Genomic DNA, 55,199 nt, shown 5'->3' on the forward strand with positions numbered 1-55,199 from the left:
GATGGAGCGGCGGAGAGCGCGGTAGGGCACGCCGTCGTTCGCCTGCTCAGGTTTCCAACGTTGTTATCCGTCTCCCCGCCACTCGGCGCGACGAGCAGCCCTGGATGACCGCGGGGACAGGGGAGATAATGGTCGGGCGACACCTCCGTACTACCGCGTATCGGTCGTCCGGCCAGTACCTGGCCCGCCGGTGGTCGCGGCACTCCGGAGTGCCGGGAGGTTCGATATGCGCAAGATCGCCGATTGCCGCGACTATCCGAGCGTGAGCGGATGCACCCTGACCATCTCGGGTGAGGAGGACGAGGTCGTCCGCGCCGCCACCGAGCACGCCATCTCGGTGCACGAGCACACGGACTCCCCTGAGCTGCGCGAGCAGATCCGCGCCATGCTCAAGAACGAGGAGGTTCCGCAGCACGCCTGAAGCCGCAACCCCTGCGCCCCGCGCCGTACCGAGCAGTCCGTACGGCCCGGGGCGTCCTGCGCAGGTGGCCACGCGTGGTGGCGAGGACGCGGAACTACGCGCCGCACGGGATGACACGGCAGGCCGGTGCTGCGAACAGTGGTCCCCCGGGCGACCCTTCGCGAACAGGAGAGCAGATCATGACTTCATCAGCACCCTCCTTCACCGTGGTCCTGGTCCACGGTGCCTTCGCCGACGCCTCCAGCTGGGCCGAGGTCATCGCGCGGCTTCGCCGGGCGGGCGTGGCCGCGGCGGCGCCGAGCAACCCGCTGAGGGGACTCACCGCTGACGGGGAGTACCTCGCCGGCGTGGTGTCCCAGATCGACGGTCCCGTCCTCCTGGTGGGGCACTCCTACGGAGGCCCCGTCATCACCTATGCCTCCTCCAAGGCCGACAACGTGAAGGGCCTGGTGTTCGTGGCCTCGTTCGGCGTCGACAAGGGCATGTCGACGCTCGGGTCGAACGCGGAGTTCGCCCCCGCCGAGCTGGATTCCTCCCTGCTGCCGAAGACCTTCCCGCTGGGCGACGCGACGGGGACGGAGTTCTACATCCAGCCCGACCACTTCCACTCGGTCTTCTGTGCGGACCTGCCCGCGGACCGGGCCGCCACCATGGGCGCGAGCCAGCGGCCGGCCACCGACACCGCCTTCGGGGAGCCGCTCGCGGTGGAGCCCGGCTGGAGGAGCCTCCCCAGCTGGTTCGTGATCGCCGGGGCCGACCACGCCATCAACCCGGACGCCGAGCGGGCCGCGGCTCAGCGGATCGGGGCGACCGCGACGGTGGTTGAAGGCGGTTCCCACGCCATCGCCCTCTCGCGGCCGGACGAGGTGACGCAGGTGATCCTCACGGCCCTGCAGACGCTGGCAGCCTAATCACACGGCGTGGTCAGCGGCGCGGAAGCAGCCGTGGAGATGGTCGTTGACCACGCCCACGTTCTGCATGAACGCGTACACGCTCGTCGGACCGACGAAACGGTATCCCTGCGCCTTGAGCTGCCTGGCGAACTCCTCCGCCTCCGGCGTGGACACAGGCAGCTCGGCGTAGCTCCGGGGAGCCCGCTTGCGGTTCGACTCGTAGGACTTCGCGAGCACCAGCAGGCTCGGCGACGCGGACAGCGTGGTGCGGGCGTTGCTGATGGTGGCCTCGATCTTGCCGCGGTTGCGGATGATCGAGGCGTCGTCCACCAGCCGGTCGACATCGTCGTCCGTCATCGCCGCGACCGCGGCGGCGTCGAAACCGCGGAACGCGGTCCGGAAGGCGTCCCGCTTGTTGAACACGACCTTCCAGCTGAGCCCGGCCTGGAAGACGCCGAGGGTGAGCGCCTCGAACATCGCCGACTCGGCATGGGTGCGGGTGCCCCACACCTCGTCGTGGTACCGGCTCAGCGCGGTGTCCTCGGCGCCGGCCCACGCGCAGCGCGGCTCCCCGTCGTATCCGATGATCACGTCGCTGCTCATCCGGCCCTCCAGCCGTCTGCACTGACTGCGTCAGGCCTTGCCCAGCAACTCCCGTACGTGCTGGACGATCTCCTCGTTGGTGTAGGCGTGGCCGCCGATGCCCCAGCCGCCCGGAACCGCCTCGTTCAGGGCGACCCAGGTCCGCTCGGCCAGGGAGGGGTCGCCGGCGGCCGATGCGACCAGTTCCGAGATCTCCTTGACCAGGCCGAGCTGCTGCTCCCGGTCGAGCGCGCCGGCATTGGTGGTGACGCTGACCCGTACGTGGTCGGTGCTGCCGCCGGCGGTGGAGAAGCCGTCCGCGTCGAGTTCGTGGACGAAGGCGGCCGTGTTGTCCGAGAAGAACGGGATGGCCGGAACCTTCTCCCAGCGCATGATCGCCTGGGCGAGCTCCTGGGCCAGGGACTTGCGGTCCTTGATCAGACCCTTGGCGGCGTACACATCGATCATGGGCATGGATTCGACCCTCGCTCTGAGATGGTTCGGCAGAATTTGCACTGCTTGTCCAGTATTCCTTCGACGGGCGACCCGGCAATCCCGTGGCGCGCGTAGTCCGCGCGGGCGGCGAGGCGGTGCGCCGAGCATGGACTACGGGCTTCACGGGATGCCGCCCACAAGCACGCGAAGCACAGTCGGAGGGAACGGAAGGAGCCCACCATGGCCAGTGACACCGGACTGGACGTGCACGTCCATGTCGCCCCGATGCGGCCGGTCCCCAACCCGCTTGTCGAAGCAACCGGGATCAAGCCCATGTGGTCGCCGTGCAGCAGCACCCTCGTCACCGGCGAGACCGAAGCCCTCCTGGTCGACACGCTCATCACCTACGACCAGGTCGACGCCCTCGCCGACTGGATCAGGGGGTTCGACAAGCGCCTCGTCGGCGTGCTGCTCACCCACGGCCACTCCGACCACACGATCGGCCTCAGCCGGCTGCGCGAGCACTTCCCCGGCCTCTGCGGACTCGCCACCAAGCACGTCCTGGAGCGGGTGCAGTTCGAGGCGGCCAACCTCGGCTCCTACTGGCAGGGCGTCTTCGGCGACCAGGTCCCCGGCGACCCGGCACTGCCGGAGCTGCTCGACGCGGACTCGATCAGCCTCGACGGCCACCAGCTGCGCGTCGTCGACATCGGCCAGGGCGACATCGAGCACTCCACGATCCTGCACGTGCCGCAGATCGACGCCGTCGTGGCCGGCGACGTGTGCTACAACCAGGTCCACATGATGACCGCCTACACGGACGACGCGGCGCGGGAGGCCTGGATCGCGAACCTGGACGCGATCGCCGCCCTGAACCCGAGCATCGTCGTGTCGGGGCACAAGCGCGTCGACGCGCCGGACTCACCCGACACGATCGAGCAGAGCAAGCAGTACCTGCGGGACTTCTCCCGGGTGGTCTCCGAGCAGGACACGGTGGAGGGAATCGTCGCCGAGATGCTGAGGCTGCACGGGGACCGGGACAACCCGTACACCCTGCTGCTCTCCGCCACCCGGATCGTGGCACAGCGCAAGGGCCGCTAGATGCGACACTGAGGCACTGGCGGGCTCCGACCCGCAGGGCAGGGCGTTCTTCGGCACGAGGATGACGCGCGTGGATGAGCTGTTCGGGCGTAGCGACGAATGCACCGAGCTGCGTGCGGTGCTCGACCGCGCTCGACGCGGCATGGCGGCGGCGGTGGTGCTGCGCGGCGGTCCGGGTTCCGGCAAGACCGCGCTGCTGGACTACGTCCACCACGCCGCCGACCCGGAGTTCGAGGTGATGCGGTTCGACGCCGTCGAATCGGAGGCGGAGCTCAGCTACGCCGCTCTGCACCAACTGCTGCTGCCTCACCTCGAACGCCTTTCCAAGATCCCCGAACTGCAGCGCAAGGTCCTCAGTCAGGTCTTCGGCATGGAACCGTCGAACGCGCCCCCGGACCGCTTCCTGGTCGCCCTGGCCACGCTCGCCCTGGTCGGCACGCGCAGTGACCCGCGGCCGCTGCTGGTCATGGTCGACGACGCCCACTGGATCGACCGGGAATCCGCCGAGGTCCTGGTATTCGCGGCGCGCCGGCTGTACGCGGACTCCGCCGCGATGGTGTTCGCCGCCCGCGAGACGGGCGACCGGGCCGACCAGCTCGCCGACCTGCCCACGCTCGACGTGGACAGCCTCGCCGCCGAATCGGCCACCGGGTTACTGGAATCCGCCGTGGGAACGGCGGTCCACCGGGACGTCAGCGCGCGCATCGTCGCGGGCACCGGCGGCAACCCGCTGGCCCTCATCGAGGTGGCCCGGGAACTGCGACCCGAGCAGCTCACCGGCGAGGTCCCGCTCCCCGACCCGATCCCGGTCGGCCGCGCGCTGGAGCGCGGCTACCTGCGCGAGGCGATGGCGCTGCCTACCCGGACCCGCACGCTGCTGCTGACCGCCGCGGCCGATCCCACCAACAGTCCCATCCTGTTGTGGCGGACCGGATCCGAGCTCGGCTTCGACGCCGGCGACGTCGCCGCCGCCGAGGACCGCCGTCTCCTGGTCGTCGGCGACAGGATCAAGTTCCGCCACCCGCTGATCCGATCGGCCCTCTACTACGGCGCCACGCTCACCGCCCGGGTCGACGTCCATGCCGCACTGGCCGCCGCCACCGGAGAGCTCGGCGACATGGACCAGCGCGCCTGGCACCTGGCCGCAGCCGCGACCGGGCCCGACGAGACGGTGGCCGCGGAACTCGAACGCGCCGCGGCGCGGACCCGGGACCGCGGCGGATGGACCAGCGCGTCCAGCCTGCTCGCCCGGGCGGCGACACTGACCCCCGAACCTCCGAACCGCGCCCGACGCCTGCTGCAGGCGGCAGCGGCCAGCGTCGTGGCCGGATCCTCCGGTCCCGCCCAGACACTGCTGGACGAGGCCACCGAGCTGAGCGACGACCCCGGTCACCGTGGGATGGCCCTGCGGGTCCAGGCCCGGGTGCACCGACTGGCCGGGGCACCGGGGGAGGCGACCGCCGACCTGCTGGCGGCCGCACGGACGCTGGGGCCCGTCGACATGCGCCTGGCCCGCGACGTCCTGGTCGAAGCACTCGTCCAGGCGACGATCAGCGCATGCCTCGCCCCCCGGGGCGCGACCGGCCTCGATGTGGCCGAGGCGGTCCGGTCGCTCCCGCTGCCCCCGGAACTTCCGGTTCGTGCGGGCGACTTGATGCTCGAAGCGGACACCGCGCTGCACCTCGAAGGCCTGGCCCGGGCCACCCCGCTGTTCCAGGAGGCGATCGCGGCCGCAGCCGCCGAGCAGGCGACGGCTCCGGAGTTCTTCCAGACCCTGGCCGCCGCCTGTTTCCACTCGGTCATGATCGGCGACGACGTCACCCTCCATGAACTCGCGCGCCGCATGGAACAGGAGGCCGCCCGGCAGGGCTCGGTGATCCCGATGGCCCTCGCGCTCAGCTACAGCGCGCTGTCCGAGCTCATCGCGGGGAATCTGGCGGAGTCCGAGCGCTACTTCGACCAGCGTGCCGCCCTGGAGGAGGCCCGCGGCGGCGAACTCCACCTCGGGAGCATGCTCATCGCCGCCTGGCGCGGGCAGGCCGAGGCGACCGCCCCGCTGCTGGAATCGGTCGCGGAGCAGGCGGCCCGAACAGGCCAGGGATACCAACTGGTCTATCGCGACTACGCGCGCTGCGTGCTCGCCCTGAGCCAGGGACGCTACCGGGACGCCCTGGTGAGCCTTGCTCCCCGGATGGGAGAGAGCTGCCAGATCAAGTTCGCGATCGTGGATCTGGTCGAAGCGGCCGTTCGCTGCGGGGAGGACCAGCGGGCGGCGGAACTGTGCGAGCTGCTGGCCGGCCTCGCGGAACGGAACCCACTGCCGAGCCTGCGCGGGGACCTCGCCCGCGCGCAGGCGCTGACCTGCGACCGGGCGGAGCAGGCGGAGCGGCTCTTCCTGACGGCCATCGAGCATCACGAGAACACCCGCGGTCCGGGCCACCGCGCCCGTAGCCACCAGCTCTACGGGGAGTGGCTGCGACGGGAGAAGCGCACCAAGGAGGCCCGCCTGCACCTGCGGACCGCCTACGACCTCTTCGACGTCATGGGTGCCGACGGTTACGCCGCCCGCACCGCGGAGGAGTTGTCGGCCGCCGGAGCCCCTGTTCGGCCGAGGGAGACCCGGCGGCGGGGCGACGAACTGACGGCCCAGGAGGCCCGCGTCGCCCGTCTGGCAGCCGGGGGCGCCACCAATGCCGAGATCGCAGGGCAGCTGTACCTCAGCACTCACACCGTCGACTACCACCTGCGCAAGGTCTTCCGGAAGCTCGACGTCCACTCCCGGCGCGCCCTGCGCGAGCGCTACGGCAGCTGAGCCGCTCCCTCTTCATGCCCCGGCGGGCAGTTCGACGGCGGGCAGTTCGACGGCGGGCAGTTCGACGGCGGGCAGTTCGACAATGATGCGGATCCCGCCGGCGGGGCGCGGGGTGAGGGTGAGGGTTCCGTCGTGCGCCTGGGTGATGGTCTTGACGATGGCCAGGCCGAGGCCGACGCCCGCGTGGTCGGCGCGGAGGCGCTCGCTGCCGCGCTGGAACGGTTCGGTGAGTGTCGAGACCAGCTGTGGGGTGAGCTGCTCGCCGGTGTTCTCCACGGTGAGCACCGCAGTCCCGGGCCGGACGCCGGTGTTCACCCACACGATGCCCTGGTCCGGCAGATTGTGGACGATCGCGTTGTGCACGAGGTTCGTGGTCAACTGCAGCAGCAGCGCCTGCGATCCGACCGCGGGGGTGATGTCGCCGCTGGTCTCGACGGTGACGCCACGCTTTTCCGCGAGGGGGAGGAGCGTCTCCGTGGCTTCTTCCGCCAGGAGGGACAGGTCGACGTGTTCCGGGGTGAAGGACCGCTGCTCGGCGCGGCTGAGCAGGAGCAGCGCCTCGGTGAGGTCGATCGCCCGGGTGTTGACGGTGCGGAGGCGGTCGATGATTTCGCCGGTGTCCTGGGTCGGATCGGTGCGGGCCACGTCGAGCAGTGCCTGCGAGATCGCCAGCGGGGTGCGCAGCTCGTGCGAGGCGTTGGCCGCAAATCTCTGCTGTTCGGCGACGTGCGCTTCGAGCCGCGCCAGCATGGCGTCGAAGGCGTCGGCGAGTTCGCGGAACTCGTCCCTGCGGCCCGGCAGCCGGATCCGGTGGGAGAGCGATCGGGTCGTGGCCAGGCGGGTGGCGTCGGTGATGCGGGTCAGCGGGGCGAGCATCCTGCCTGCCAGGATCCACCCTCCCACCAGGCCGAAGACCAGCAGGAACGCGAACACTGCGGCCGCCCTCGGAGCGAAGACGTGCAGGAGCTTGGACCGGACCGGAAAAACCCCGGTGGTGAGGCTGTCGGTGACCTTGGGGTCGATGAGAATCGCGCGGTCGGGGACGTAACGCAGCAGGAACAGCCACACCGCTGCGAGCAGCAGGACGCCGGCGACCATGAGGAATCCCGTGTAGCTGAGGGTGAGTCTGAGGCGAACGCTCAATCCGGGTGCTCTATCCACGGTCCCCTCCCTCGTGTCCCTCGTGTCCGGTCTCCGGTTGCGTGTCGATGCGGTAGCCGACGCCCGGCACGGTGGCGATGATCCAGGGTTCGCCGAGGCGTTTGCGCAGTGCCGAGACGGTGATGCGGACGGCGTTGGTGAAGGGGTCGGCGTTCTCGTCCCACGCGCGCTCCAGGAGTTCCTCGGCGCTGACGACATCGCCTTCGGCGGCGACCAGGACTTCGAGCACGGCGAACTGCTTCCGGGTGAGCGCGACGTAGCGGCCGTGCCGGTAGACCTCTCTGCGGAACGGATCCAGACGCAGGCCGGCGATCTCCCGCACCGGCGGCCTGTTGTACGCACGCCTGCGGTCGAGCGCTCTGAGCCTGAGCACGAGCTCCCGGAGCTCGAACGGCTTGGTGAGGTAGTCGTCGGCGCCGAGCCCGAACCCGGATGCCTTGTCGTCCAGCCGGTCGGCTGCGGTGAGCATCAGGATCGGCATGCCGCTGCCCGAGCTGACGATGCGTCCAGCGATCTCGTCACCGGACGGTCCGGGGACGTCACGGTCGAGCACGGCGATGTCGTAGGCGTTGATGTCCAGCAGTTCCAGAGCGGTGTGGCCGTCACCTGCGATGTCGGCCGCGATCGCCTCCAGGTGCAGGCCGTCGCGGATGGCTTCCGCCAGAAAGGGTTCGTCCTCGACGATCAGCACACGCATGCACCCGATGCTACGAGCCGGCGCATATCGTCGGCGTATCGAAAATCCGATATGCGCCGACAACACCGCGCCGCGTTGGCTGACGCCATGCACGACAACGCCACGCCATCAGCGCCGACGACGAGCCGCATCCGCCGGGCGATACGTGCCGGCTCCCGGCCGGGGCCCTGGAAGCGCGGTCCGGTGCTCGCGGCGCTGGCGCTGCTGCTCGGGCTGGTCCTGCTGCTGCACGCGAGGATTCCGAACGGGGGGACCGGGAACCTCGGCAGCCTGGTGGAGACCTTCCTGCCGTGGTTCGGCCTGTTCGTCCCGGTGCTGCTGGCCGGGGCGCTGTGGCGCCGCTCCGCCTCCGCGACGGTCGCGCTGCTGCTGCCGGTCGCGGTGTGGCTGAACCTCTTCGGCGGGCTGCTCGGCGACAGGTCCCACCCGGGCGGCGACCTCACCGTGGTCGAGCAGAACGTCAACGCCGGCAACCCCGACCCGGCCCGCACCGCCCGCGACCTGGCCGGCTCCGGGGCGGACCTGCTGGCCCTGGTGGAGCTGACCCCGCAGGCCACGGGCACGTACGAGCAGGGCCTGGCGAAGGCGTACCCGTACCACACGGTGCAGGGCACGGTCGGGCTCTGGAGCAGGCTGCCGCTGTCGGACACCCGGCCGATCGACATCGTGGACTACGGGTCGCTGGCGGCCACCAAGCCGGTCGCCACGGAGCCGGCCTCGAACCGGGCGCTGCGCACCACGGTGGCCACGGACCACGGGCCGCTGACGGTCTATGTGGCCCACCTGGGGTCCGTACGGGTGATGCCCAGGGGAGGCTTCTGGACGGCCTCGCGGGACATCGGCGCGCAGGCGCTCGGCAGGGCCGTCGCCGCCGATCCGAGCCAGCGGGTGGTGCTGCTCGGCGACCTGAACGGGACCATGGACGACCGTGCGTTCGCCGTCCTCACCTCGCAATTGCGCTCGGTCCAGGCCGTGGCCGGGGACGGCTTCGGCTTCAGCTGGCCGGCGGATTTCCCGGTGGCGCGGATCGACCAGATCCTGGTCCGCGGCGTCCGGCCGGAGAGCTCCTGGGTGCTGTCGGCCACCGGCAGCGACCACCTGCCGGTGGCGGCCGGCATCAGCTGGTGACCCATCACCTGGTTGAGCCGGACCAAAGCGGTAGCGGCGGGAACCGGCTGGGGCGGCTGCGCGTGATAGCGGAGACTGCTGTCCGACGAGGGGAAATCATGCGGCGTGCCGTTGTTCTGACGTTCTGTTCGGGTCTGCTGATCGCCACTGCGGCGTGCGCCAAGCCCACGCCGCAGAACCCGGCGGCGCCGCAGACGCCGCTCGTCGCCGCCACATCCCTGTCCCCCTCCACGAGTACGAGTACGAGCCCGAGCGGCGGCAGCACAGCACCCTCCTCCTGCCCGGACGGCGAGCAGCAGCAGGCCCAGGGCGGGGCTTCACCTGCGGCCGGCAGCAGCACCTCGGACGACGTCACGCGGGCGCAGGCACTCGCCCAGGCCGTCGGCAACGAGGAGTTCAACGCCACCTACGCCGACATCTTCGGCACCGTGATCGACGGCTACCTGCCAGGGCGGACAGCGCTCTGCGTCACCGACGTGGCGCGCGGGAGACTGCTCGCGCAAGCAGCCAAGCGCGCCAGCCCGGCCATCGACCTCAACCGGCTCGACATCTTCCCCTGCCGCTACTCCGAGAGCACGCTCCAGACGGCCGTCCGCAGGCTCATGGCCCAGAACGGCCCGACGATCGCCGGTTTTCCCGTCTACCAGATCGGCCCCGCCACGAACCACTCCGGCATCCACCTGGAGACCAGCCAGGCAGGCACCACCTCACCCACCCTCCGCCACTACCTCGCCTCGCAACTGGGCGGCATCGCCTTCACCGTCACCAAGGGCGAGCAGGCGAGCGGCTGACAGGACGGACCAAGCCGAAGGCGGCCTGTCCGTCGTCACTCGTAGTGGTAGCGGCACTGCGCGATGAGTACGGAGTCCTCAGTGACCTTGTAGATCAGTCGGTGCTCGTCGCTGATGCGGCGCGACCAGTAAGGTGATCTTCACCCGTCGGTCGCCAGCTCACGCACCGCGCCTCCGCCGTTCTCCAACTCGTCGATGGAAGCGAGCAGTCGGCGGGCGTTCGCGGGGTTTCGCAGGAGGTGGGCCGTCTCTTTGAGGGACTCGTAGTCCGCCAGGGAGACTATGACGACGGGATCGTTTCCGGCTCGGGTGATGACGACCTCTTCGCGGTCGTCAATCACGGAGTTGAGAACCTCGGCATACCGCGCGCGTGACTCGGAATACGTCATTATCTTCATGGCTGCCCCTTCCTCGACATACAAAGAGCCGTACGTCGATTTCAGCAGAGTGACCGCGATGGTTCATGCTGAGTGCTGATCAGTTGGCGTAGGGATTCCTGAGGGTCATCGGGGTGCGCGCGATGTCCAGGGCGGGCCGGGGGAAGCGGGGGCCTGCCGTGTAGTAACGGGCACGGGTCCGGCCGACCGGTTCGAGGATCTGCGCGGTGACGAGGTCGCGCAGGTCGCGTTGTGCCTGCTGCAGGCTCAGGCCTTCGGCGCGCTCGTAGCGTGAGCGGCGGACGCGGCCGGCCATGGCCACGTCGTGCAGGGCGGTCACTGCACGCTCGTCCAGGCGGTTGTTCTCAGCGAAGTAGGCCAGTGATTCCCATACCCGTCCGGAGCGGTCGAGTCGGCCTTGGACGGTCTGGGCCTGCTGGTGGTAGGCGGTCAGGTTGAAGCGGATCCAGCTGGAGACGTCCTGGTCGGGGACGTACTCCGGCCCTCGGTCGGCGAGTTCGCGGTAGTACTCCCAGATGTTGCCAGGGCGGCCCAGCCAGGCCTCGATGGAGGAGAACTCCGGTGCCAGGACGCCTTCGCGGGCGATCATGAGCGTCTGCAGCGAACGCGATATCCGGCCGTTCCCGTCCGCCCAGGGGTGGATGGAGACGAGGTGCAGGTGTGCCATGGCGGCTCGCACCAGTAGGTGGGTCCCGTCGTCGGCGTTGAGCCAGTCGACGAGTTCCTGCACCAGTGCGGGAACGCCTTCGGCGTCCGGGGCGGTGTAGGCCGCGATGCTGGGGTCGCGCGCGTCGGTGACGTAGACCGGGCCGCGACGCCACTGCCCTGCCGGTTTGCGCACCGTGTGACGGTGGCCCTGCAGTATCCAGTGCAGTGCGTTGAGCAGGCCCTTGCTGTAGTTGAAGTCTCCGGCGTCGTGGAGGGTCTGGATGTACGTCATCATCCGCTGGTAGGCAAGGGTCTCCTCGCGGTTCTCCTCCGAGACCTCGACGTCGCGCTCGCCGTCCATCAGATCTTCGACGTCGACCGTGGACACCTTGAACCCCTCGATGGAGTTCGAGGCCGCGACGGCATCCGCGGTCAGGAACTTCCGCAGCCCGGCAGTCCATTTTGACGGCGCTGTGCGCACCTGGAGCCGCAACGCCTCCCGCATGTGGTCGACCTCGCCGAGTACGTGTTCATCGACGGGGCTGAGGGCGGGGGTCGGGTAGAGCATTCAAGAATAATATGTTGACACAGTCATTGCGTCAAGACTCCAGGGACCTCTGCGACCACCGTCACTGCAGTTCAGACTGACGTGCCCCCATCGGGTTCGTCCCTGGGCGCGGTCCGCAGTGCCCAGTCGGCTCGCGAGGATGGGTGTGGATCCAATCGGCTCTGGCAAAAGTTTTGTTAGACTGGTGTCATGGATGACAGTGCACTCACCCCCGAGCAGGACCCGACCGTGTCCGTGTCGGTCTCTTTCCACGCCAGTGTCATCACCTCGGTTCGCGACCGCGTGGGCAAGCGCGGGGTATCCCCGTACGTCGAGGCTGCCGTGCGCCGGCAGATAGAGCGCGACAATCTCCAGGCGATGATCCAGGCCAACGAGGAGATCCACGGGCCGCTCACATCGCAGGAGATCCAGGCGGCTCGCGAGGAGATCTACAGGGCGACGGCGCGCGGCGAGGTCGCGTGAGCGGGACCTGGGCGCTCGACAGCGAAGCCCTCTCGCTCTACCTGCGTGCCGATCGGAAGATGACCGCGCGCCTGGCGGTGGCCCTCCAGGACGACGTCCGGGTCGTGATCGCCGCGGCCACCATCGTTGAGGCCGACTACGCTGCGGTGCATCCCGCGCGGCTGGACTGGACCCTGTCCCGGCTGGCAGTCGTCCCGCTCGGCCAGGATCTGGCCAGGGCTGCGTCGAATGTGTTGAAGAGTGCTGGGCGGCACGGGCACAAGTACGCCATCGACGCCATGGTGGTCGCCACGGCCCTTGCCGCAGCCGACAAGCCGGTAACCGTTCTGACCTCGGACGTGGACGACATCTCCACTCTGCTCGGCGATCGACTCGACCGATCTGGCGCGGAGCGAACAGGCAGTTCTTCGAAGGTCAAGATCCTGCCGGTCTGACGGCCGCGCAGGTGTTGGTTCAGGCCGCCGTCCGTCATGGCAGTGGACTGCCAGGGTCGGCTGTGGCGTTCTGACGTACGGAGACGCCCCGGGTCCCAGGCAGGCCGCGGGGAGCGAGTTCGTTGCGGGTGCGAAAGCGCGGGCCCCTACTCTCAGTAACGGAGAGTAGGGGCCCAGAAGCGCGACTTCCCAGGTCAGACACTCCTTGGCCTGCGCGAGCGTCAAGCCGTAGGGCGATGTTTCCGCAGGTCAAACGCGGTGCCTAGATGTCGAAGTAGAGCTCGAACTCGTGCGGGTGCGGGCGCAGCGAGACCGGGAGGATCTCGTTGGTGCGCTTGTAGTCGATCCAGGTCTCGATCAGGTCGGGGGTGAAGACGCCGCCGGCGAGGAGGTAGTCGTGGTCGGCTTCGAGGGCCGTGAGGACGGCGGGGAGGGTGGCGGGGACCTGGGGGACCGAGGCGTGCTCGTCGGGGGCGAGCTCGTAGAGGTCCTTGTCGACCGGCTCCAGCGGCTCGACCTTGTTCTTGATGCCGTCCAGGCCCGCCATCAGCATCGCCGAGAAGGCGAGGTACGGGTTGGAGGACGGGTCGGGCGCGCGGAACTCGATGCGCTTGGCCTTGGCGTTGGCGCCGGTGATCGGGATGCGGATCGCCGCGGAGCGGTTGCGCTGCGAGTAGACCAGGTTGACCGGGGCCTCGAAGCCGGGGACCAGGCGGTGGTAGGAGTTCACCGTCGGGTTGGTGAAGGCCAGCAGCGACGGGGCGTGCTTGAGCAGGCCGCCGATGTAGTAGCGGGCCATGTCGGAGAGGCCGGCGTAGCCCTGCTCGTCGTAGAACAGCGGGGAGCCGTCGCTCCACAGCGACTGGTGGCAGTGCATGCCGGAGCCGTTGTCGCCGAAGATCGGCTTGGGCATGAAGGTCGCGGTCTTGCCGTTCCGCCAGGCGACGTTCTTGATGATGTACTTGAACAGCATCAGGTCGTCGGCCGCGGCCAGCAGGGTGTTGAACTTGTAGTTGATCTCGGCCTGTCCGGCCGTGCCGACCTCGTGGTGCTGCCGCTCGACGGTCAGCCCGGAGGCCTCCAGCTCCAGCGACATCTCGGCGCGCAGGTCGGCGAAGTGGTCCACCGGCGGGGCCGGGAAGTAGCCGCCCTTGTAGCGGACCTTGTAGCCGCGGTTGCCGCCCTCCTCGACGCGACCGGTGTTCCAGGCGCCGGCCACGGAGTCGATCTCGTAGAAGGACCTGTTCTGCTTGGTCTCGAAGCGGACGTCGTCGAAGACGTAGAACTCCGCCTCGGGGCCGAAGTAGGCGGTGTCGGCGATGCCGGAGGACGCGAGGTAGGCCTCGGCCTTCTTGGCCACGTTGCGCGGGTCGCGGCTGTACTGCTCGCCGGTGATCGGGTCGTGGATGAAGAAGTTGATGTTGAGGGTGGTGTCCTTGCGGAAGGCGTCCAGCCGAGCCGTGCCCAGGTCCGGGATCAGGGCCATGTCGGACTCGTGGATCGCCTGGAAGCCGCGGATCGACGAGCCGTCGAACATCAGTGTCTCGGCGGGATCGAACGACCCGGCCGGAACGGTGAAGTGCTGCATCACGCCCGGAAGATCACAGAACCTGACGTCGATGAACTTGACGTCGTTCTCCGAGATGTAGCGGGACACCTCGTCGGCGTTGTTGAACATCCATCCTCCTCGGGCCCGGCAGTCGCCAGGGTTGCAGCTCGGTTGGCGTCACAGCCGGCCCCGCCGGTCCCGCCGGCGGTACCGGTGTGGCCACGATAGGAACAGGCCGTTTCTCGCTTGTGACCCGTATGTTTCGTAGATGTTAACCGCAGCAGGTCAACGAGCGGAAAACCCTTGTGGTTCCTGGGCTTACCCGGTGTGGCGCTTCGATCGGGGGTTCACTCGTTGGAGAGTGGACTAGACCACTTGGGAGGCATGTGCGGAAACCGGCACCCGGGCGCAATCGGGTCGACGTCGGGCGGATACTGTGGCGTTGTGGACGACAGCAGAAAAGTCATCGGATCGTGGATCGAGGGCCCTCAGGTCGGCGGCTCGCCGGTGGACGCCGCGGGGGAGTACCGCGGCCGGCGGTTGGGGCTGCCCGAGCAGGGCACGGGCTCGCTCGCCTCGACCGGGCGCCGCCTCGCCGCGGTCGTCATCGACTGGTGGCTGTGCGCGCTCATCTCCTACGGGCTCGTCGCGCACGGCAACACGGTGCTCGCCAACTACTGGGCGATGTTCGTGTTCTTTGTGATGAGCCTGCTCACCGTCGGCACGATCGGCAGCAGCCCCGGCAAGCGGCTGCTCGGCCTGCGCGTGGTCAGGGTGGACGGCGGCAGGGCCTCGCTGGGCCAGGTGGCGCTGCGCACCTTCCTGCTGCTGCTGGTGATCCCCGCGGTGGTCTGGGACCGCGACGGCCGGGGGATGCACGACCGGGCCGTCGGCACCGTAGAGGTCCGGATGTAGTCCCTGGCCTTTAGATGATGGCGGCCCCGGCAGCGCCCCTCGGAGTGAGGAGGTGCGGCCGGGGCCGTTCTGCATCTGGTGGTCTGTGTCCGGTGGTTCTCGTCGTGGTCGGCGGACCGCTCCGGGACGGGACGGTCAGCGCGGACGGCCGCCCTTGGGCATCCGCGCGCCCTTGGGCAGCGGGCCCTTGGGGATCGGCGCGTTGGTCATCAGGTCGCCCATGGCCCGCAGCCGGTCGTTGATCTGGGTGACCTGGGACGCGGGGAGCGTCCGGGACATCCGGGTCAGGTGCAGCTGGAGCTTCTTCAGCGGGATCTGGCCCTCGTCGTCGCCGACGATGATGTCGATCACCGGGACGTCGCCGACGACCCGGCTCATCCTGCGCTTCTCGGCGGCCATCATCGGGCGCAGCCGGTTGACGTTGCCCTCGCCCACCAGCACGATGCCGGGGCGGCCCACCGCGCGGTGCACGGCGTCCTGCTGGCGCGTGGCCGCGACCACCGGGGTGACCGTCCAGCCGCGCTTGATGTTGTTCAGGACGGCGGCGGCCGCACCGGGCTGCCCGTCCATCTGCCCGAAGGCGGCCTTCTCGGCCCTGCGGCCGAAGACCACGACAGCGGCCAGCAGCCCCGCGAAGAGGCCCAGCACGCCCAGATAGATCGGGTGTCCGATCAACAGGCCGATAACCAGGAGCACCGCGAAGGTGCCGAGCCCGATACCGGCGATGATGAGACCGATCTTCGGGTCGACCCGCTTGGTCATGGTGTACGCCAGACGGATCTGCTTCAGCCGTCCGGGGTTTTCGTCGGTGGTTTCCTGCCTCGCCATGCGGCCATCGTACGGTGCGACTGATCCGGTTACCCAAGCCCGGGGGTCGGAAACCGTATCGGGTTGATCTCGTTGCGGCAGTTGGCGGGGCGTCAGCGGGCCGAGTGGACCAGCACCCGGCGGACGTCCTCGCGGTCCTGGGCGTAGCGGCGGTTCTCGCAGACCGCGTCCCAGGCGTTCCGCCGGGCTGTCTGCTGCCCGCCACGGAGCAGGACGGACTCCGCCATCCGCAGGGCGCCTCCGAGCAGGCCGCCGCTCAGACTCGTACTGATGTGGCCGGTGACGGGCTGCCCCGCACCGGGTCGTACGGGTTTCGTCGACTGCATCCTGAACCACTCCCCTCGTGGTCGTGCTGTCCGGATCAAGCGCTTCGGGGTGGCGCCGCGATCGTGTTGCGCTGTCGCTGCGACTACCACCCCCATCGTCACCACACCGTGTTACCGCGCGGTGACCCCCGGGTCAAACATGCATGAAACCCTCTGGCGGGTTTCGGGCGTTCTGTTCAGACGGTGGCCCCGCGACGTTCAAGGGCCTGGCGGTACAGCCGTCCGGCGCGGTAGGAGGACCGGACCAGCGGGCCCGACATGACGCCGGCGAAGCCGATCTCCTCGGCCTCCTGCTGCAGCTCCACGAACTCCTGCGGCTTGACCCAGCGCTCCACGGGGTGGTGCCTGGGGGAGGGGCGCAGGTACTGGGTGATGGTGATCAGCTCGCAGCCGGCCTCGTGCAGGTCCCGCAGGGCCTCGCTGACCTCCTCGCGGGTCTCGCCCATGCCCAGGATCAGATTGGACTTGGTGACCAGGCCGACCGCGCGGGCCTCGGTGATGACCTTGAGCGAGCGCTCGTAGCGGAAGCCGGGGCGGATCCGCTTGAAGATCCGGGGCACCGTCTCGACGTTGTGCGCCAGCACCTGCGGGCGGGACGAGAAGACCTCGGCCAGCTGCTCGGGAACGGCGTTGAAGTCGGGGATCAGCAGCTCGACCCCGGTCGTCCCGGTGGGCCGGTCGGCGGTCACCGCGTGGATCTGGCGCACCGTCTCGGCGTACAGCCAGGCGCCGCCGTCCTCCAGGTCGTCGCGGGCGACGCCGGTGATGGTGGCGTAGTTGAGGTCCATGGTGAGCACGGACTCGGCGACGCGGCGCGGCTCGTCACGGTCGAAGTCGGCCGGCTTGCCGGTGTCGATCTGGCAGAAGTCGCAGCGCCTGGTGCACTGGTCGCCGCCGATGAGGAAGGTCGCCTCGCGGTCCTCCCAGCACTCGAAGATGTTGGGACAGCCGGCCTCCTGACAGACCGTGTGCAGCCCCTCCTTCTTCACCAGCGACTGGAGAGCCGTGTACTCGGGCCCCATCTTCGCCCGGGTCTTGATCCACTCCGGCTTCCGCTCGATCGGGGTCTCGCTGTTGCGGACCTCCAGACGCAGCATCTTCCGACCGTCGGGTGCGACAGCGGACACGTAGCGGCTCCCTAGATGTTGATGTGGTGCAAGCTCTGACTGCCAGGCGGTCCCCCCAGGGTACGCCTGCGATTCCATGGGTCGGTCGGCCCCCTGGGCAACCTTCAGACGTCAACAGCGGCGGACGGCAGCTGATTCCCGTCCGCCCGACTCGCACTCGCCTGATTCCCGCCCGACGCTGCCGCTTCGCCGAGGACCTCGGCCAGATGCCGCCGCACCGCGGGCAGCGCCTCGGCGACGGTGACGTCCCGGCCCAGCTCGGTGCTGAGCGAGCCCACCCCGGCGTCGCGGATGCCGCAGGGGATGATCTGGTCGAACCAGGCCATGTCCGGGTCGCAGTTCAGGGCGAAGCCGTGCATGGTCACCCCCCGGGCGACGCGGACGCCGATGGCGGTCAGCTTGCGGTCGTCGCCGCGCTGACCGGCGTTGGACGCGGCGTACTCGGGACCCGCCAGTCGCGGGTCCAGGCCGAGCTTGGCGCCCATCCGCAGGGTCAGCGCGCCGATGTTCACCACCTTGTCCTGGTCGACCACCGCGCCGGGCAGTTCCTCGCCCAGCACCCAGACGCCGCTGCGGCCCTCGATCCTGGTGGTCGCCACGCCGAAGTCGGCGCAGGCCCGGATCAGGGCCTCCTCCAGGCGGCGCACATAGGCGACCACGTCCATCGGCTCGGGCAGCTTCACGATCGGGTAGCCGATCAGCTGGCCCGGGCCGTGCCAGGTGATCTCGCCGCCCCGGGTCACCTCGACGACCGGGGTGCCGTCCAGCGGGTAGTCCTCGCGGCGGGTGCGGCGGCCCGCGGTGTAGACGGGCTGGTGCTCCAGCAGCAGGACGGTGTCCGGGATCTCGTCGGCGACCCGCAGGGCGTGCAGCCGCTGCTGCTCGGCCAGGGCCTCCTCGTACGGGACCGCCCGCTCGCCGATGCCCAGGTGTACAAAGCGCAGACCGTCGCCCACCGCAGCCGCCCCTCTTCCGTCCGTCTTCTGCTCCTGGCCACTCTACGACTGTCGGCTTCCGTCGATGGGATGACAGATATTGAAATCTGTCATCCCCTTGTGCATAGTTGTCATCAGCAGGTTGAAGACCCCGAAAGGACAGACCCTCATGGACCTCCGTCAGCTCGGCAGCTCCGGCCCCCGCGTCTCCGCCATCGGCCTGGGCGCCATGGGCATGTCCGGCATGTACGGTCCCGCCGACGAGACCGAGTCGATCGCCACCATCCATGCAGCCATGGACGCCGGCGTCACGCTCATCGACACCGGCGACTTCTACGGCATGGGCCACAACGAACTGCTGATCCGCGACGCCCTGCGCAGCAGCGGCCGCGGCCGCGACGAGGTGCAGATCAGCGTGAAGTTCGGCGCTCTGCGCGACGCCGACGGCGGCTGGCTGGGCAACGACGCCCGCCCGCAGGCCGTCAAGAACTTCCTCGCCTACTCGCTGGGCCGGCTGGGCACCGACCACGTCGACATCTACCGCCCGGCCCGGCTGGACCCCGACGTCCCGATCGAGGAGACCGTCGGCGCCATCGCCGAGCAGATCCAGGCCGGGCACGTCCGCCACATCGGGCTGTCCGAGGTCGGCGCCGAGACCCTGCGCCGCGCCCACGCCGTGCACCCGATCGCCGACCTGCAGATCGAGTACTCGCTGATCTCCCGCGGCATCGAGGCCGAGATCCTGCCCACCGCCCGCGAGCTGGGCATCGGCATCACCGCCTACGGCGTGCTCTCCCGCGGCCTGATCAGCGGCCACTGGCGCGCCGACCGGGCCACGGCCCCGGGCGACTTCCGCGGCATCAGCCCCCGCTTCGCGGCCGGCAACGTGGAGACCAACCTGCGGCTGGTCGAGGCCCTGCGAGCGGTAGCCGAGGCCAAGGGCGCCACGGTCGCCCAGACCGCCATCGCCTGGGTGCTGGCCCAGGGCGAGTCCATCGTGCCGCTGGTCGGCGCCCGCCGCCGGGAGCGGCTCAGCGAGGCGCTGGGCGCGCTCGACCTCAAGCTGGCGGCCGACGACCTGGCCGCGATCGAGGCCGCGGTCCCGGCCGGTGCCGCCGTGGGCGACCGGTACATTGCTGCCCAGATGGCACACCTGGACAGCGAGAAGTAGGGCCGACGATCAGCGATGGCGGAAACAGCGCTCACCAGCGAGCAGATCGTCGAGGCGGCGGAGGACGTGCTGCGCCGCTTCGGGCCCGCCAAGGCCACGGTGGTGGATGTGGCCCGGGTCCTCGGGGTGAGCCATGGCACGGTCTACCGCCACTTCCCCAGCAAGGCGGCGCTGCGCGCGGCGGTGACCCGGCGCTGGCTGGACCGCGCCCATGCGGCGCTGCCCGCGATCGCCACCGGGTCCCAGTCCCCCGACCGCCGGCTCCGGCTCTGGCTGGAGGCGCTGTACCGGGCCAAGAAGACCAAGGCCCTGGACGACCCGGAGCTGTTCGCCACCTACTCGGTGCTGGCCGTGGAGAGCAGCGGCGTGCTCGACGAGCACATCAGGGCGCTGGAGGCGCAGCTCGCCGTGATCATCGCGGAGGGCCAGGACGACGGGATCTTCGCCCGCGACGGCGACCCGCTGACCCTGGCTCAGATCGTGTTCCAGGCCACGGGCCGGTTCCACGACCCGGTCTACGCAGCCGTCTGGTCCGCCCCGACCGCGGACCGCGACTTCGCCGCTCTGGTCGGCCTGCTGCTGCGGGGGCTCGCGGCCCGCTGACAGGCAGCTGACGCCGCCTCAGCAGCGGGGGCGGGGTGACGTTGTCACGGCCGTTGCCCTTGTCGCCTCAACGAGGGGCTCTTGTCACTCGATCGGACGAACGTGAAGACGTATTCGGCCATACGGGTCAAATGCTCGCTACATTCACGCCGTTCCCGTAGGGAGCTCGCGGGGCGTTCCGGGGAGCGCACCCCGGTGCCGCCGAGAGCCCCCGGAAGGTGAGTGCCCTATGCCCCAACGGCCAGTAACCGAGCGGCCGTCGACCGAGCCGCGTCCGGACCGCAACGCGGTCCAGGACCACCCTCGGTCGGTCGACCACCGGATCAGCCCGCCCCGGGCTTTGGAGCCACCCATGAGCCCTGGTCCGTCCCGTCCCGTCCCGCACCAGGCGTCGCCGCCGGAGGCCCGCTCCCAGGCCGACCGGTCGCAGAACGCGCGGCTGGCCGCGCTGATCGAGGAGGCCGGCTTCTCCCACGCCGGGCTGGCCCGCAGGGTCGACCAGCTCGGTCTGGAGCACGGTCTGGACCTGCGCTACGACAAGACCTCGGTCACCCGCTGGCTGCGCGGCCAGCAGCCGCGCGGCGCCACCCCCGCCCTGATCGCCGAGGTGTTCACCCGCCGCCTCGGCCGCCGGCTGAGCGCCCAGGACCTGGGTCTGGACGCCTGCGCGCCGGTGTACGCGGGGCTGGAGTTCGCCGAGACCCCGGCCGAGGCCGTGGACATCGTCAGCAGCATGTGGCGCAAGGACACCGGCGCCCACTCCGAGCTGCGACGGATCGCCTTCACACCGGCGGGCCTGGTCGTCCCCAGCCGGGACTGGCTGATCGGCCGCACCGACGACCGGGTCGCCCGGGAGACCCCGCAGGAGCTGGGCATCGCCGCACCGCCACTGAGGCCGGGGCTGCGCCCCGGACTCCCGGGCATCCCCGCGCAGACCCGCCGCCCGCTCACCCCCGGAGCGCTGGGGGTCGGCGCCGCGGGCGCGGGCGGGATCGGTCACGGCGAGGCGCTGCCCGCCACGGCGCCGTCGGCCCACGTGCCGCGCGGCCTGCAGCGCGTCGGCCGCGGGGACGTCGCCGCGGTTCGCGCCGTCGGCGACCTGTTCCGCTCGCTGGACAACGCCTACGGCGGCGGCCACGCCAGGCAGGCGCTGATCCGCTACCTGGAGAGCGAGGCCGAGCCCATGCTGCGGGGCCGCTACAGCGAGCCGATCGGCCGTTCGCTGTTCGGCGCCGTCGCCGACCTCACCCGGCTGGCCGGGTGGACCTCCTACGACATCGGCGCGCACGGCCTGGCCCAGCGCTACTTCGTGCAGTCGCTGCGGCTCGCCCAGGCGGCCAACGACCGGCTCTACGGCGCGTACATCCTGGTCACCATGAGCCGCCAGGCGGTGTACCTCGGCCACGGCCGGGAGGCCGTACAGCTGGCCAGGGTGGCCCAGCAGGGCATCGGCAGCGCGGCGCCCAGCCCGGTCCAGGCCCTGATGCACGCCGCGGAGGCGCGGGGGCACGGGGTGATCGGCGACGCCAGGTCCTGCACCACCTCGCTGGTCAGGGCCGAGCGTGCGCTGCAGACCGCGCGCCCCGGCGACGACCTGCCGCCCTGGGCGCGGTTCTTCGACGAGGCCCAGCTCGCCGACGAGTTCGGCCACTGCTACCGCGATCTGCAGCAGTGGCGCCCGTGCGCACAGCACGCGGAGCGGTCGCTCCGGCTGCGGGGGGTGGGCTACGCCCGCAGCAGGGTCTTCTGCCGCATCGTGCTGGCCACGGCGAGGCTGGGCATGGGCGAGGTCGACGAGGCCTGCACAGGCGCCACGGAGGCGCTTCGCGGGGCCGCGGAGATGCGGTCGCTCCGGGCGGTCGAGTATGTCCGCGAGTTCAGCCGGAGGCTCGGGCCTTATCGGGGGACCACAGCCGTCCGCAGCTTCGAGGAGGCGGCGCATGCGGCAGGCGTGATCTGACCGGTGGGTGCATGGTTGGCAGCGCAGTTCCTCGCGCCCCTGAGGTCTTGCAACTGGCTCAGTTGCAATTGCTAGGGGCGCGGGGAACTGCGCTGCCAACCATGCACAGCCCGCACCCTATGCAGCCTGCTCAGCCCCGGCAGCGAAGGGCACTCCCAAGTCGCGCAGCACCGCCGTGGCCGCCCGCCGCCCTGAGGCGAGGGCGCCCTGCACCGTGCTGGTGTCGCGGTGGTCGCCGCACACGTAGAGCCCGTGGAGCACCCGCACCGGGCGCCTGAAGTGGTGCGGCGGCACCATCGCGGGGAGGGCGTCCGGGACGTGTCGGACCGTCAGGAACTCCCAGCCGGACGGGTCCACCCCGTACAGCCGGCCCAGGCGCCGCCGGACCTGCGGCTCCAGCGCCGCCGGGCCGTCAGGCCCGAAGTGCGGACGGCCGAGCACCGTGGAGGAGATCAGCGCGCCGCCGCCGGGGGCGTAGGAGCGGTCCACCTCGCTGAGCACCAGGGTGTGGGCCACCAGCGAACTGCCCCGGTCCGCGTCCAGCAGCAACTGCGGCGCGGCCAGCGGGGAGTCCGCGGCGACGTGGTAATAGGTCGTCACCGGGTGGTGCCCGGGCTGGTGCAGCCCGGGGAGCAGCTCGCCGGCCGAGCGGGAGTCCGCCGCCACCACCACGGCCCGGCAGGGCACCCGGCCGTGCCGTTCGGTGTCGACGCCGTCCGCCGAGACCGATGTCACCCGGACGCCCAGCCGGACCGTCCCGGCCGACAGCGCCTCGGCGAGCTGGGCGGGGACGGCGCCGATGCCCCCGGCCGGGAGGCTCAGCCCGCCGCGGGCGTAGCCGCGCAGCACCAGGTCCGCGACCCTGCTGCTACTGGCCAGGTGCGGGTCGCTGAGCAGCGCGGCCAGTAGCGGGCGCAGGAAGCCGTCGACGGTCCTGGCGGGGATCCCGCGCAGCGCCAGCGCCTCGGCGGCGGTCCGCTCGGGACGGCCCAGCAGCTGTTCGGTGGGGGTCGCGGCGAGCCGGGTGAGGGCCGCACCGAGCCGGGCCTTGTCCCAGGGGGCGCCGATGGGGGCGCGGACGGAGGTGAGCGCGCCGCGGGCACGGGGGGCCGTCCCGATCCGGTGCCGCCGTCCCCGCTGATGCACCAGCACCTCCGGGCTGAGCGGACGCAGTTCGAGTCGCTGCAGGTCGAGGCTGCGGTCGAGTTCCGGGAACGAGGGGTTGAGCAGGTGCGAACCGTGGTCGAGCCGGAAGCCGTCGTGGTGGTCACCTGCAGTCCGGCCGCCGGTGCGGGTCGTGGACTCCAGGACGGTCACTGTCAGCCCGGCGGTGGTGAGCTGTCGCGCGGCGGCCAGCCCGGCGAGTCCGGCTCCCACCACGACCACGTCGACCGGACGGGACATTCTGTGCAGCAGAGGCGTTGCGGGCACGGTGCGGCTCCCTCCGTGTGCCTCGGTCGGCCGACGCCGATCGGTCCCCGCTTCATGCCCCGTCACGGTGCTGATCAGACCGTTGGTTTCGGCTGTGGTGAACGGAGGGCGACAATCCGGCCACGTCGGGTGACGAGGCGGACGGCGAGGGGCGCAGGCGAGCGCGGAGGGTTACGGGAACCTTGGCATGCGCCCCCGTCGTGCGCCTGTACGCCGTCCGCGCGGACGGCGTGTCAGGTCCGGGTCAGAGCGCCGCCTCGACGGCCTGGTCCACGGTCGTGTGGGTGAACCGGAACCCCGCGTCCAGCAGCCTGGCGGGGACCGTACGGTGGCTGCCCACCACCTCCACCGCCATCTCGCCCAGCACCAGCTTCAGCGCGAACTCGGGAACGGCGGCCAGGGTCGGGCGGTGCATCACCCGGCCCATCGCGGCGGTCACCTCCCGGTTGGTCACCGGATCCGGGGCGCACAGATTGAACGGGCCGCTCAGTGTCTCGGTGTCGACCAGGAAGCGCAGGGCGGCCACCTCGTCGTGCATGGAGATGTAGCTCCAGTACTGCCGACCGTTGCCCAGCCGGCCGCCGAGGCCGTACCTGAACAGCGGGAACAGCCTTCCCCAGGCGCCGCCGTCGCCGGACACCACCAGGCCGGTCCTGGCGTGCGCCACCCGGATGCCGGCCGCCTCGGCCGGGGCGGTGGCCTGTTCCCACTCCACGCAGACCCGGGCCAGGTAGTCGCCGCCCGCGGGTGCGGTCTCGTCGATGATCCGGTCGCCGGTCTGCCCGTAGTAGCCCACCGCCGATCCGCTGACCAGCACCTTCGGTGGCTGCTCCAGGCCGGCCACGGCCTCGGCGATGGTCCCGGTCCCCAGCAGCCGGCTCTCGTGGATCTCCCGCTTGTAGGCCGCGGTCCAGCGGTGGTCGGCGATCCCGGCCCCGGCCAGGTGCACCACCGCGTCCAGCGGCGCGCCGTCGGCGCCCTTCCCCAGGGCGGCGCGGTCGATCTCGCGCAGCCGGGGGTTCCAGCGGACCTCGGTACTGCCGTCCGGCCGCGGGGCGGGTGTGCGGCGCACCAGGCGGACGACCTGGTGACCGTCGCCGAGCAGGGAGCGGACGAGTGCGGACCCGATGAGGCCGGTCGAGCCGGTGACGGCGATGCGCATGGAGCCATCCTGGCAGGGCGTCGTAGTGACGTGCTGGAGGGGCAGGGTCCATGTCGGACGGCGAGTGCGGACCGTCGTTGGCTGGTCGCGCAGTTCCCCGCGCCCCTAGCTGGTGCAACTGGGCCAGTTGCAGAACCTCAGGGGCGCGAGGCTCTGCCTGATCAACTGCGCGCGCGACCAACCATGCGCACGCCGCACCAAAGAACCCCGCTACCCGCCGAACCTGTCCCACAGCCGGGGGAAACGTTCCTCCATGATCCGGGCGTCGTCGAAGTCGAAGGACCGTCCGGTCGGCTTTCCCGACTTGGACCTGATCCCGAGGTCGGGCAGCGGAAGCCCGGTCAGCTGCTCGTGTGCCCGGTCCGCGGCGTCGCCGAGCTCCTCGGCGTCGCCGTCCTCCTCGTCGTCGAAGTCGGGGACCAGGTCCGCCAGCTCGTCCGGATCCGCGAGCGCGCCCTCGAAGACCTCGCGGCCCTGGCCGATCAGCCAGCAGCAGAAGAAGTCGAAGGCGTCGTCACTCGCCCCTCCCAGCAGCAGATCCGCCGCTCCCCACACGTCCCAGCGCCAGGCCCGCACCATGCGGGCCTCGAACAGCCTGGCGAAGTCGATCACCTCGTCCGGCGTGCGCTCCACCAGCCGCTCGACCAGCAGGTCCGCGTGCTCCACCGGGTCGCCCTGAGCTCCCTCACGGGTCTCGTCGATCAACTGCCAGAAGTCCGTCTCGTCCATAGCCCTGATCCTCGCAGGTCTCCGGAGACGCCGCTGCCCCCGTCCGCCGAAGCGGGGACGGGGGCAGCGGCGTCGAAGGGTCAGAGCCCGAGGTCGCCCTCGAACGCGCCTTCCTCCAGGCGGGCCTTGACGGTACCCAGGAAGCGGGCGGCGTCGGCGCCGTCGACCACGCGGTGGTCGTAGGACAGGGCCAGGTAGACCATGTCGCGGACGGCGATGGTCTCGCCGAGCTCCGGCGTGGTGACGACCACGGCGCGCTTGACCGTCGCGCCGATGCCCAGGATCGCGACCTGCGGCGGCGTGAAGATCGGGGTGTCGAACAGGGCGCCGCGCGAGCCGGTGTTGGTGACGGTGAAGGTGCCGCCGGACAGCTCGTCCGGCTTGACCTTGTTGTCCCGGGTGCGGGCGGCCAGGTCGGCGGTCTTCTTGGCGATGCCGGCGATGTTGAGGTCGCCCGCGTCGTGGATGACCGGGACCATCAGGCCACGCTCGGTGTCCACCGCGATGCCCACGTGCTCGGCGGCGTGGTAGGTGATCGTGCCCTCGGCGTCGTTGACGGTCGAGTTGACGATCGGGTTGGACTTGAGCGCCTCGGCGGCGGCCTTCACGAAGAAGGGCATCGGCGAGAGCTTGACGCCCTCACGGGCGGCGAAGCCGTTCTTGGCCTGCGCGCGAAGGCGCATCACCTTGGTGACGTCGACCTCGACGACCGTGGTGAGCTGCGCGGTGGTCTGCAGCGCCTTCAGCATGTTGTCGGCGATGACCTTGCGCATGCGGGTCATCTTGACGGTCTGACCGCGCAGCGGGGAGGCCTCGGCGACGGTCGCCGGAGCCTTGGCCGCAGCCGGGGCGGCGGACGCGGCAGCGGCTGCGGCACGGGCGGCCTCCGCGGCGGCGAGCACGTCCTGCTTGCGGATCCGGCCGCCGACGCCGGTGCCCTGGACCGAGCTGAGGCTGATGCCCTGCTCGGAGGCCAGCTTGCGGACCAGCGGGGTGACGTAGGCGTCGCCGCCGTCGGCCGGGGCCGCGGCGGGAGCCGCCGGAGCGACCGGGGCGGCCACGACCGGCGCGGGGGCGGCGACGGGCGCCGGGGCAGCCGCGACCGGCGCCGGGGGAGCGACCGGGGCGGGCGGGGCGACGGGGGCCGGGGGAGCGACCGGGGCCGGCGCTGGGGCGGCGACCGGGGCCGGGGCGGCCGGAGCAGCCGGGGCGGGGGCGGCAGCGCCGGGAGCCCCGATGACGGCCAGTTCGGCGCCGACCTCGACGGTCTCGTCCTCGCCGACGGAGATCTTCAGCAGGACACCGGAGACCGGGGCCGGGATCTCGGTGTCGACCTTGTCGGTGGAGACCTCCAGCAGCGGCTCGTCGGCCTCGACGGTGTCGCCCTCGGCCTTGAGCCAGCGGGTGACGGTGCCCTCGGTCACGCTCTCGCCCAGGGCGGGGAGCAGGACCGGGGTGCCGGCCACGGCGGCCGGGGCGGCAACGGGGGCGGCCGGCGCGGCGACGGGCGCCGGAGCGGCGGCCACCGGGGCCGGGGCCGCCGGAGCCGCGGGGGCCTCGACAGCGGCGGGGGCGGGCGCGGGAGCGCCGGTGCCGTCGTCGATGATCGCCAGTTCGGCGCCGACCTCGACGGTCTCGTCCTCGCCGACCTTGATCGAGGCCAGGATGCCGGAGGCGGGCGCCGGGATCTCGGTGTCGACCTTGTCGGTGGAGACCTCGAGCAGCGGCTCGTCGGCCTCGACGCGCTCACCCTCGGCCTTGAGCCAGCGGGTGACGGTGCCCTCGGTCACGCTCTCGCCGAGAGCGGGCAGTGTTACTGAGACTGCCATGAGTTCAGGTACTCCTACTTGGTGCGTGCGGATGGATGGCGGCGTAACCGGGGAGGTCAGTCGTGATTGTGCAGGGGCTTTCCGGCGAGCGCCAGGTGCGCCTCGCCGAGAGCCTCGTTCTGGGTCGGGTGCGCGTGGATCAGCTGGGCGACCTCGGAGGGCAGGGCCTCCCAGTTGTAGATCAGCTGTGCTTCGCCGACCTGCTCGCCCATGCGCTCGCCGACCATGTGGACGCCGACCACGGCGCCGTCCTTGACCTGGACCAGCTTGATCTCGCCGGCCGTCTTGAGGATCCGGCTCTTGCCGTTGCCGGCCAGGTTGAACTTGGCGGTGACGACCTTGTCGTCGCCGTAGAGCTCCTTGGCCTTGGCCTCGGTGATGCCGACGGAGGCGACCTCGGGGTTGCAGTAGGTCACCCGCGGCACACCGTCGTAGTCGATCGGGACGACCTTGAGGCCGGCCAGCCGCTCCGCGACGAGGATGCCCTCGGCGAAGCCGACGTGCGCCAGCTGCAGGGTCGGCACCAGGTCGCCGACGGCGGAGATGGTGGGGACGTTGGTCCGCATGTACTCGTCGACGAGGACGTAGCCGCGGTCCGTGGCGACTCCGGCCTCCTCGTAGCCGAGGTTCTGCGAGACCGGGCCGCGGCCGACGGCGACGAGCAGCAGCTCGGCCTCGATCTGCTTGCCGTTCTCCAGCGAGGCCCGGACACCCGTCTCGGTGTACTCGACGCCGGCGAAGCGGGCGCCCAGCTCGAACTTGATGCCGCGCTTGCGGAAGGCGCGCTCCAGCAGCTTGGAGGAGTTCTCGTCCTCCAGCGGAGCCAGGTGCGGCAGCGCCTCGATGATGGTGACCTCGGCCCCGAAGGACTTCCAGACCGACGCGAACTCGACGCCGATGACGCCGCCGCCGAGCACTATCACCGACTGCGGCACGCGGTCCAGGGTGAGCGCGTGGTCCGAGGAGATGATCCGGTTGCCGTCGATGGCCAGGCCCGGCAGCGACTTCGGCACGGAGCCGGTCGCCAGGACGATGTGGCGGCCGGTGTAGCGCTCGCCGTTCACGTCCACCGAGGTGGGGGAGGAGAGGCGGCCCTCACCGGTCACGTAGGTGATCTTGCGGCTGGCCACCAGGCCCTGCAGGCCCTTGTAGAGGCCGCTGACGACGCCGTCCTTGTAGGCGTGGACGCCGTTGATGTCGATGCCCTCGAAGCTGGCCTTCACGCCGAAGCCCGCGCTCTCGCGGGTCTGGTCGGCGACCTCACCGGCGTGCAGCAGCGCCTTGGTGGGGATACATCCCTGGTGGAGGCAGGTGCCACCGAGCTTGTTCTTCTCGATCAGGGCGACCTGGAGTCCAAGCTGGGCCGCCCGCAGCGCCGCGGCGTATCCACCGCTTCCGCCTCCGAGAATGACTACGTCGAAAACGGTGCTGGCGTCGTTCGCCACGTCACGTCCTCCATGCAAAGGGTGCGGATCGTCCCGGTCGGTCGCCGGCCGGGGAGCGGTACTCCCTTGTGGGGAGACCAGTCGTGCCGGAAATACATCTTCGCACTTGTTTCCTGTGCTCGATGTCCGGGGTTGCCCTGTGGACGCGGCGCGTACGTGGTTGCGCTCATGGCGAACGCCGGAGCGTCCAGTTCTGTCGACGCTGAGTCAACGTAACTGGACGCTCCGGCGTCACGGTGTGCTGAGGGTCACGCGACCTACAGGTCGCCCTCGGCGGCCTGCTCGGCGAGCTGGACCAGGGTGCGCACCGCGGAGCCGGTACCGCCCTTGGGGGTGTAGCCGTACGGGGCGCCCTCGTGGAAGGCGGGGCCCGCGATGTCGAGGTGCGCCCAGGCGGTGCCCTCGCTGACGAACTCCTGCAGGAACAGGCCGGCCACCAGGCCGCCGCCCATCCGCTCGCCCATGTTGGCGATGTCGGCGGTCGGCGAGTCCATGCCCTTGCGCAGCTCGGCCGGCAGCGGCATCGGCCAGGACTGCTCGCCCGCGGCGGTCGCCGCGGCGAACACCTTGTCGCGGAAGCCGTCCTGATTGGCCATGATGCCGAAGGTGCGGCCGCCCAGCGCCATCACCATGGCGCCGGTCAGGGTCGCCACGTCCACGATCGCGTCCGGCTTCTCCTCGCCCGCGCGGACGATCGCGTCGGCGAGGACCAGCCGGCCCTCGGCGTCGGTGTTGAGGACCTCGACGGTCTTGCCGCCGTACATCTTCAGCACGTCGCCCGGACGGGTCGCCGAGCCCGAGGGCATGTTCTCGGCGAGCGCCAGCCAGCCGGTGACATTGACCTGCAGGCCCAGACGGGCGGCCGAGACCACCGCGGCGAACACGGCGGCGGCGCCGGACATGTCGCACTTCATGGTCTCGTTGTGGCCGGCAGGCTTGAGCGAGATGCCGCCGGAGTCGTAGGTGATGCCCTTGCCGACAAAGGCGAGGGTCTGCTTGGCCTTGGGGTGCGTGTAGGCGACCTTGACCAGGCGCGGCGGACGGGCCGAGCCGACGCCGACGCCGAGGATGCCGCCGAAGCCGCCCTTGGCGAGCGCCTTCTCGTCCAGAACCTCGACCTTGAGGCCGTGCTCCTTGCCGGCGGCGGTGACGATGTCGGCGAAGGACTTGGGGAACAGGTCGTTGGGAGGGGTGTTGATGAGGTCGCGGGTGCGGTTCATCTCCTCGGCGAGCACGGTGGCGCGCTCGACCGCGGCCTTGGCCGCCTTGTCCGCGCGCTTGCCGCCGACCAGGGCGATCTCGCCGAGCGGGGCCTTGCCGGCGGCCTTGGCCGCGTCGCCGCGGAAGGCGGTGAAGGCGTAGGCGCCGAGGAGCGCTCCCAGGGCGACGGCCTCGACCGAGGCGGCGTCGCCGACGGGCAGCGCGAAGGCGGCCTTCTTGGAGCCGTGCAGAGTACGGGCGGCGGTGCCCGCGGCGCGGCGCAGCGCCTCGGCGTCGAAACCGCCGTCCTCGGCGGTCTCGCCCAGGCCCACGACCAGGACCAGCGAGGCCTTGACGCCGGCGGGGGCGGGGAGCTTCACGGCCTCACCCTCGGCGCCGGTGGCGCCCAGGGTGCCGAGAACGTCGGCCAGCTTGCCGTCGAACGCCTCGTCGACCGTCTCGGCGCCCGGGGCCAGCACGAGGCCCTTGGGACCCTTGGCCACGGCCACGACGACGGCGTCCGCGCGCAGCGCGTTGGCCGCGGAGGTGCTCAGAGACACTGAAGTCACGTAATGCGTCCTGTTCTGTATGCGGTCCTCGGCACACGGTCCATGGCACGCGGTCCATGGTCCGGGACTACTGAGGAGGGCGAGGGTGAGGGGTTGCTGGTTGTCCAGACCGCAAGCGGCCTGTCCAGCATGGTAGTCCGCATGGTGGAATGTTGTGCCCATCATGCCGAGGTCAGTCACCCCGGCTTGTGGTGACAGCATCTCAGACTGCCCCTCCGGTGCTGCGTCAGGCTGCGGCGAAGAGGCTCCAGACCACCAGCGCGGCTGTGGCCGCCGTCTCCACCATGGCACCCAGGACGTCACCGGTGATGCCGCCGAAGCGGCGGACGCAGTGCGCCAACAGCAGTGCGGCACAGGCGAGTCCGCAGGCCAGGGCGAGCAGCGCGCCCACCGCGAGCCGCAGCCCGGCCGCGTCGGCGCCGCCCGCCGCCCAGCCGCCGACGCCCAGCGCGGTCATCACGGCCGCCCCGGCGAGCAGGGCGAATGCCGGTGTCACCGTTCCGGCGACGGTCGCGCCCAGGCCGTCGGGGCGTGCCGAAGGGGTGCCCTCCAGGCAGCCCCTGAGCAGGGCCGCCCGCCCGGTGGTGGAGGCCAGCACCACGCCGAACGCCCCCAGTCGGCCCGAGACGGTGAACGCCTGGGCGAGTGCGGCCACTTGGGTGAACAGCACCAGCACCAGCACCAGCACGCCGAAGGGGCCGATGTCCGACGCTTTCATGATCGCCAGGGCGGCGGCGGCCGGCTTGTTGCTGCCGAGGCCGTCGGCGACGTCGGCGAGGCCGTCCAGGTGCAGGCCCCGGGTGAGCGCGGCCAGGGCGGCCACGCAGGCGACGGCGGCGAGCAGCGGACCGCCGTGCAGCCGCTGCAGCCCGCCGCCGAGCAGCGCGGCCAGCCCTCCCAGCACCACGCCGACCAGCGGCGCGCACAGCATGGCCCGCCCCGCCGTCGGCCGGTCCCAGCGGTGCACCCGCACCGGCAGCACCGAGAGGGTGCCGAAGGCGAAGCGCAGGCCGGCCGTCACACCGCGGCCTCGTCCTGGTCCGTTGCCTCGTCCTGGTCCGTGGGCTCGGCGGGTTCCACCGGCGCGAGCGGGAGTTCCGCCAGCAGCACCGAGGCGGCCTGCAGCACCGGCAGCGCCATCAGCGCGCCGAGGCCCTCGCCGAGCGCGACCCGCTGCTCCAGCAGCGGCTCCACGCTCATCCGCTCATAGGCTTTGGCCTGGGCCGGCTCCCCGGTGGCCTGCCCGGCCCGCCACCACTCGGGCGCGCGGAACGCGATCCGCTGCGCCACCAGCGCACAGGCCGCCGACACCACGCCGTCCAGCACCACCGGGGTCCGCCGCAGCGCCGACTGCAGCAGGAAGCCGGTCATCGCGGCGAAGTCCGCGCCGCCGGTCGCCGTCAGCAGGTCGAGCTGGTCGCCGAGGACCGGACGGGCCCGGCGCAGCGAGTCGCGGACCGCCGCGCACTTCACCATCCACACCCGGTCGTCGATGCCGGACCCGCGCCCGGTGACGGCGGCGGCGTCGGTCCCGCACAGCGCGCCGACCAGGACCGCGGCCACCGTGGTGGAGCCGACGCCGATGTCGCCCAGCAGCACCAGGTCGGTGCCCTCGTCGGCCTCCTCGTCGGCGACGGCCATCCCGGCCCGGAACGCGGCCTCGGTCTGCTCCCGGGTCAGTGCGTTCTCGATGTCGATCCGGCCCGAGCCCCGGCGGACCCGGTGCCGGACCACCTCGGCGGGGAACTCCTCCGGGTGGGCGTCGACGGCCATGTCCACCACCCGCACCCGGGCTCCGAACTGCTCGGCGAGCAGGCTGACCGGCGCGGTGCCGTCCAGCACCGCGCGCAACCGGCGGGCGGTGCTGCCGGCGGGCAGGGCGGACACGCCCAGCGCGGCCACTCCGTGGTCGGCGGCGAACAGCACCGCCTTGGCCCGGCGCACCGGGGCCGGCGGGCACGCGGCCTGTACGGCGGCCAGCCAGCCGCCCAGCTCCTGCAGGGTGCCCAGCGAGCCGCGGGGCAGGCCGAGCGCGCGGTAGCGCTCCTCGGCCGCCTGCCGGTACTCGTCGTCGGGGCGCGCCACCAGCGCGGAGAACTCGTCGAGGTCGAAGGTACTCACCGGCGGAACGTTACCGTTCCGACGGCTCAGGACGCAGGGTCCAGTCGTAGCGCCCGACCGGCGACGACCAGCAGGACCTCGTCGGAGGCGGCGGCGACGGCGGCGTTCAGCCGTCCCAGCTCGTCCCGGAACCGCCGCCCGGACGCGGTGGCGGGGACGACCCCGCTGCCGACCTCGTTGCTGACCGCGACCACCCGGCGCGGTGAGCAGCGCCAGGCCGCGACCAGTCCGGCGGTACGGGACCGCAGTTCGGCCTCGCCGCCGGCCGCCCAGGCCGCGTCGTTCCAGGCGTCGCAGTCGTCCATGGCGGCGGTGAGCCACAGCGACAGGCAGTCCACCAGCAGCGGAGCGGGATGACGCGCCGTCAGCAGCGGTTCCAGGTCGCAGGTCTCGGCGGTACTCCAGGAGGCGGGGCGCCGCTCCTGGTGCAGCGCCACCCGCTGCGCCCACTCCGCGTCCCCGTCCCGCAGGCCTCCGGTGGCGACGTAGAGCACGTCCTGACGGTCGCTCAGCATCCGCTCGGCCGTGACCGACTTGCCGGAGCGCGCGCCGCCGAGGACCAGGGTGCGCTGCGGGGCGGGAGCGGCGGGGCCGAACTCGATCCCGACCCGGCGGTGACCGTCCTGCTTACGTTCCGCGTAGATCCGCACAAACCCGCCCCTTGCTCTGGACTTCAGGTGTGACCAGCGTAAACACCGGATTTGGAGTTGTGTCGACCGGCTGCGATGTTGGTATTTCGGACCCACCCCTCGGAAGGGGATCAGCATGAATGTCCGCAGGATCGCTTCGCCGTCCCAGGACCGCGCCGACGCGGTGTCCGGGGTGCCGACCGTGATCGACCTCTACACCGGCAGCCTCCCGACGGAGCGGGCACTGGTCGCGCCGACCTCGGCGCCGCTGCACGGGCGGGCCGTCATCGGTGACGACGGGACCGCCGTCTACACCTCCGTCCCCGGCTTCGCCGGCCGCGACTCCTTCGGCTACCGCTTCACCGATGAACGCGGCCACAGCTCCCGGGTCACCGTCGCGGTCCAGGTGGCCCCGGATGGCGATCCTGAAGTCGCTGAGCCCGAAGCCGGAGATCCGGCACTGGCTTACGCGGCCTGACGGACTGGGTAACCTGCGCAGGAACGAGAAGTCCCGGCGGAAGGAGCCCCAGCATGGTGTGGACGTGGCGTTTTGAGAAGGCCGACGGCTCGGTGACGGCCTCGGCCAACGGCACGGAGGAGTTCCCCACCCAGGGCGATGCCGAGTCGTGGATCGGGGAGAGCTACAAGGACCTGCTCGGCGAGGGGATCGACCAGGCGGTGCTGCTGGAGGACGGCGAGAAGATCTACGGGCCGATGAGCCTGCACCCGTCCTGAGCGGGCCGCCCGCTTCGGCACCGCGTCCGCCCGGCTGCTCGGGGCCAGGCGGACACGGTGACGTCACAGGCGGCGTCAGAGGCGGTGTCGGTCAGGGACGGGACTTGGGCGAGTTCGCCGCGGTCCGCGCCGGGTCGAACTCGGCGACCGGGGCCAGCACGGCGTCCATCCGCTTCAGCAGTTCGGCGTCCAGCTTCACCCCGGCGGCCCTGACGTTCTCGGTGACCTGCTCCGGACGGGAGGCCCCGATGATCGCCGCGGACACATTCGGGTTCTGCAGCACCCAGGCGACCGACAGCTGGGCCAGCGAGAGCCCGGCCTCCTCCGCCAGCGGGCGGAGCTGCTGCACCCGCTCCAGCACGTCGTCCCTGAGGTAGCGGGTGACGAAGTTGGAGCCGTTGGCGTCGGTGGCGCGCGAGCCCTCGGGAACCGGCCGCCCGGGCAGGTACTTGCCCGTCAGCACGCCCTGGGCGATGGGCGAGAAGACGATCTGACCCAGGCCCAGCTCGGTGCAGGCGGGGACGACCTCGGCCTCGATGACCCGCCACAGCGCGGAGTACTGCGGCTGGTTGGAGACCAGCGGGATCCGCAGCTCCTGGGCCAGCGCGTGCGCCGCGCGGATCTGCTCGGCGGTCCACTCGGACACGCCGATGTAGTGGGCCTTGCCCGAGCGCACCACGTCGGCGAAGGCCGTCATGGTCTCCTCCAGCGGGGTGCTGGTGTCGTAGCGGTGGGTCTGGTAGAGGTCGACGTAGTCGGTCTGCAGGCGGCGGAGCGAGCCGTTGATCGACTCCATGATGTGCTTGCGGCCCAGGCCGCGGTCGTTGCGGCCGGGACCGGTCGGCCAGTAGACCTTGGTGAGGATCTCCAGGCCCTCGCGCCGCTCGCCCTTCAGCGCCCGGCCGAGGACGGCCTCGGCCCGGGTCTCGGCGTAGACGTCGGCGGTGTCGAAGGTGGTGATCCCGGTGTCCAGGGCGGCCCGGACGCAGGCGACGGCCGCGTCCTCCTCCACCTGGGAGCCGTGGGTGAGCCAGTTGCCGTAGGCGATCTCACTGATGATCAGGCCGCTGCGGCCGAGATGACGAAACTCCATGCGGCTGACCCTACCCCCGGTGATCAACCGGGTCGGGTACCCACCAGATGGAGCAACGCCGCCACGGAGCGGTAGGGGTCGGTGCGCCCGGCCCGCTCCTCGGCGTCCAGCAGCTGGGCCAGCTGCCGCCCGTCGACCGGCGGGCCGACATGGTCGGGCGTCTGGTCGGTGAACACCCGCACGCCGTACCAGCGGCGCAGCGGGACCACGATCTCGGACAGGGTCCGGGTCAGCGGCTCCAGCCGGTCGGCGCGGGTGGCCAGGCCGAGGCGGTTGGTGTACCTGTCGGTGCCGAAGGCCTCGATCGCCCCGCCCCAGTCCCCGGCGCAGCCGGGCCGCATGGCCAGCGCGTCACCGTTGCGGACCACCACGGACAGCATGCCGCCCGGAGCGAGCACCCGGGCCAGCGAGGCCAGCATCGGCTCCGCCTCGGGCATGTACATCAGCACCCCGTGGCAGAGCACCACGTCGAAGGTGCCGGGGCCGAACCAGCGACCGCAGTCGCCGCCCTCGCCGGTCAGCAGGCTGATCCGCTGCTGCACCTGGTGCGGCTCGGCGCCGATGGCGTTCTGGGCGGCCCCCAGCGTCACCGCGTCCGGGTCGAGCCCGGTGACCAGGTGGCCGGCCCGGGCGAGGCGCACCACCTGGGTGGCCTGGCCGCAGCCGACGTCCAGCACCCGCAGCGGCCGTGCCTCGGCGGCGCCGTTGCCGAAGAAGTGCTCGGTGATCTGCTCGGCCAGCTGCCTGGCGACCAGTTCCTGGCGCACGATGTTCCGCAGCCCGGCCAGCCCGGCCAGCCAGGACTCGGCGCCACCGTCAAAGCCGGCCTGCCGCTGCTCGGGCATGCGGCCCCGGTGGGCATAGGCCTCGATCAGGGCTTCTGCCCTCGCTTGACCTGGGGCTTGGGCAGCCGCAGCCGGCGCATCTGCAGGGTGCGCATCAGCGCGTACGGCACCGCGCCCTTGGTGTTCTTCTCCGGGAAGCGCGTGGCGAGCTGCTTGCGCAGACCGAACGAGAGGATGAAGGAGTGCACCACGATCAGCCCGATGATGAGCACCCAGAGCACCAGCGAGATCGCGGTCAGCGCGGGGCTGCGCATCACACTGAGCAGCAGGATGATCACGGCGAACGGCAGGAACCACTCCGCCGCCGTCATCCGGGAGTCCACGTAGTCGCGGGCGAAGCGCCGCACCGGGCCCTTGTCGCGGGGCGGCAGCGCCGACTCGTCGCCGTTCAGCAGCGCGGCGCGCTGCCGCTCGCGGGCGGAGCGGTCGCGGCTGCGGGCGTCCTTGGCGGCCTCCTTGCGGTCCTTGGGCACATAGGCGCGGCCGCGGCGGTTGGCCTCGGCCTCACTGCGCTTGGGCGTGGGGCGGCCCTTGGGCGCTTGCGCGTCGGGGCGGTCGGCGGCGTCAGACTTCTCGAGCGTGACGGCGTCGGCGGGGGCATCCTGGGAGCTTCGTCGGAACACAGGGTAAGAGTACGTGGTCAGCCGGTGTAATCCCTAGCCCTGCTGGGCAGTCCGCTGCCGCGACGGCCCCCGTGCCGCCTCCGGGACCCTGCTCCTGCCTGCGGTCGAGGCGACACCTGGCGGTATCCCTCGCACGGATGACGCCGCTTCGGTGTTGCTGTAGCACTCTTGTTGCAGGCCGGTGCGCTGCGGTGAACGCCCCGCGCCCCGTAGTCTTGGGTACGAGAACCGGCAGGCCGGAGAAGGGGGCGCGCGAGGCCCATGAGCGACGGAATTATGAGGCGGATGTCGATGATCTTCCGCGCCAAGGCCAACAAGGCCTTGGACCGTGCGGAGGACCCACGGGAGACACTCGACTACTCGTACCAGAAGCAGCTCGAACTGCTGCAGAAGGTGCGTCGTGGGGTGGCGGATGTGGCGACGTCCCGCAAGCGCCTGGAGCTCCAGCTCCAGCAGCTCCAGAAGCAGTCCTCCACGCTGGAGGAGCAGGGCCGCAAGGCGCTCTCCCTCGGTCGCGAGGACCTGGCCCGTGAGGCGCTCACCCGCCGTTCCGGGATCCAGCAGCAGGTCGCCGACCTGGAGACGCAGTACCAGGCCCTGCAGGGCGAGGAGGAGAAGCTCACGCTCGCCTCCCAGCGGCTGCAGTCCAAGGTCGACGCCTTCAGGACCAAGAAGGAGACCATCAAGGCCACCTACACGGCCGCGCAGGCGCAGACCCGTATCGCCGAGTCCTTCTCCGGTATCTCGGAGGAGATGGGCGACGTCGGCCTGGCGATCCAGCGGGCCGAGGACAAGACGGCGCAGATGCAGGCGCGGGCCGGAGCGATCGACGAGCTGCTCGCCTCGGGCGCGCTCGACGACCCGACCGGGATGCGCAAGGACGACATCACGGCCGAGCTGGAGCGGATGTCCAGCGGTTCGGATGTCGAGCTGGAGCTCGCCAGGATGAAGGCCGAGCTGTCCGGCGGCAGTGCCGAGCCGACCCCCGCCATCGAGCAGGGGCAGAAGCCGGCCACGCCTCAGGACCAGCCGCGCTTCGACAAGTAAGGGAGAGTCTCATGATCGTCAGGATCATGGGGGAGGGCCAGTTCGAGGTCCCGGACAGCCTGGTGGACCGGCTCAACGAGCTGGACAACGCCGTGCTCGCCGCTCTCGACACGGTCGACCGGGCCGACTTCAAGGTCAGCCTGGCCGCCCTGCTCGCCGCCGTCCGCGCCGCCGGCACGCCGGTCGCGGACGACGTCCTGGTCCCCTCGGACGCCACCCTGCCGTTCGAGGACGCCACCGTCGAAGAGGTCAAGGCACTGCTGCACGACGACGGGCTCATCCCCGGGTAACAGGCACATAGCAGGAGGGGCACCCCGGTCGGGGTGCCCCTCCTGCGTTGTGATGTGGGGTTACGGCAGGGCCAGCATCTGGTCCAGTGCCGCCTTGGCGTGCTTCTCGGTCTCCGGGTCGACCGTGATCACATTGGGGACCCGGCCCTCGACCAGCGACTCCAGGGTCCAGACCAGGTGCGGCAGGTCGATCCGGTTCATCGTCGAGCAGAAGCAGACGGTGCGGTCCAGGAACACCACCTCCTTGTCCGGGTGCGCCTTGGCCAGCCGGCGGACCAGGTTCAGTTCGGTGCCGACGGCCCACTTGCTGCCGGGCTCGGCGGCGTCCAGGGCCCTGATGATGTACTCGGTCGAGCCCACCAGGTCGGCGGCCTCGACGACCTCGTGCTTGCACTCGGGGTGCACCAGCACGGTGACCCCGGGGACGCGCTCGCGGACCTCGTTCACCGAGTCCAGCGAGAAGCGGCCGTGGACCGAGCAGTGGCCGCGCCAGAGGATCATCTTCGCCGCCCGCAGCTGCTCGGGGGTGAGCCCGCCGCCCGGCTTGTGCGGGTTGTAGACGACGCAGTCGTCGGGGCTGAAGCCCAGCTCGCGCACGGCGGTGTTGCGGCCCAGGTGCTGGTCCGGCAGGAACAGCACCTTCTCTCCCTGCTCGAAGGCCCACTCCAGGGCCCGCTTGGCGTTGGACGAGGTGCAGATGGTGCCGCCGTTCCGACCGGTGAAGGCCTTGATGTCGGCGGAGGAGTTCATGTAGGCGACCGGGACGACGGTGTCGGCGATGCCCGCGTCGGTGAGCACGTCCCAGCACTCGGCGACCTGCTCGGCGGTGGCCATGTCGGCCATGGAGCAGCCGGCCGCCAGGTCCGGGAGGATGACCTGCTGGGCGGCGCTGGTGAGGATGTCGGCGCTCTCGGCCATGAAGTGCACGCCGCAGAAGACGATGTACTCGGCCTCGGGCTTGTTCGCGGCGTCGCGGGCCAGCTTGAAGGAGTCGCCGGTGACGTCGGCGAACTCGATGACCTCGTCGCGCTGGTAGTGGTGGCCGAGGATGAACACCCGGTCGCCGAGGGCGGCCTTGGCGGCCCGGGCGCGGGCGACCAGGTCGGGGTCGGAGGCGGCGGGGAGGTCGCCGGGGCAGTCGACGCCGCGCTCGCTGGCGGTGTCGGCCTCGCGGCCGAGCAGCAGCAGGGCCAGCGGGGTGGGCGCGGGCTCTTGGTACGTACTACCGGTGGTGGTCACGGGCGGACTGCCCTCCTGTGGGGGAGGGGCAGCGGTCGCCCCACCCTTTTCGTCTTTCTGACGTTATCTATCATAACGCGCTTGCGCCACGGTGACGACGGGCGCTGTGGGAGTGTGACGTACACCGCTCTGTGCGAGGGTCGCAGGTGGGGGCCATCGGAGAGCCAGGGGAAGGGTATGCGTAGGTGAGCGTCAGGTCGACCGGCGTCGGTGCGGGAGTGCAGCGGATGGTGCGCAGGGAGCGCACCGAGGAGCACCGGGCGTCCACCCCGCTGGAGTGCTTCTTCGACCTCTGCTTCGTGGTCGCGGTGGCCCAGGCGGGCTCACAGCTGGCCCATGCCGTCGCGGCGGGACACGGCTGGAACGCGCTGCCGCACTACCTGCTGGTGTTCTTCGGGATCTGGTGGGCCTGGATGAACTTCACCTGGTTCGCCTCGGCCTACGACAACGACGACGTCGCCTACCGGGTGGCGACCTTCGTCCAGATCACCGGCGCGCTGGTGTTCGCGGCCGGGGTGCCCCGGATGTTCGAGAGCCGGATCGCGGTCGCCGTACTCGGCTTCGTGGTGATGCGGACGGTGATGATCACCCAGTGGCTGCGGGTGGCCTCGGCGTCGAGCGGCCCCGAACGGTCGATGGCGCTGCGCTACGCCGGCGGTGTCGCGCTCTGCCAGAGCCTCTGGGTGGTGGCGGTCTTCCTGCCGCACCGGGTGCAGGTCTGGGCGGTGCTCCCGGTCGTCGTGCTGGAGATGCTGGTCCCGCTGTTCGCCGAGCGGCGGTACCCGACCACCTGGCACCCGGAGCACATCTCCGAGCGCTACGGCCTGTTCACCCTGATCGTGCTGGGCGAGACGGTCTCGGCGGCCACCGTCGCGGTGCAGTCCGGGGTGAACGGGCACGACGACCTCGGGAAGGTGCTGCCGATCGCCGCCGGCGGCCTGCTGATCTGCTTCTCGGCCTGGTGGATCTACTTCGCCCGGCCGATCCACGGCTATCTCCGGTCCAACCGGCAGGCGTTCGTCTGGGGCTACGGCCACTACGTCGTGTTCCTCAGCGCGGCCGGGATCGGGGCCGGTCTCGAAGTGGCGGTCGAGCACGCCGTCGGCGCGTCGCACCTCTCGGCGACCGGGGCCGCCGCGGTGGTGACCGGGCCGACCGCGCTCTTCCTGTTCACCGTGTGGGTGATCCACTCCCGGCACAGCAAGCACGGCGCGGCCCAGATGCTGCTGCTGCCGGTCGGGGCGCTGGCGGTGCTGGCGGCCACCTTCCTCGGCGGCGCCGCGGCGGTGCTGGCGGCCGGGGTGGTCTGCGCGGCCACGACTGCGGCCGGCGTCCTGCTCCACCTGCGGGAAGCCGGGGCCGGGCAGGCGGGTTGAGTCCGGCCGCTGGTGTGCTAATCCTGTACGCGTGCCCGCACCGCTGAACACCGCCGCCGCCCGCCTGGACGAGACCGACCGCAAGGTCCTGGAAGTGCTGAGCCGGGACGGGCGCGCCAGCTACGCGGAGATCGGGCTGCTGGTCAACCTGTCCGCGACGGCCGTCAAGCGGCGGGTGGACCGGCTCCGGGAGCGCGGGGTGGTCCGCGGCTTCACCGTGGTGCTGGACCCGAGCTCGCTGGAATGGCGCACCGAGGCCTTCGTCGAGGTCTACTGCCGGGAGCGGACCTCCCCGGAGGAGATCCTGGCCTCATTGCGGCAGTTCCCCGAGGTGGTCGCCGCCTGGACGGTCACCGGGGACGCCGATGCGCTGGTGCACCTCCGCGCGGCGGACACGGGGCACCTGGAGGCGGTGATCGAGCGGATCCGCCGGGAGCGCGGGGTGCAGCGGAGCCGCAGCCAGGTGGTGCTCAGCCGGCTGATCGGCTGACCCGCCGTAGGTGGCTTGTCGCGCACGCAGTTAATTCAACACAGCCCCGTGCCCCTAATGGGGCTGCAACTGACCGCTGAGGGTAAGTTGCACCCCCCAGGGGCGCGGGGAACTGCGCGACAAGCCAGGCAGGTGCCGCGGGCTTCCTGCGCGGTGGGGCGCGGACGCGCAGGAATGCTGCGTGGGGCGGTGGGTTCCGACATGCCGGGTGGGACTGCCGCTGCCTAGGGTTGGTCACGACCTGAGCCCGCCCTGAGAGGACCCTCCCGTGACGCAGCGCATGCACCGGTACGACGCCAGGACGGTCGACCTGGTCTTCGACTACATGCGGGAGCGGCTGCAGTACGACCCGGTGCCGCTGGACCACCCGGGTGACGGCGAGCGGCTCGGTACGGTGCTGGACGGGCTGCTGAGCCCTGGCGGAAACGATCCTGCGGATGTGCTGAAGCTCTACGACCACGAGCTGTCGCGCGCCGTGATCTCAGCTGACAGTCCCCGTTATCTGTCATTCATTCCCTGTGCGCCCACCAAGGCCGCGCTGCTGTTCGACATGGTGGTCTCCTGCGCCTCGCTGCAGGGCATCTCCTGGCTGGAGGCCGCGGGCGCGATCGCCGCCGAGAACCAGGTGCTGCGGCTGATCTCCGACCGGGCCGGGCTGCCCGCGTCGGCCGGCGGCTGCTTCGTCTCCGGCGGTTCGGCCGGGAATCTGTCGGCCCTGGTGGTGGCCCGGGACACGGCCAGGCGCCGGCTCGGGGTCGGCGTAGGCGCCCGGCTGCGGGTCGCCGTCAGTGACCAGACCCACTCCTCGGTCACCAACACGCTCAACATCATCGGCGTGGAGAAGCTGGTGGTGCCGACCGCCGACCACCGCCTCACCGGTGCCGCGCTGCGCGCGGCCCTCGCCGCCGACGACGACCCGGCGTCGGTCATCGCCGTGGTCGGCACGGCCGGCACCACCAACGCCGGAATCGTCGACGACCTGGCCGGACTCGCCGAGGTGGCCCGCGCGTACGACCTCTGGTTCCACGTCGACGGCGCCTATGGCGGGGCCGGCCTCTTCGCCCCGTCGGTCCGGGCCAAGTACGACGGCATCGAGCACGCCGACTCCTTCGTGGTGGACCCGCACAAGTGGCTGTTCGCGCCGTTCGACTGCGCGGCGCTGATCTACCGCGACCCGCGCCCGGCCAAGGCCGTGCACACCCAGGACGCCTCCTACCTGGACGTGCTGCACACCGGCGACCACGAGCAGGAGTGGAACCCCACCGACTACGCCTACCACCTCACCCGCAGGGCCCGCGGCCTGCCGCTGTGGTTCTCGCTCGCGGTGCACGGCACCGACGCCTACAGCGAGGCGATCGAGACCGGCATCGCGCTGGCCAGGGACACCGCCGCGCTGATCCGCGCCGAGTACCCGCACCTGGAGGTCGTCCGCGAGCCCGAGCTCTCCTGCCTGGTCTACCGGCGCCGGGGCTGGCAGGCCGCCGACTACTACGCCTGGTCCGAGCGGCTGCTCGCGGACCAGGTGGGCTTCGTCACACCGACCGGCTGGGAGGGCGAGGTGGTCTCCCGGTTCGCCTTCCTGCACCCCGGCACCACCATGGCGATGGTCAGGGAGATGCTGGACACCATGGGCTGACCGGCTCCCGGTGACGGGCGGTCGCGTCAGAGGTAGGCGCCCGACGGCAGGTACGGGGCCGGCGGGCGCATTCCCCGCAGGGCGAGATAGCCGCGGTTGTGCAGGGTGAGGCCGCCGGCCAGGCCGACGGCCACGGCCCAGTCCTGCTCGGCGGTGGCGTTGGCGATCCGCGCCTCGGTCCCGGCCGGGATCCGGGCCAGCGCCTCGATCAGCAGCCGCGAGGCGAGGCGGCGCGAGGTCGCCGCGAGCAGCACGATCCGCCCCTCCCTGCGGTAGCAGTAGCCGCTGCCGCTGAGGGTGTCGACGACCAGCAGTTCGTCGCTGGTGCGCAGCAGCACCGGGTGGTCCGGGCCGTGCGCCCCGCCCCTGGTGCGGCGGTCCACCGAGTCCAGCAGCGCCAGGTGCGAGGCGTCGCCCAGGTGCACCGGGATGCCGCCGGGGTCGGGCAGCGCGGTCCGGTCGACCTGGCCGGTCAGCTCCATCGTCGGGTGCAATTTGAACCCCGCCGCCTGGTAGCGGCGGGCGGCCCGTGGATCGCGGGAGACGGCGATGACGCCGCGCAGGCACCCCCGGCCGTAGGCGACGGCATGGTCCAGCAGCAGCCGTCCCACCCCCTTGCCCTGCGCCTCCGGGACCACGCAGAACAGCGACAGCCCCCACAGGCCCTCGCGGCGCAGGGCCAGCGCGGTGCCGATCGGCCTGCCGTCCTCCTCGGCGAGCCAGCAGCCGCCGGGATCGGTGACGGCGAGATGCCGGGCGCGGATGTCGTCGAGCGCGATACGCGCCGGTGTCGGCTCTCTCGGCTCCTCGCCGAGGCTGCGTTGCAGGCCGGCGAAGGCCGCGGTGGTCACCGCACGGACGGCTGCGGCGTCGGAGGCGCTGTCACGGACCGGGCGCAGGAGCATGCCCCCAGTCTCTCCCCGGATCGGCGCTGGAGGGGACGGTTCCGGCCGGGTCCGCCGCGCGGTGTGCGAGCATGGAGGTGCCCCTACCACTTGGGGTACCACTTGGGCGCATTCCCCGGAATACTTCGGGGGCGCCGCCGGTTTGCCGCTGGTAGCAGCAGTACGTCGTCAAAACCCGGGAGTATGCAGATGACCGTCCAGGACGAGACCAACGTCGAGAGCGGGATCCTCCTCAGCGATGCCGCCGCGGCCAAGGTCAAGAGCCTGCTGGAGCAGGAGGGCCGCGAGGACCTCGCGCTGCGCGTCGCCGTGCAGCCCGGTGGTTGCTCTGGCCTGCGCTACCAGCTGTTCTTCGACGAGCGCTCGCTCGACGGCGATGTCGTGAAGGACTTCGGCGGCGTGAGCGTCGTCACCGACCGGATGAGCGCTCCGTACCTCGGCGGCGCCTCCATCGACTTCGTCGACACCATCGAGAAGCAGGGCTTCACGATCGACAACCCCAACGCCACCGGCTCCTGCGCCTGCGGTGACTCCTTCAGCTAGTCGCTTCGCGCACGGGCACAGCAGCGCCGCCCCCACCCGTTCGGGTGGGGGCGGCGCTGCTGTGTGAGCTGAATCAGTTCGGCTTGGTCGGGCCGTGGGTGACGACGCGGTCACTGGGCATCGGGTCGGTGACCGGCAGGGTCTTCCCGGTGGTGGTGTCCACCACACCGCGGCCGTCCAGCGGCGAGGCCAGGGTGGTGCTGACCGTCTGCGGGGTCATCACGGCCGCGCACATCTGCCCCGGCTTGGGGCCCTGGGTGACCACCACGGTCACCCTGACCACTCCGGACACCGACTCGTCCGCGTGCAGGCCGTACTTCTCGCAGATACCGCCGTAGAAGTGCACGCTGAGGGTGGTGCCGGAGGTGGAGTAGCCGGTGGCCGTCACGGCCCTCGCACCTGTCGACGTGGAACCGGAGCTCGACGGGGCGGGGATGTTCGGCCCGCCGGGCTGGATGCTGGTCCCGCTGCTCGCTGACGGCACCGTGACGACCACGGAGGCCGAGGTCGAGGGCGCCGCCGAGCTGCCGGCGTTCACCGCGGAGCCCGAAGCGCAGGCCGTGGCGCTGCCGAGAGCGACGGCCCCGAGCACCGCGAGTGCCGCCGCCGTCCGCGCGGTCGTCCGGGTAGTCGTCCTGTGAGTCACTGCTGCCTCCCGTGCTGTCCCGTATAGCTGAACGAGGATGGGACGGGGAAGGTGCGGAACAGGTTCCGCCGGATCAGTCGCCGAAGTCGGAGAGGTCCCGGACCAGGGCGGCGGAACGCGCGCTGACCTTGAAGCCGGGGTGCACGGGCTGGTCGGCGGCGGCCTTGTCGGTGGTGGCCACCAGCGGCCAGAACAGACCCATCCGGCGGGAGGTGTGCACCAGACCCGCGAGGGTGTCGGCGTCGGCGTCACCGCGGAGGTGGGCGGGGACCTGGATCGGGTTGTTCCTGGGCAGCATGGCGCGCTCCGAGGTCGGCTCCGGCGGCGAGGGTCCCGCCGCCTACCTCCGACCCTAGATCGGGAACAGAGCGCATTCCAGACCTACCAGAGGGTAACCGGCCAGTACCGGTGAGGTGACGCAGGGTGCGGCCGGTACGGTGTTCGGGGGCAGACAACTGTCGGCGCCCTGTGTGCAGTCCCGTTCAGTCCCGCTTCGAGGAGCCTTTCCGTGCGCATCGCTGTCACCGGATCGATCGCCACCGACCACCTGATGACCTTCCCCGGACGCTTCGCGGAGCAGTTCATGGCGGAGCAGTTGCACACCGTGTCGCTCTCCTTCCTGGTCGACACCCTGGACGTGCGCCGGGGCGGGGTCGGCCCCAACATCTGCTTCGGGATGGGCCTGCTCGGTCTCAGCCCGATCCTGGTCGGCGCGGCCGGGGCCGACTTCGCCGAGTACCGCTCGTGGCTGGACCGCCACAACGTGGACACCAGCGCGGTGCGGATCTCCGAGACCCGGCACACGGCCCGGTTCGTCTGCACGACTGACACCGACCACAACCAGATCGCGTCCTTCTACACCGGCGCGATGAGCGAGGCCCGGAACATCGAGCTGCGGCCGATCGCTGAGCGGCTCGGCAGCCTCGACCTGGTGCTGATCGGCGCGGACGACCCGGAGGCGATGGTCCGGCACACCGAGGAGTGCCGCGACCGCGGGTACGCGTTCGCGGCCGACCCCTCGCAGCAGTTGGCCCGTCTCGACGGGGAGGACATCCGGAGCCTGGTCGACGGGGCGACGTACCTCTTCTCCAACGAGTACGAGAAGGCGCTGATCGAGACCAAGACCGGCTGGTCCGAGGAGGACATCCTGGACCGGGTGGGCGTGCGGGTCACCACGCTGGGCGCGAAGGGCGCCCGGATCGACCGCAAGGGCGAGCCGCCGGTGCTGGTGGGCTGCCCCGCGGAGAACGTCAAGGCGGACCCGACCGGGGTCGGCGACGCGTTCCGCGCGGGGTTCCTGGCGGGGCTGACCTGGGAGCTGGGGCTGGAGCGGTGCGCGCAGATCGGCTCCATGCTGGCTACCCTCGTCATCGAGACGGTGGGCACCCAGGAGTACGAGCTGCGGCGCGGACACTTCCTGGAGCGCTTCGCGGTGGCCTACGGGGAGGAAGCCGCGGCGGAGGTGCGGACCCACTTGCGTTGAGCGGTCGGCTCCACGTCGGCGGGTGGCTTATGTTCGCGCAGTTCCCCGCGCCCCTAGCATGTGCAACTGAGCCAGTTGCAGACCCGCAGGGGCGCGGGGAACTGCGCGGTCAGGAAAGACGGCGGATCAGGTAGGCGACTGCGTTCAGCCCCTCCGCGGGTTCGCTCCCCACGTACTCCTGAGAACGCATCTCACACCAGGCCGGGATATCGAGCCCTGCGGCCTCGTCGTCGGAGAGCACTCTGATGAGCCCGCCGACCGGAACGTCGCCGAGGTGTTTGGCCAGCTCGATCACCGGGATCGGACAGCGGCGGCCCAGGGTGTCCAAGGTCAGCTCGTCCGTCGACGGGGTTGCTGACGGAGCGTCGAGCGTCGCGCGGACCGCCGCGACCGCCCCCGGGAGAACCTCCAGGAAGCTGTCGATGTCGGCGTCCACGCAGTCCCCCGGCAGGGACACCCGGATGTTGCCCTCGGTGAGAACCCCCATCGCGGCCAGCACATGGCTCGGCGTCAGCGTGCTGGACGTGCAGGAGGAGCCGGAGGTGACGGCGAAGCCGGCCCGGTCCAGTTCGCCCAGCAGCGCTTCTCCGTCGACGTAGAGGCAGGAGAAGGTCAGCAGGTGGGGCAGTCGCTCCTCGGGGGCGCCGAGCACCGCCAGGTCGGGGACCAGGCCCGGCAGGGCCTCCCGCAGTCGGGCGATCCTGGCGTGCTGGACGGCATTCAGCGCCGCCGCCTCCTGGCGGACCGCCCGCAGCGCGACCGCCGCTGCGATCACCGCGGGGACGTTGACATAGCCGGGCACCCGCCCGGCCTCCCGGTCGTCGGCCGGCAGCGGTGAGCGGTAGCGGACGCCCTTGCGGACCGCCAGCACGCCGACCCCGGCTGGTCCGCCCCACTTGTGCGCGGAGGCGGTCAGCAGCGACCAGCCCTCCGGCGCGCCCATCGGCCCGGCCGACTGCGCGGCGTCGACCAGCAGCGGCACCCCCCGCTCGGCGCACAGCGCGGCGACCTCGGCGACCGGCTGTACCGTTCCCACCTCGTGGTTGGCCGACTGCAGGGCGGCCAGCGCGGTGCCGGGGCGCAGCGCCTCGGCGAACGCCTCTGGGTGGACCCGTCCCTGACGGTCCACCGGGACGGCGGAGGAGGTTCCCCCGTCCGCCTCATGTCGCTCGGCCGCATGGAGTACGGAGGAGTGTTCGACCGCGGAGTGGACCAGGTGTCGCCCGTTCCGGTGATTCCCGGCGAGCGCGCCCAGCACCGCGAGCTGGTTGGCCTGCGTCCCCGACGTGGTGAACGCCACTTCGTCGGTACGGGCCCCGAGTTCCGCGGCGACGGTCTCGCGGGCGGCGTCCAGCAGCATCCTGGCCCGGCGTCCGTCCCGGTAGAGCCTGGCCGGGTCGGCCCAGCCCTCGTCGAGCGCGGACAGCAGCGCCTGCCGGGCGAGCGGGTGCAGCGGGGCGGTCGAGGCTGCGTCGAAGTACGGCACCTTCACACGGTAGCGAGCGGGTCCTTGTCGGCACGTCAGGGGGCCGTCCGCAGGGTGATCGTCCGGGTCGCTTATGGTGTGTCAGCCGGGCGCCTCCGGTGCGTCGCCGGAACGGTCCCAGGGTGTGCGAAGTGCCCATCTGACCAGGGATTCCACCCGTTCGGGGGCCATCCGGGGGCCGCACCGGCGCGTTAGCCGGACCTGCCCGCGAAGCTCCGACAGCCCTGGAGTAGGGTTTGGCCCGCATAAACATCCAAACCCTGCCCGCTGACCGGGCCGCCGGGACCACAGTTACCCGGGTGGCGCGTGAGCGGGCGAGACTTCGGGAAGGCGCTACGTGAGTCCCAACGGCTCCGACCGCTCGCCGCGGCGCTCGATGCGGCGGAAGCTGCTCTCTGCGCTGACGCTGGGCCTCGTCCTTGCCACCGCCACTGGCTGCTCGTCCTCGCAACTGCCCCGGCTCGGCCTGCCCACTCCGCGTGACGAGCAGGGCAAGACCGTCCTCTTCATCTGGCAGAGCTCGTGGATCGCCGCGCTGGCGGTCGGTGTTCTCGTCTGGGGACTGATCCTGTGGAGCGTGTTCTTCCACCGGCGCAGCCGTTCCAAGATCGAGGTGCCGCCGCAGTTCCGGTACAACATGCCGGTCGAGGCGCTGTTCACCGTGGTCCCGCTGATCATGGTGTCGGTCTTCTTCTTCTACACCGCGCGCGACGAGGACTACCTCCTCAAGACCCCGACGCCGGCGACCACGGTCAACGTCGTCGGTTTCCAGTGGAGCTGGGCGTTCAACTACAACCACAGCGTCACCAACAAGAGCCAGGGCGACGTGGCCGGTGACGACGGTGGCGCCTACGACGTCGGCACGCCGGGAACCCCGCCCACGCTGTGGCTTCCGCTGGGGGAGAAGGTCGAGTTCGACCTCACCTCGCGTGACGTGATCCACGGCTTCTGGCCGGTCGACTTCCTGATGAAGATGGACGTCATTCCCGGTGTCGTGAACAAGTTCGAGGTGACTCCCACCGCGCTCGGCACCTTCCGCGGGAAGTGCACCGAGCTCTGCGGTGTCGACCACTCGCAGATGCTGTTCAACGTCAAGGTGGTCACCCCGGCGGAGTACGACGCGCACATCGCCGAGCTTCGCGCCAAGGGCCAGAAGGGCTTTGTGCCCGCGGGCATCACGACCACCGGAGCGGACAACGCCAAATGACGATCCTCAACGAACCCCAGGGTCTCAGCGGCGGGACCACCGCCGTGGGCCGGAAGAGCGCGCTTGAGCGCAAGTCCGGGACCCAGGTCATCAAGTGGATGACCACCACGGACCACAAGACCATCGGCACGCTGTACCTGGTCACCTCGTTCGCGTTCTTCATCATCGGCGGCATCCTGGCGCTGACGATGCGTGCGCAGCTGGCGCAGCCGAACGGCTCGGTCCTGACGAACGAGCAGTTCAACCAGGCGTTCACCATGCACGGCACGATCATGCTGCTGATGTTCGCCACCCCGCTCTTCGCCGGCTTCACCAACTGGATCATGCCGCTGCAGATCGGCGCGCCCGACGTGGCGTTCCCGCGGCTGAACATGTTCGCGTACTGGCTGTACCTCTTCGGCTCGCTGATCGCGGTGGGCGGCTTCCTCACCCCGCAGGGCGCGGCCGACTTCGGCTGGTTCGCCTACTCGCCGCTGTCGGACGCGATCCACTCGCCGAGTGTCGGCGCCGACATGTGGATCATGGGTCTGGCGCTCTCCGGCTTCGGTACCATCCTCGGCTCGGTCAACTTCATCACCACCATCATCTGCATGCGCGCCCCCGGCATGACGATGTTCCGGATGCCGATCTTCTGCTGGAACGTGCTGCTCACCGCCGTTCTGGTGCTGCTGGCCTTCCCGGTCCTCGCGGCGGCCCTGCTGGCGCTGGAGGCGGACCGCAAGTTCGGTGCGCATGTCTTCGACCCCGCCAACGGCGGGCCGATCCTGTGGCAGCACCTCTTCTGGTTCTTCGGCCATCCAGAGGTGTACATCATCGCGCTGCCGTTCTTCGGGATCATCTCCGAGGTCATCCCGGTGTTCTCGCGCAAGCCGATGTTCGGCTACCAGAGCCTCATCGCGGCGACCATCGCCATCGCCGGCCTCTCGGTCACCGTGTGGGCCCACCACATGTACGTCACCGGCGCGGTGCTGCTGCCGTTCTTCTCCTTCATGACGTTCCTCATCGCGGTCCCGACCGGGGTGAAGTTCTTCAACTGGATCGGCACCATGTGGCGGGGCTCGCTGAGCTTCGAGACGCCGATGCTGTGGAGCGTCGGTTTCCTGGTGACCTTCCTCTTCGGCGGTCTGACGGGTGTTCTGCTCGCCTCCCCGCCGATCGACTTCCACGTCTCGGACTCCTACTTCGTGGTGGCGCACTTCCACTACGTGGTGTTCGGCACGGTCGTCTTCGCGATGTTCGCGGGCTTCCACTTCTGGTGGCCCAAGATGACCGGCAAGATGCTGGACGAGCGCCTGGGCAAGATCACCTTCTGGATGCTGTTCGTCGGCTTCCACACCACCTTCCTGGTGCAGCACTGGCTGGGCGCCGAGGGCATGCCGCGTCGTTACGCGACCTACCTGCCCACCGACGGCTTCACCACGCTGAACCTGATCTCCACCATCGGGTCGTTCATCCTCGGCGCCTCGATGCTGCCGTTCTTCTACAACGTCTGGAAGACCGCGAAGTACGGCGAGAAGGTCGACGTCGACGACCCGTGGGGTTACGGCCGTTCGCTGGAGTGGGCGACCTCCTGCCCGCCGCCGCGGCACAACTTCCTCACCCTGCCGCGGATCCGCTCCGAGTCCCCGGCGTTCGACCTGCACCACCCGGAGATCGCGGCGCAGGACTACCTGGAGAACCACGGCGAGGTGCCCCCGCACCTGGTCGCCGCACTGGAGGCAGCCGCTGCCGACACCGAGAAGGAGGCGGGTGACCGATGAGGGAACAGGGCAAGATCTTCGCTGGCTTCGCCGTCTTCGTCCTCGGCATCGCGATCTGGTACGGCATCTGGTCCAAGGACCCGACCGGCACCACGGCGCTGTTCATGGCCTTCGCGCTGGGTGCGTTCATCGCCTTCTACCTGCTGTTCACCGCGAAGCGGGTGGACACCGGCGCCTCGGACAACCCGCAGGCCGAGGTGTCCGACGACGCCGGCGTCCAGGGCTTCTTCAGCCCGCACAGCTGGCAGCCGCTGATGCTGGGCATCGGCGGGGCGCTGATGTTCAGTGGTGTCATCTTCGGCTGGTGGCTGATGTACTTCTCCACCCCCATCCTGCTGATCGGCATCTTCGGCTGGGTGTTCGAGTACTACCGGGGCGAGAACCAGACGCAGTGAGGTCCTCCCCTTGAAGGGGCGGCAGACCGTTTCCACGGTCTGGCGCCCCTTCTGCATTTATTTCTGCTGCATTATTTCCAGGTCACTCGTTGGGGCGCTGCGAGTGGGTGTAATGCAGTGATTCTTCCTAGGATGTGACGGTACGTCGCCTATCGGCGCATCGGAAGGACAAGGGCATGAGGGCTCGGTTTCTGGCAGCAGCGGCGATGATGACGGGTCCGTTGCTGCTCTGCGGGTGCAGCGGCGGCTCCGGTGGCCTGGGCCACGAGAGCTCGGTGGACGCGGCCGGGCTGGTCAGCCTCAGCCCGAGCGGGCGGACCGTGGATCCGAGCCTGCCGGTGCTGGTGACGGCCGCCCGCGGGCAGCTCACCGATGTCGTCGTCACCGCCGCCGACGGGCGCAGGCTGGCCGGGGCGGTCACCGCCGACGACCGCAGCTGGCGCTCCAGCGGGCCGCTGAGCGCGGGGGAGCAGTACACGGTGCGGATCAGCGCCGACAACGGCGACGGCGGGCGCGGAACCACCGTCCAGGAGTTCGCCACCAGTCCCGCGCCGAAGACCCTGACCATGAAGCTCACGCCCGGCGACAAGGCCGTCTACGGCGTCGGGGAGCCGATCACGGCGACCCTGAGCACCCCCGTGCACGACCCGGACGCCAGAAGGGCCGTGGAGCGCGGTCTGACGGTCGATTCCACCCCCTCGGTGCAGGGCGGCTGGTACTGGGTGGACGACAGCACCCTGCACTTCCGTCCCAAGTCCTACTGGCCCGCGCACGCCGTCGTCAGCGCCGCCTTCGACATGCAGGGCCGGCCGGTCGGCGGCGGCCTCTACGCCGGAGCCCCCAGCCGGATCTCCTTCAGCACCGGGGACAAGCTCTTCGCGCTCACCGACGCCGGCAGCGACGAGATGACCGTCTACCGCAACGACCAGGTGATCCGGACCCTGCCGATCACCACCGGCAAGCCGGGCTTCTCCACCCGCAGCGGGTTCAAGGTGGTGCTGGAGCAGACGCCGGTGGTCCTGATGGACTCCAGCACCATCGGCATTCCGGCGGGCAGCTCGGAGTCGTACCACAAGGACGTGCACTGGGACACCAGGGTCACCTGGAGCGGCGAGTACGTCCACGCGGCGCCCTGGTCGGTGGACCAGCAGGGGATCGCCAACGTCAGCCACGGCTGCACCGGGATGAGCACCGCGAACGCGCACTGGTTCTACGACACGGTCCGGCGCGGCGACGTGGTGCAGGTGGTCAACAGCTACGGCCACCGGATGGAGACCTTCAGCAACGGCTTCGGCGACTGGAACCTGTCCTGGGACGACTGGCTCAAGGGCAGCGCGCTGGGCCGTCCGGTCAGCACCGGCGCTGTCTCCGGGCCGGTGTCGACGCCGGTGGGGTACCTCCGTCCCCAGGCCTGACCGGCCCTCAGCAGGGGCCCTCAGCAGGTCGAAGGCCCCTCCCGCAGCACGCGCGGGAGGGGCCTTCGGGTGTGGAGCAGGATCAGTGGTGGCCGTGGCCGCTGGTGATCTCGGCGTGCTCCTCCGGGGTCGGCTTGGGGATCTGCGCGGCCTCGCCGAAGTAGCTCTGCGAGAGCTTGGCGCGGAGCTTGGTGACCGCCCCGACCTTACGCTTGACGCCGTTCTCGTCCACCTCGGCCGGCAGCTCCATGGGCTGGAACTGGTCGTGCGCGGTGATGGTGTGCAGCGCCTCCGGGGAGAGCTGCTCGTGCACCTCGATGAACTCACCGTGCGGCAGGCGCTTGATGGTGCCGGTCTCGCGGCCGTGCAGGACCTTCTCCCGGTCGCCGCGCTGCAGGCCGATGCACCAGCGCTTGGTGACCGTGAAGGCGATCACCGGGCCGACGAAGAACAGGATCCGGCAGGCCCAGGTGATGGTGTTGATCGAGAGGTTGAAGTGCGTGGCGAACAGGTCGTTGCCGCCGGCCACCAGCAGGATCAGGTACTCCGCGATCCAGGCGACGCCGAACGCGGTGCGCATCGGCGCGTTGCGCGGGCGGTCAAGGATGTGGTGCTCGCGCTTGTCGCCGGTGATCCACCCCTCCAGGAAGGGGTAGACCGCGATCACGATCATCACCAGGCCGAAGATCATCAGCGGGATGAAGACACCGAGCTCCAGGGTGTGTCCGAAGGCCCTGATCTCCCAGCCCGGCATGATCCGGATCAGGCCCTCGGAGAAGCCCATGTACCAGTCCGGCTGGGCGTCGGTGGACACCTGGTCGGGGCGGTAGGGGCCGTAGGCCCAGATCGGGTTGACCGAGGCGATCGCCGAGACCATCGCGATGACACCGAAGACCAGGAAGAAGAAGCCTCCCGCCTTGGCCATGTAGACCGGCATCAGCGGCATGCCGACGACGTTCTTCTCGGTCCGGCCGGGGCCCGCGAACTGGGTGTGCTTGTGGTAGAAGACCAGGATCAGGTGGGCCACCAGCAGGCCCAGCATGATGCCCGGGATCAGCAGCACATGGATGGTGTAGAAGCGCGGGATGATGTCGTTGCCGGGGAACTGGCCCCCGTACAGGAACATCGCGATGTAGGTGCCGACGATCGGCATCGACAGGATCGCGCCCTCCATGAAGCGGATACCCGTGCCGGACAGCAGGTCGTCCGGGAGGGAGTAGCCCATGAAGCCGTCGAACATGCCCAGGAAGAGCAGCAGGAAGCCGAACAGCCAGTTGATCTCGCGGGGCTTGCGGAACGCGCCGGTGAAGAAGACGCGCATCATGTGCACCAGCATGGCCGCCACGAAGACGATGGCCGCCCAGTGGTGGATCTGACGGATCAGCAGGCCGCCGCGGACGTCGAAGCTGATGTCCAGGGTGGACTTGTAGGCCTCCGACATCCGGATGCCGTTCAGCGGGGTGTAGGAGCCGTGGTAGACGACCTCACCCATGCTGGGGGTGAAGAACAGCGTCAGGTAGACGCCGGTCAGGATGATGATGATGAAGCTGTAGAGGCAGATCTCGCCGAGCATGAAGGACCAGTGGTCCGGGAAGATCTTCCGCAGGTTGGCCTTGGCCAGCCCGTAGATGCCGAGCCGGCCGTCGACCCAGTCCGCCGCCTTCTCGCCGAGGTGGGCCTGTTCGACCCCGGCCTCGCTGTGGCCGACCTGGTGGTCGTCGTGTTCGCCGACCGCTGTGGGTTCCGCGTGAGTGGTCATGGTTAGCTGCGCTCCCAGAAGCCGGGGCCGACGGGCTTGCTGAAGTCGCCGAGTGCCTCGAGGTAGCCGTCGCTGTTGACCGAGATCTGCAGCTGCGGCAGGGGGTGCCCGGCCGGGCCGAAGATCACTCGGCCACCGTCGGAGAGGTCGAAGGTCGACTGGTGGCACGGGCAGAGGACGTGGTGCGTCTGCTGCTCGTAGAGGCTGATCGGGCAGCCGACGTGGGTGCAGATCTTGGAGTAGCAGAGGACGCCCTCGTACCCCCAGCCCGCGGACGCCTGGTCCTTGATGTCGGCGGGCTGCATCCGCACCAGCATCACCGCGGCCTTGGCGATGACCTCCTGGAAGTTCTCGTCGCTCTCCTCCACGCCTTCCGGCTTGGCGAAGGTCAGCGAGCCCACCGTGATGTCGGAGGCCTTCATCGGCTCGTTGGTGTTCATGTTGACCAGGCGCTTGCCCTTGGCCCACTCGGTGGTGTCGAGCTTCTTCTCCGGCAGCGGGCCGAGGTCGCGGAACAGCACCACCGCGGACAGCGGGACCATCGCCATGGCGCCGATCATCGTGTTGCGGATCAGCTTGCGACGGCCGAAGCCGCTCTCCTTGGCGCCCTGGCGGAAGTCCGCGAAGACCTGCTCGCGCACCTCGGGGGAGGCCTCGATCGGGTGGCGCTCGGCGATGTGCTCCTCGTCCGACATCAGCGTGCGGGCCCAGTGGACCGCGCCGGCGCCGATGGCGAACAGCGAGACGCCGAGGGTCATGCCCAGCGCGAAGTTGAGCTTGCTGATGTGGCCGATCGGGAAGATGTAGACCGTGTTCCCGAGCTCCGGCCCCGGCTTGAAGATCACGTAGGACGCGATGAAACCGATCGTCGCGACCATCGAGAGCAGGAACCACATCGCCACCTGGCGCTCCGCCCTCGCGGCGGCACGCTCGTCGATGTCGGTACGGCGGTGCTCGTGGGGCGGCAGCCCCGGATCGGCGAAGGCGTCGCCGTGGACGGCGAGCTCTCCGCCGTGGGCCCCGTGGGCCTCCGGCAGGTGTTCTTCAGACATGTTGTCCTGGCTCGTCATGACTTCTTGGCCTTGGGGGTGCGGGCGGCGATCCAGATCGCGATGCCGATCAGGGCGCCCAGTGCGAAGATCCAGCCGAACAGGCCCTCGGTCACC

The 55,199-nt window shown here is 70.6% G+C and carries 55 protein-coding genes and 3 pseudogenes (1 of these 58 only partly in view); 26 read left to right on the forward strand and 32 right to left on the reverse strand.

Annotation, left to right across the window (positions count from 1 at the left end; genetic code table 11):
- Window positions 1-226 precede the first annotated feature (226 nt).
- Both ABH941_RS05430 and ABH941_RS05435 read left to right on the forward strand, forming a co-directional pair.
- Complete coding sequence (locus ABH941_RS05430) at window positions 227-421, forward strand: DUF1059 domain-containing protein (protein WP_134010157.1); 195 nt, start codon at window positions 227-229, stop codon at window positions 419-421.
- A 179-nt stretch (window positions 422-600) separates the two neighbouring features.
- Window positions 601-1,332 (forward strand): alpha/beta fold hydrolase, encoded by a 732-nt coding sequence (locus tag ABH941_RS05435; RefSeq protein WP_370127430.1) that lies wholly within the window; start codon window positions 601-603, stop codon window positions 1,330-1,332.
- Here ABH941_RS05435 and ABH941_RS05440 read toward each other — a convergent pair whose 3' ends face one another.
- Entirely contained in the window at window positions 1,333-1,917 is a 585-nt protein-coding gene (locus tag ABH941_RS05440; protein WP_370127431.1) for a DNA-3-methyladenine glycosylase I, read from the reverse strand.
- 30 nt (window positions 1,918-1,947) lie between these two features.
- Window positions 1,948-2,370, reverse strand: a complete 423-nt coding sequence (locus ABH941_RS05445; protein ID WP_370127432.1) for a 4-oxalocrotonate tautomerase family protein — start codon at window positions 2,368-2,370, stop codon at window positions 1,948-1,950.
- Window positions 2,371-2,664: 294 nt separating this feature from the next.
- Here ABH941_RS05445 and ABH941_RS05450 point away from each other — a divergent pair.
- Both ABH941_RS05450 and ABH941_RS05455 read left to right on the forward strand, forming a co-directional pair.
- A pseudogene (locus ABH941_RS05450) lies at window positions 2,665-3,171 on the forward strand (MBL fold metallo-hydrolase); the annotation flags it as partial.
- 331 nt (window positions 3,172-3,502) lie between these two features.
- Window positions 3,503-6,244 carry an AAA family ATPase gene (locus tag ABH941_RS05455; protein WP_370127433.1) on the forward strand — a complete coding sequence of 914 codons (2,742 nt, stop codon included), beginning with the start codon at window positions 3,503-3,505 and terminating at the stop codon, window positions 6,242-6,244.
- 12 nt (window positions 6,245-6,256) lie between these two features.
- Here ABH941_RS05455 and ABH941_RS05460 read toward each other — a convergent pair whose 3' ends face one another.
- Window positions 6,257-7,387: a sensor histidine kinase gene (locus ABH941_RS05460; RefSeq protein WP_370127434.1), complete on the reverse strand. Its 1,131-nt coding sequence runs from the start codon at window positions 7,385-7,387 to the stop codon at window positions 6,257-6,259.
- A 10-nt stretch (window positions 7,388-7,397) separates the two neighbouring features.
- Window positions 7,398-8,102: a response regulator transcription factor gene (locus ABH941_RS05465; protein WP_370127435.1), complete on the reverse strand. Its 705-nt coding sequence runs from the start codon at window positions 8,100-8,102 to the stop codon at window positions 7,398-7,400.
- An 87-nt stretch (window positions 8,103-8,189) separates the two neighbouring features.
- Between ABH941_RS05465 and ABH941_RS05470 the strand changes: the two genes are divergently transcribed.
- On the forward strand, window positions 8,190-9,230 hold the full coding sequence (locus ABH941_RS05470) for an endonuclease/exonuclease/phosphatase family protein (RefSeq protein WP_370127436.1): 1,041 nt from the start codon (window positions 8,190-8,192) through the stop codon (window positions 9,228-9,230).
- 98 nt (window positions 9,231-9,328) lie between these two features.
- Complete coding sequence (locus tag ABH941_RS05475) at window positions 9,329-10,021, forward strand: hypothetical protein (protein WP_370127437.1); 693 nt, start codon at window positions 9,329-9,331, stop codon at window positions 10,019-10,021.
- A gap of 35 nt (window positions 10,022-10,056) precedes the next feature.
- On the opposite strand, the pseudogene ABH941_RS05480 reads toward ABH941_RS05475, so the two are convergent.
- The 3 genes and pseudogenes from ABH941_RS05480 to ABH941_RS05490 form a co-directional block, all read right to left on the reverse strand.
- Window positions 10,057-10,152 (reverse strand): annotated as a pseudogene (locus tag ABH941_RS05480) (type II toxin-antitoxin system YoeB family toxin); the annotation flags it as partial.
- A gap of 9 nt (window positions 10,153-10,161) precedes the next feature.
- Window positions 10,162-10,419 carry a type II toxin-antitoxin system Phd/YefM family antitoxin gene (locus ABH941_RS05485; RefSeq protein WP_370127438.1) on the reverse strand — a complete coding sequence of 86 codons (258 nt, stop codon included), beginning with the start codon at window positions 10,417-10,419 and terminating at the stop codon, window positions 10,162-10,164.
- A gap of 79 nt (window positions 10,420-10,498) precedes the next feature.
- Window positions 10,499-11,635 carry a Fic family protein gene (locus tag ABH941_RS05490; protein WP_370127439.1) on the reverse strand — a complete coding sequence of 379 codons (1,137 nt, stop codon included), beginning with the start codon at window positions 11,633-11,635 and terminating at the stop codon, window positions 10,499-10,501.
- A gap of 189 nt (window positions 11,636-11,824) precedes the next feature.
- Between ABH941_RS05490 and ABH941_RS05495 the strand changes: the two genes are divergently transcribed.
- On the forward strand, window positions 11,825-12,097 hold the full coding sequence (locus ABH941_RS05495; protein ID WP_370127440.1) for a hypothetical protein: 273 nt from the start codon (window positions 11,825-11,827) through the stop codon (window positions 12,095-12,097).
- Window positions 12,094-12,531, forward strand: a complete 438-nt coding sequence (locus ABH941_RS05500) for a type II toxin-antitoxin system VapC family toxin (RefSeq protein ID WP_370127441.1) — start codon at window positions 12,094-12,096, stop codon at window positions 12,529-12,531. Before ABH941_RS05495 ends, ABH941_RS05500 begins: the two co-directional genes overlap by 4 nt.
- Before the next feature lie 262 nt (window positions 12,532-12,793).
- Here the strand turns inward: ABH941_RS05500 and glnA are convergent, their stop codons facing one another.
- Window positions 12,794-14,209 carry a type I glutamate--ammonia ligase gene (gene glnA / locus ABH941_RS05505; RefSeq protein ID WP_370127442.1) on the reverse strand — a complete coding sequence of 472 codons (1,416 nt, stop codon included), beginning with the start codon at window positions 14,207-14,209 and terminating at the stop codon, window positions 12,794-12,796.
- 315 nt (window positions 14,210-14,524) lie between these two features.
- Here glnA and ABH941_RS05510 point away from each other — a divergent pair, with 315 nt between their 5' ends.
- Entirely contained in the window at window positions 14,525-14,995 is a 471-nt protein-coding gene (locus ABH941_RS05510) for an RDD family protein (RefSeq protein WP_370127443.1), read from the forward strand.
- Between the two features lie 135 nt (window positions 14,996-15,130).
- On the opposite strand, the gene ABH941_RS05515 is transcribed toward ABH941_RS05510, so the two are convergent.
- The 4 genes from ABH941_RS05515 to lipB all read right to left on the reverse strand — a co-directional run bounded on the left by ABH941_RS05515 (window position 15,131) and on the right by lipB (window position 18,232).
- Entirely contained in the window at window positions 15,131-15,823 is a 693-nt protein-coding gene (locus tag ABH941_RS05515; protein WP_134010192.1) for a DUF4191 domain-containing protein, read from the reverse strand.
- Between the two features lie 92 nt (window positions 15,824-15,915).
- Window positions 15,916-16,149, reverse strand: coding sequence for a hypothetical protein (locus ABH941_RS05520; protein ID WP_370127444.1), 234 nt, complete (start codon window positions 16,147-16,149; stop codon window positions 15,916-15,918).
- Between the two features lie 176 nt (window positions 16,150-16,325).
- Complete coding sequence (lipA, locus tag ABH941_RS05525) at window positions 16,326-17,276, reverse strand: lipoyl synthase (RefSeq protein WP_134010196.1); 951 nt, start codon at window positions 17,274-17,276, stop codon at window positions 16,326-16,328.
- A 104-nt stretch (window positions 17,277-17,380) separates the two neighbouring features.
- The gene (lipB, locus tag ABH941_RS05530; RefSeq protein WP_370127445.1) at window positions 17,381-18,232 is read right to left on the reverse strand and encodes a lipoyl(octanoyl) transferase LipB; all 852 of its coding nucleotides are present in this window, start codon (window positions 18,230-18,232) and stop codon (window positions 17,381-17,383) included.
- Window positions 18,233-18,380: 148 nt separating this feature from the next.
- Here lipB and ABH941_RS05535 point away from each other — a divergent pair, with 148 nt between their 5' ends.
- From ABH941_RS05535 to ABH941_RS05545, 3 genes are all read left to right on the forward strand, one after another.
- Entirely contained in the window at window positions 18,381-19,382 is a 1,002-nt protein-coding gene (locus tag ABH941_RS05535; RefSeq protein ID WP_370127446.1) for an aldo/keto reductase, read from the forward strand.
- 15 nt (window positions 19,383-19,397) lie between these two features.
- Window positions 19,398-19,985, forward strand: a complete 588-nt coding sequence (locus ABH941_RS05540) for a TetR family transcriptional regulator (RefSeq protein WP_370127447.1) — start codon at window positions 19,398-19,400, stop codon at window positions 19,983-19,985.
- Between the two features lie 352 nt (window positions 19,986-20,337).
- On the forward strand, window positions 20,338-21,945 hold the full coding sequence (locus tag ABH941_RS05545) for a regulator (RefSeq protein ID WP_370127448.1): 1,608 nt from the start codon (window positions 20,338-20,340) through the stop codon (window positions 21,943-21,945).
- A 117-nt stretch (window positions 21,946-22,062) separates the two neighbouring features.
- Here ABH941_RS05545 and ABH941_RS05550 read toward each other — a convergent pair whose 3' ends face one another.
- From ABH941_RS05550 to cobU, 9 genes and pseudogenes are all read right to left on the reverse strand, one after another.
- Window positions 22,063-23,349, reverse strand: a complete 1,287-nt coding sequence (locus tag ABH941_RS05550; RefSeq protein ID WP_370127748.1) for an NAD(P)/FAD-dependent oxidoreductase — start codon at window positions 23,347-23,349, stop codon at window positions 22,063-22,065.
- Window positions 23,350-23,620: 271 nt separating this feature from the next.
- Window positions 23,621-24,538 (reverse strand): TIGR01777 family oxidoreductase, encoded by a 918-nt coding sequence (locus tag ABH941_RS05555; RefSeq protein ID WP_370127449.1) that lies wholly within the window; start codon window positions 24,536-24,538, stop codon window positions 23,621-23,623.
- 210 nt (window positions 24,539-24,748) lie between these two features.
- Window positions 24,749-25,267 carry a DUF4240 domain-containing protein gene (locus ABH941_RS05560; protein WP_370127450.1) on the reverse strand — a complete coding sequence of 173 codons (519 nt, stop codon included), beginning with the start codon at window positions 25,265-25,267 and terminating at the stop codon, window positions 24,749-24,751.
- An 80-nt stretch (window positions 25,268-25,347) separates the two neighbouring features.
- Window positions 25,348-27,096: a 2-oxoglutarate dehydrogenase, E2 component, dihydrolipoamide succinyltransferase gene (gene sucB / locus ABH941_RS05565; RefSeq protein ID WP_370127451.1), complete on the reverse strand. Its 1,749-nt coding sequence runs from the start codon at window positions 27,094-27,096 to the stop codon at window positions 25,348-25,350.
- 56 nt (window positions 27,097-27,152) lie between these two features.
- Window positions 27,153-28,541 (reverse strand): dihydrolipoyl dehydrogenase, encoded by a 1,389-nt coding sequence (gene lpdA / locus ABH941_RS05570; protein WP_370127452.1) that lies wholly within the window; start codon window positions 28,539-28,541, stop codon window positions 27,153-27,155.
- A 257-nt stretch (window positions 28,542-28,798) separates the two neighbouring features.
- On the reverse strand, window positions 28,799-30,310 hold the full coding sequence (locus ABH941_RS05575; RefSeq protein ID WP_370127453.1) for a leucyl aminopeptidase: 1,512 nt from the start codon (window positions 30,308-30,310) through the stop codon (window positions 28,799-28,801).
- Window positions 30,311-30,536: 226 nt separating this feature from the next.
- Window positions 30,537-31,331: an adenosylcobinamide-GDP ribazoletransferase gene (locus ABH941_RS05580; protein ID WP_370127454.1), complete on the reverse strand. Its 795-nt coding sequence runs from the start codon at window positions 31,329-31,331 to the stop codon at window positions 30,537-30,539.
- Complete coding sequence (gene cobT / locus ABH941_RS05585) at window positions 31,328-32,431, reverse strand: nicotinate-nucleotide--dimethylbenzimidazole phosphoribosyltransferase (RefSeq protein WP_370127455.1); 1,104 nt, start codon at window positions 32,429-32,431, stop codon at window positions 31,328-31,330. The genes ABH941_RS05580 and cobT overlap by 4 nt, the downstream gene beginning before the upstream one ends.
- 26 nt (window positions 32,432-32,457) lie before the next feature.
- Window positions 32,458-33,006 (reverse strand): annotated as a pseudogene (gene cobU, locus ABH941_RS05590) (bifunctional adenosylcobinamide kinase/adenosylcobinamide-phosphate guanylyltransferase); the annotation flags it as partial.
- Window positions 33,007-33,196: 190 nt separating this feature from the next.
- On the opposite strand from cobU, the gene ABH941_RS05595 reads away from it, so the two are divergent.
- Both ABH941_RS05595 and ABH941_RS05600 read left to right on the forward strand, forming a co-directional pair.
- Window positions 33,197-33,538: an Ig-like domain-containing protein gene (locus ABH941_RS05595; RefSeq protein ID WP_370127456.1), complete on the forward strand. Its 342-nt coding sequence runs from the start codon at window positions 33,197-33,199 to the stop codon at window positions 33,536-33,538.
- Between the two features lie 53 nt (window positions 33,539-33,591).
- Window positions 33,592-33,795 carry a hypothetical protein gene (locus ABH941_RS05600; protein WP_134010219.1) on the forward strand — a complete coding sequence of 68 codons (204 nt, stop codon included), beginning with the start codon at window positions 33,592-33,594 and terminating at the stop codon, window positions 33,793-33,795.
- A gap of 91 nt (window positions 33,796-33,886) precedes the next feature.
- On the opposite strand, the gene ABH941_RS05605 is transcribed toward ABH941_RS05600, so the two are convergent.
- From ABH941_RS05605 to ABH941_RS05615, 3 genes are read right to left on the reverse strand one after another with little or no spacing between them, the layout of a single operon-like run.
- Window positions 33,887-34,888 (reverse strand): aldo/keto reductase family protein, encoded by a 1,002-nt coding sequence (locus tag ABH941_RS05605; RefSeq protein WP_370127457.1) that lies wholly within the window; start codon window positions 34,886-34,888, stop codon window positions 33,887-33,889.
- Between the two features lie 23 nt (window positions 34,889-34,911).
- Window positions 34,912-35,733, reverse strand: a complete 822-nt coding sequence (locus ABH941_RS05610) for a class I SAM-dependent methyltransferase (RefSeq protein ID WP_370127458.1) — start codon at window positions 35,731-35,733, stop codon at window positions 34,912-34,914.
- A 26-nt stretch (window positions 35,734-35,759) separates the two neighbouring features.
- Window positions 35,760-36,356, reverse strand: a complete 597-nt coding sequence (locus ABH941_RS05615) for a DUF3043 domain-containing protein (RefSeq protein ID WP_370127459.1) — start codon at window positions 36,354-36,356, stop codon at window positions 35,760-35,762.
- A 276-nt stretch (window positions 36,357-36,632) separates the two neighbouring features.
- Here ABH941_RS05615 and ABH941_RS05620 point away from each other — a divergent pair, with 276 nt between their 5' ends.
- Together ABH941_RS05620 and ABH941_RS05625 are read left to right on the forward strand one after the other, a co-directional pair.
- Complete coding sequence (locus ABH941_RS05620) at window positions 36,633-37,403, forward strand: PspA/IM30 family protein (protein WP_134011135.1); 771 nt, start codon at window positions 36,633-36,635, stop codon at window positions 37,401-37,403.
- 11 nt (window positions 37,404-37,414) lie between these two features.
- Window positions 37,415-37,693, forward strand: coding sequence for a hypothetical protein (locus tag ABH941_RS05625; protein WP_134010227.1), 279 nt, complete (start codon window positions 37,415-37,417; stop codon window positions 37,691-37,693).
- Window positions 37,694-37,753: 60 nt separating this feature from the next.
- Here the strand turns inward: ABH941_RS05625 and nadA are convergent, their stop codons facing one another.
- Entirely contained in the window at window positions 37,754-38,932 is a 1,179-nt protein-coding gene (gene nadA, locus ABH941_RS05630) for a quinolinate synthase NadA (RefSeq protein WP_370127460.1), read from the reverse strand.
- Between the two features lie 227 nt (window positions 38,933-39,159).
- On the opposite strand from nadA, the gene ABH941_RS05635 reads away from it, so the two are divergent.
- From ABH941_RS05635 to ABH941_RS05645, 3 genes are all read left to right on the forward strand, one after another.
- Window positions 39,160-40,308: a low temperature requirement protein A gene (locus tag ABH941_RS05635; RefSeq protein ID WP_370127749.1), complete on the forward strand. Its 1,149-nt coding sequence runs from the start codon at window positions 39,160-39,162 to the stop codon at window positions 40,306-40,308.
- A gap of 31 nt (window positions 40,309-40,339) precedes the next feature.
- The gene (locus ABH941_RS05640) at window positions 40,340-40,798 is read left to right on the forward strand and encodes an Lrp/AsnC family transcriptional regulator (protein WP_370127461.1); all 459 of its coding nucleotides are present in this window, start codon (window positions 40,340-40,342) and stop codon (window positions 40,796-40,798) included.
- Between the two features lie 268 nt (window positions 40,799-41,066).
- Window positions 41,067-42,434 carry an aspartate aminotransferase family protein gene (locus ABH941_RS05645; protein ID WP_370127462.1) on the forward strand — a complete coding sequence of 456 codons (1,368 nt, stop codon included), beginning with the start codon at window positions 41,067-41,069 and terminating at the stop codon, window positions 42,432-42,434.
- Between the two features lie 26 nt (window positions 42,435-42,460).
- Here the strand turns inward: ABH941_RS05645 and ABH941_RS05650 are convergent, their stop codons facing one another.
- Window positions 42,461-43,339 (reverse strand): GNAT family N-acetyltransferase, encoded by an 879-nt coding sequence (locus tag ABH941_RS05650; RefSeq protein ID WP_370127463.1) that lies wholly within the window; start codon window positions 43,337-43,339, stop codon window positions 42,461-42,463.
- 189 nt (window positions 43,340-43,528) lie between these two features.
- On the opposite strand from ABH941_RS05650, the gene ABH941_RS05655 reads away from it, so the two are divergent.
- A complete protein-coding gene (locus ABH941_RS05655) occupies window positions 43,529-43,882 on the forward strand; it encodes an iron-sulfur cluster assembly accessory protein (RefSeq protein WP_030248533.1) in 354 nt (117 codons plus the stop codon).
- Window positions 43,883-43,955: 73 nt separating this feature from the next.
- Here the strand turns inward: ABH941_RS05655 and ABH941_RS05660 are convergent, their stop codons facing one another.
- A complete protein-coding gene (locus tag ABH941_RS05660) occupies window positions 43,956-44,270 on the reverse strand; it encodes a hypothetical protein (protein ID WP_370127464.1) in 315 nt (104 codons plus the stop codon).
- Between ABH941_RS05660 and ABH941_RS05665 the strand changes: the two genes are divergently transcribed.
- The gene (locus ABH941_RS05665) at window positions 44,260-44,523 is read left to right on the forward strand and encodes a hypothetical protein (protein ID WP_370127465.1); all 264 of its coding nucleotides are present in this window, start codon (window positions 44,260-44,262) and stop codon (window positions 44,521-44,523) included. The two genes, ABH941_RS05660 and ABH941_RS05665, sit on opposite strands and share 11 nt — an antisense overlap.
- Before the next feature lie 78 nt (window positions 44,524-44,601).
- Here the strand turns inward: ABH941_RS05665 and ABH941_RS05670 are convergent, their stop codons facing one another.
- Window positions 44,602-44,826, reverse strand: coding sequence for a hypothetical protein (locus tag ABH941_RS05670; RefSeq protein ID WP_370127466.1), 225 nt, complete (start codon window positions 44,824-44,826; stop codon window positions 44,602-44,604).
- Window positions 44,827-45,036: 210 nt separating this feature from the next.
- On the opposite strand from ABH941_RS05670, the gene ABH941_RS05675 reads away from it, so the two are divergent.
- On the forward strand, window positions 45,037-46,011 hold the full coding sequence (locus ABH941_RS05675) for a carbohydrate kinase family protein (RefSeq protein WP_370127467.1): 975 nt from the start codon (window positions 45,037-45,039) through the stop codon (window positions 46,009-46,011).
- A gap of 109 nt (window positions 46,012-46,120) precedes the next feature.
- On the opposite strand, the gene ABH941_RS05680 is transcribed toward ABH941_RS05675, so the two are convergent.
- The gene (locus tag ABH941_RS05680) at window positions 46,121-47,497 is read right to left on the reverse strand and encodes a cysteine desulfurase/sulfurtransferase TusA family protein (protein ID WP_370127468.1); all 1,377 of its coding nucleotides are present in this window, start codon (window positions 47,495-47,497) and stop codon (window positions 46,121-46,123) included.
- A gap of 337 nt (window positions 47,498-47,834) precedes the next feature.
- On the opposite strand from ABH941_RS05680, the gene coxB reads away from it, so the two are divergent.
- From coxB to ABH941_RS05700, 4 genes are all read left to right on the forward strand, one after another.
- The gene (gene coxB / locus ABH941_RS05685) at window positions 47,835-48,704 is read left to right on the forward strand and encodes a cytochrome c oxidase subunit II (RefSeq protein WP_370127469.1); all 870 of its coding nucleotides are present in this window, start codon (window positions 47,835-47,837) and stop codon (window positions 48,702-48,704) included.
- On the forward strand, window positions 48,701-50,464 hold the full coding sequence (gene ctaD, locus ABH941_RS05690; protein ID WP_370127470.1) for a cytochrome c oxidase subunit I: 1,764 nt from the start codon (window positions 48,701-48,703) through the stop codon (window positions 50,462-50,464). The genes coxB and ctaD overlap by 4 nt, the downstream gene beginning before the upstream one ends.
- Window positions 50,461-50,859 carry a cytochrome c oxidase subunit 4 gene (locus ABH941_RS05695; RefSeq protein ID WP_134010247.1) on the forward strand — a complete coding sequence of 133 codons (399 nt, stop codon included), beginning with the start codon at window positions 50,461-50,463 and terminating at the stop codon, window positions 50,857-50,859. Before ctaD ends, ABH941_RS05695 begins: the two co-directional genes overlap by 4 nt.
- Before the next feature lie 176 nt (window positions 50,860-51,035).
- Window positions 51,036-52,274, forward strand: coding sequence for an Ig-like domain-containing protein (locus ABH941_RS05700; protein WP_370127471.1), 1,239 nt, complete (start codon window positions 51,036-51,038; stop codon window positions 52,272-52,274).
- Between the two features lie 82 nt (window positions 52,275-52,356).
- Here ABH941_RS05700 and ABH941_RS05705 read toward each other — a convergent pair whose 3' ends face one another.
- The 3 genes in view from ABH941_RS05705 to ABH941_RS05715 are tightly spaced (at most 2 nt apart) and all read right to left on the reverse strand, a layout consistent with a single transcriptional unit that may run on beyond the window.
- A complete protein-coding gene (locus ABH941_RS05705) occupies window positions 52,357-54,033 on the reverse strand; it encodes a cytochrome bc complex cytochrome b subunit (RefSeq protein WP_370127472.1) in 1,677 nt (558 codons plus the stop codon).
- A gap of 2 nt (window positions 54,034-54,035) precedes the next feature.
- Window positions 54,036-55,103 carry a ubiquinol-cytochrome c reductase iron-sulfur subunit gene (locus ABH941_RS05710; protein WP_134010253.1) on the reverse strand — a complete coding sequence of 356 codons (1,068 nt, stop codon included), beginning with the start codon at window positions 55,101-55,103 and terminating at the stop codon, window positions 54,036-54,038.
- Window positions 55,100-55,199, reverse strand: partial view of a c-type cytochrome gene (locus ABH941_RS05715; protein ID WP_370127473.1) — the final stretch only. Its footprint extends 704 nt past the window's final position; only the last 100 of its 804 coding nucleotides appear in the window; the start codon falls outside the window, past its right edge — the gene reads right to left on this strand; the stop codon is at window positions 55,100-55,102. Before ABH941_RS05715 ends, ABH941_RS05710 begins: the two co-directional genes overlap by 4 nt.

This window comes from Streptacidiphilus sp. EB103A (genome assembly GCF_041261405.1).
Taxonomy (GTDB): Bacteria; Actinomycetota; Actinomycetes; order Streptomycetales; family Streptomycetaceae; genus Streptacidiphilus.

Excerpts from the sequence above, each read along its gene's own strand:
- ABH941_RS05430 (WP_134010157.1), top strand. The coding sequence starts at position 227 with ATGCGCAAGATCGCCGATTGCCGCGACTATCCGAGCGTGAGCGGATGC.
- ABH941_RS05435 (WP_370127430.1), top strand. The coding sequence starts at position 601 with ATGACTTCATCAGCACCCTCCTTCACCGTGGTCCTGGTCCACGGTGCC.
- ABH941_RS05440 (WP_370127431.1), bottom strand. The coding sequence starts at position 1,917 with ATGAGCAGCGACGTGATCATCGGATACGACGGGGAGCCGCGCTGCGCG.
- ABH941_RS05445 (WP_370127432.1), bottom strand. The coding sequence starts at position 2,370 with ATGCCCATGATCGATGTGTACGCCGCCAAGGGTCTGATCAAGGACCGC.
- ABH941_RS05465 (WP_370127435.1), bottom strand. The coding sequence starts at position 8,102 with ATGCGTGTGCTGATCGTCGAGGACGAACCCTTTCTGGCGGAAGCCATC.
- ABH941_RS05470 (WP_370127436.1), top strand. The coding sequence starts at position 8,190 with ATGCACGACAACGCCACGCCATCAGCGCCGACGACGAGCCGCATCCGC.
- ABH941_RS05475 (WP_370127437.1), top strand. The coding sequence starts at position 9,329 with ATGCGGCGTGCCGTTGTTCTGACGTTCTGTTCGGGTCTGCTGATCGCC.
- ABH941_RS05485 (WP_370127438.1), bottom strand. The coding sequence starts at position 10,419 with ATGAAGATAATGACGTATTCCGAGTCACGCGCGCGGTATGCCGAGGTT.
- ABH941_RS05490 (WP_370127439.1), bottom strand. The coding sequence starts at position 11,635 with ATGCTCTACCCGACCCCCGCCCTCAGCCCCGTCGATGAACACGTACTC.
- ABH941_RS05495 (WP_370127440.1), top strand. The coding sequence starts at position 11,825 with ATGGATGACAGTGCACTCACCCCCGAGCAGGACCCGACCGTGTCCGTG.
- glnA (WP_370127442.1), bottom strand. The coding sequence starts at position 14,209 with ATGTTCAACAACGCCGACGAGGTGTCCCGCTACATCTCGGAGAACGAC.
- ABH941_RS05515 (WP_134010192.1), bottom strand. The coding sequence starts at position 15,823 with ATGGCGAGGCAGGAAACCACCGACGAAAACCCCGGACGGCTGAAGCAG.
- ABH941_RS05520 (WP_370127444.1), bottom strand. The coding sequence starts at position 16,149 with ATGCAGTCGACGAAACCCGTACGACCCGGTGCGGGGCAGCCCGTCACC.
- ABH941_RS05535 (WP_370127446.1), top strand. The coding sequence starts at position 18,381 with ATGGACCTCCGTCAGCTCGGCAGCTCCGGCCCCCGCGTCTCCGCCATC.
- ABH941_RS05540 (WP_370127447.1), top strand. The coding sequence starts at position 19,398 with ATGGCGGAAACAGCGCTCACCAGCGAGCAGATCGTCGAGGCGGCGGAG.
- ABH941_RS05545 (WP_370127448.1), top strand. The coding sequence starts at position 20,338 with ATGAGCCCTGGTCCGTCCCGTCCCGTCCCGCACCAGGCGTCGCCGCCG.
- ABH941_RS05550 (WP_370127748.1), bottom strand. The coding sequence starts at position 23,349 with ATGTCCCGTCCGGTCGACGTGGTCGTGGTGGGAGCCGGACTCGCCGGG.
- ABH941_RS05555 (WP_370127449.1), bottom strand. The coding sequence starts at position 24,538 with ATGCGCATCGCCGTCACCGGCTCGACCGGCCTCATCGGGTCCGCACTC.
- ABH941_RS05560 (WP_370127450.1), bottom strand. The coding sequence starts at position 25,267 with ATGGACGAGACGGACTTCTGGCAGTTGATCGACGAGACCCGTGAGGGA.
- sucB (WP_370127451.1), bottom strand. The coding sequence starts at position 27,096 with ATGGCAGTCTCAGTAACACTGCCCGCTCTCGGCGAGAGCGTGACCGAG.
- ABH941_RS05595 (WP_370127456.1), top strand. The coding sequence starts at position 33,197 with ATGAATGTCCGCAGGATCGCTTCGCCGTCCCAGGACCGCGCCGACGCG.
- ABH941_RS05600 (WP_134010219.1), top strand. The coding sequence starts at position 33,592 with ATGGTGTGGACGTGGCGTTTTGAGAAGGCCGACGGCTCGGTGACGGCC.
- ABH941_RS05605 (WP_370127457.1), bottom strand. The coding sequence starts at position 34,888 with ATGGAGTTTCGTCATCTCGGCCGCAGCGGCCTGATCATCAGTGAGATC.
- ABH941_RS05610 (WP_370127458.1), bottom strand. The coding sequence starts at position 35,733 with ATGCCCGAGCAGCGGCAGGCCGGCTTTGACGGTGGCGCCGAGTCCTGG.
- ABH941_RS05620 (WP_134011135.1), top strand. The coding sequence starts at position 36,633 with ATGAGGCGGATGTCGATGATCTTCCGCGCCAAGGCCAACAAGGCCTTG.
- ABH941_RS05625 (WP_134010227.1), top strand. The coding sequence starts at position 37,415 with ATGATCGTCAGGATCATGGGGGAGGGCCAGTTCGAGGTCCCGGACAGC.
- ABH941_RS05635 (WP_370127749.1), top strand. The coding sequence starts at position 39,160 with ATGGTGCGCAGGGAGCGCACCGAGGAGCACCGGGCGTCCACCCCGCTG.
- ABH941_RS05650 (WP_370127463.1), bottom strand. The coding sequence starts at position 43,339 with ATGCTCCTGCGCCCGGTCCGTGACAGCGCCTCCGACGCCGCAGCCGTC.
- ABH941_RS05655 (WP_030248533.1), top strand. The coding sequence starts at position 43,529 with ATGACCGTCCAGGACGAGACCAACGTCGAGAGCGGGATCCTCCTCAGC.
- ABH941_RS05670 (WP_370127466.1), bottom strand. The coding sequence starts at position 44,826 with ATGCTGCCCAGGAACAACCCGATCCAGGTCCCCGCCCACCTCCGCGGT.
- ctaD (WP_370127470.1), top strand. The coding sequence starts at position 48,701 with ATGACGATCCTCAACGAACCCCAGGGTCTCAGCGGCGGGACCACCGCC.
- ABH941_RS05695 (WP_134010247.1), top strand. The coding sequence starts at position 50,461 with ATGAGGGAACAGGGCAAGATCTTCGCTGGCTTCGCCGTCTTCGTCCTC.
- ABH941_RS05700 (WP_370127471.1), top strand. The coding sequence starts at position 51,036 with ATGAGGGCTCGGTTTCTGGCAGCAGCGGCGATGATGACGGGTCCGTTG.
- ABH941_RS05705 (WP_370127472.1), bottom strand. The coding sequence starts at position 54,033 with ATGACCACTCACGCGGAACCCACAGCGGTCGGCGAACACGACGACCAC.
- ABH941_RS05710 (WP_134010253.1), bottom strand. The coding sequence starts at position 55,103 with ATGACGAGCCAGGACAACATGTCTGAAGAACACCTGCCGGAGGCCCAC.